Raw genomic sequence first — 57,671 nt, 5'->3', positions numbered from 1 at the left:
CCTCTCGCTTTATGAATCGAGGGGTGAAAGGCGTCTATTATTCCGTTTAATCCTTCAAGAGTTAAAGAGGCAATCCAGTCAGCTTGAAGAGCTAGTTTCTCCGCTTCAATATAATTAATAATACCTTGAGCTGTCATGGCTTGAGTACCATTTATAAGAGCCAGCCCTTCTTTAGCCTGTAAACGAATTGGTGTAATACCTTCCTTTTGAAAAACTTTCTCTGTTGTGTATAGTTCATTGTGATACATAACTTTTCCTTCTCCAATAAGCACTAAAGCAAGGTGGGATAACGGAGCTAAGTCGCCAGATGCACCAAGAGAGCCTTGCTGTGGAATGACTGGATGGATTTGCTGATTGATGAGAAGGACAAGCTGATTTATAACGTCATCCCTAACTCCTGAGTAACCCTTCAATAGTGCATTTAAACGAAGCAATACCATTGCTCTAGACACCTTTTCATCAAAAGGATCTCCAACACCACATGCGTGGGAGCGAATCAAATGGTGCTGAAGATCATGTACATCCCTTTCCTGAATTTTGACGTCACTGAATTTGCCGAAGCCAGTTGTAATACCATACACCGTTTCTTGCCGGGTAACGATTGCCTCTACCGCCTGTCTGCTATGTTTAACCCTTTTCATGGAGGAGGGGGCTATTTGGACAGATTCTTTTTCGTAACAAACCCGGAACACATCGTTCATTGTCAAGTCGCTGCCTGTTAGCGTAAGCATATACACACTCTCCTTTACCTTTGGCGTAAAAAAACAACAATAGCAAGAGACAGATAGGAGCCATTGTTGTCGTGTATGAAACGTTCATTTCGTGAGATGAAGTATTGATAATAAGTAATGTTATTTGTATTGTATGCGTGTTGAAAAGAAGGCGCAATGAACTATGATAAGCCGCTAATACACTACTTTCCTAAAGGTTAGGGAGAAATGAGCAGGAAGGGATAACAAGGAAATATTTCTCCACGATAAAAAGGGAAAATGGTATGATAAATATAGAAATTTTTGTCGGAAGGAGGAATAGAATGAAAAAGGCTATAGTACTAGTTGGTTCACTAGCTGCATTCGTATGTATAGGATATGTAGTCCAGTCCTTATATTTTGTGTACTTCCAAAACCAGTCATTAGATCAAGAACAATATGAGCAGCTTATTACAGTGGATGAAACAAAAAAGGTGGATGGACAATACATTACAGTGAAGCAGATTGGGATTAATGAAACAGAGGCAGCGGTTCGCTACACAACTTCCTCCTGGAACCCGCTTCAAGCTTTATATGACGTGGAATTTACCATCCGCCTGGATAGTGGCAAGCTGCTTTATTCCGAAAAAGGGAGAAGGGTGAACAATCGGTTTATTCGAAAAGCAATTGATTATTATCAGATAGAGGAGCCAACAGAGAATATCAACAAGGTAGATTTAGCCTATCGGCAATACGATAGGGAAGCCTATTATCATATTTCTTTAAAATGAAGGACTTCCTTAATCGTGTGATGCTACAACATCTCGATATTCTTTTACATTTTTTAAGTAGGAAATATACTCTTCCAAACATAAAAAATCCTGAAGGAATAAATCCTGTCAGGAAGGGTAGAAATTATTGTTCTTCTTCAAATGTTACTTCATTCAACGTATTACCTTTTGTATTATATGCTACATTTACATACAGAATAAAAGACTTGTCACCTTCTTGCATACTCAGCTTGAATTTCTCGATCGTGTTATCACCTTGAGTTTCTTTCCCTAAATGTAGAAAATCTTTCATGCGAGCATTTGGGTATTTTTCCTTTGTTTCATCTACAGCAATTCTTGCCCACTTCACGTAAGATGGATTTGTTTGTTCGGCGTGTACGGTACTAGAATCCATCAAGGGTACGATAGGTGTCCAGCCTACGAACAAAACGCATAGTAGAGAAAAGCTTATATGTTTCATCATTCCACCCCCTCCAATCCTCTTTTGCCTATATTGTGTAGGAGGGGGTGGGAATATGTATTAAAAGTGAAAAAGCTGCCTGAACATGGAGGCAGCTTCACGAATCATATTTACGATATAATTTCAACTTTCACTGGTTTGCGACCGAATTCCAAGGCATCCTGTCTTTTTGGAATGAAGATATCAATGCGGTTCCCTTGTATGTCACTTCCAATATCTCCTGCGATGGCAGTTCCATATCCTTCTACATGAACTTTTGATCCAAGTGGGATAACATCAGGATCCACGGCAATTACTTTTTTATCTGGGTTTGCTAGCAGGTTAATTCCTGTGCGAGTAATACCGCTGCATCCTTCACAGCTTGCGGTGTATGCTGTAGCTTCCATAGTGAGTGTTTTGTTTCCAGTCATTTCGTGCTTATCTCCTGCCGCTTGTCCTTTTTTGGAAGTGGCATGTGTTACAGATGTATGGGTATCAAAATAAGTGGATTCGTTAGTTTTAGTTTGTAATGTGGTATCTTTCCTGCTAACTTCTTTACCATGCTTTTTATTTCCAGCATCGGTAGTTTCTGCATGTACTTCCTGCTGCTTATAAAAGGAAAACCCTCCAAAGCCTAGGCCCAATAGAACAGTAGCAACGCACGTCATTAACATTTTCTTCATGGCAGCTCCTCCTATCTTCTGAGACGATTATAGCAAGCCTATTCGCCTATTCCCATAATAGGAGGGTAACAAATTGACAACAAAAGTAAGACAATCATTACATATGTTACAAAAATAAGCAGTATTGTCTCTCTGCTGTCATAATAAATGAAATACATACCAATTTTGTAGGCGTGGAACGTAAAGAGGGGTCTAGGAAAGAAAAGACCTACATATGTTGCATTAGATGAGGTAAAGCATACGGAGGGGGGGGAGCATTATCAGCGTCCAAGGTGTGAGGTATGGAGGAAGTGTTCTCGCAGGTGCTCTCTATGTACTTCTGCTTTTTGAGGATCACTATACGTATGTGTTTCTGTATCAAATGTTAGAAATGACGCTTCTATATTTTGTTCTTCCACCATTCTTGCTAAGCTTGGTCCCTATACAATTAGCTCGCTTCCTTTCTCGTGTTCTTCCCATTTCTTCTACCTACAGCATGGTGTTATTTTCAACACTATTAGCTTTATTACATACTCCATTAGCGTTTATGGATGCTACTCTTCCTTTTCATTCATTGATGATGGGAGTGATGCTTCTGTTAGCAATTGATATGTGGAGACCATATTTGTGGGTAAATCCTGCTGTTACGTCTCCTGCATTTATAACTAGAAGTGTACTCGTATTACTGCCAGCGTGTCTGCTATTACTAGTAGATATTGTGATAAAGCCGGCCCATCAAATTGTAGCGGTTCAAATGGCAGCCATATGTGTACCGGCAGATATGGGCAGCATAGAAGCATCTTCTATATTTTTGATGGATCCTGTTATGGATCAGTTTCTTGCGGCTTTCATTATGCTGATTGGACATAAAGGTGCTCTCATCGGATGGAAAGGGTACAGAAAGGAAAAACGGGACCAACTAAGCTAAGTGGCCCCGCTATCTCTTATGCTTCCTCTAATATGGTCACTTTGACATCATGACGACGTCCAAAGTCTAGTGCATCTGCTTGGTTGTTAAGGAACACATCAATGCGATTTCCTTGAATGGCACTGCCAATGTCGCCAGCAATGGCTCGTCCGTACCCTTCCACATGCACAATAGAGCCTAAGGGTATTGTATTAGGATCAACAGCAACTACCTTCTTATTAGGGTTTTCTAACAGATTAATACCGGTCTTTGTTATACCGCTGCAGCCTTCACAATGAGCAGTATAGGCTGTTGCTTCCATTTGTATTGTCCGGTTCTGTTCATTTTGCTGCTGCTGGTTGGAGGATGAGTTATTAGGTTGGAATAGTTCAGTTTTCTTTTTAAGGGATACATCCTTTTCAGCAGCGCTCGTAGCCCTCTCTTCTTGTGGCGGTCCAGTCATTTCTGTATTCTTTTCTAGTGCTTCGGTATGCATAGTAAACAAACCAATATATCCAATAAATGCAATAATGCCAATTGTCATACGATGGAAACGAATCATACATGCTCCTCCTTATACAGGTAATCCATTCTGCGGCCATTTACAGTTAGATTATCAAGGGCCAAATGGTATGTAATCTTTTATAAGGGAGGCGTTTAATGAAAGTCTACGCCGTAAGTTAACATGTCTATACAAGTGTGTAAAGGGAAACGGAAATTATGATAATGATAATTATTATCATTGACTATTGGGTATCATCTTTCGTACTATTAAGATAGCTAAAAGAAAAAGGGAGAAGGATAGGATGACCTCATTACAGGAAATAGTTCAACATAGAAGAACCATACGAAAATTTACACAAGAGGATATATCAACAGCAGAGCTTATTTCGTTAATGGAAGTAGCTGTTTATGCTCCGAACCATAAGGAAAGAGAGCCGTGGTCTTTTACATTAATTCGTGATGGAGCGAAAGATACTCTCTATCAAGAAATTGTAAAAAGTTATGAACGTTTAGATATTCTATCAGGGTTAGAGAAAGAAGTAGTGGAAAAGAAGCAGGAGCAGCTAAAAAAATTAATCCTGGATCCGGCTATGCATCTTATCGTAACGATGGAGCAGTCTGAACAAGAAAAAGTGTGGGAAGAGGATTTTGCTGCCACCTCGGCGTTCATACAAAATCTTCAGCTCCTAGCATGGGAACAAGGAATTGGAATGGTTTGGAAAACCAATCCATATATTAAAGATCCAGAGTTTCTTCGTGCCATGAACATTAATGAATCAAAAAAAATTGTCGGTATTCTTCATATTGGGCGTCCCTATAAAATTCCAAAAGCTAAGCCAAGAACGAGCGTGTCAGAAAAACTAGATATATTCGAATAAATAAAGACAGTAAAAGCCTCCTCATATGAGGAGGCTTTATTGCGTTATATTGCAAAGCATAAAAAAACCTTTCTTGCTAAAGATAAAAGTATTGATTACTTGAAAGTTAACAAGAAAAGGAGCTTAGCATCATGAAAAATCGCCTGATTGATTGGCCGACCTTTTTAGGGGCATTTATCCTGTTACTGATTATTGTGGTCCCACTTGTCGTATTTCCAGAAAAGGGAACGGAATATGTTGATGTAGCTAACTCATTTATTACTACTAACTTCGGTGTTCTTTATTTACTGGTGGCATTAGGTATCTTCTTCTTCTTGATTTATGTTGCAATTAGTGACAATGGGAGAGTAAAACTTGGAGACGCTGGGGAAAAACCGGAATTTAACAACTTCTCCTGGGCAGGGATGCTCTTCTGTGCAGGGATTGGATCAAGTATCCTGTATTGGGGAACCATTGAGTGGGCTTATTACTATCAAGGCCCTCCGTTTGGAATAGAGCCAGGTACAAAAGAAGCGATTGCATGGTCCAGTACGTATGGAATTTTCCACTGGGGACCAATAGCCTGGGCCATTTACACTTTACCAGCGCTTCCAATGGCCTATTTTTATTATGTACGCAAAAAACCAGTACTAAAGGTGAGTGAAGCGACAAGACCTTTAATTGGAAATAAGGCTGATGGCCCTCTAGGTACACTCATAGACGTATTGTTTATGTTCGGTTTATTAGGAGGAGCTGGTACGACACTTGCACTAGGGACTCCAATGATAGCTGAAGGTATTAATTATTTAACGGGTTTACCAGTTAATATGATAATGAAGACCCTTATCCTTGCTCTTGTCACAGCAATATTTGCGATTAGTGCCTATTCAGGATTACGAAAGGGTATTAAAGTATTAAGTGATGTGAATCTATGGCTTTCTATTTTCTTATTAGCCTTTGTCTTTGTAGTAGGACCAACCAGATTTATTTCAGAAACTACTACTAACAGCATTGGCTTATTATTGGATAATTTCTTTCACATGAGTACTTGGACAGAACCTTATAATCGATTAGGTCCGTATGATCGAACCGGTTTCCCGGAATCTTGGACAGTATTCTATTGGGCTTGGTGGTTAGTTTATGCCCCATTTGTAGGGTTGTTCGTTGCCAAAATTTCAAGAGGTCGTTCCATTCGTCAAATGATTATGGGCACGATTATTTATGGAAGTATTGGAAGCTTATTGTTTTTCGGAATAATAGGGAACTATGGATTGAATCTCCAGTTAACTGGAGAATTTGATGTTATTAATGTCCTAAATGAGCAAGGAGCACCAAGAGCTATTATTGAAACAATTGGACAGCTTCCGTTTGCATGGTTTATGATTCTTGTCTTTACAGTGCTAGCCATTATCTTCCTGGCAACTACCTTTGATTCAAGTTCTTACATTCTCGCTTCGGTAGTACAAAAGGAAGTAGAAGATGAGCCACTTCGTTGGAATCGCCTCTTTTGGGCATTTGCTTTATGCTTACTTCCTCTGACATTAATGTTTCTTGGAGGCCTTGGTACACTTCAAACTGCTGCTATAGTCGGTGGATTTCCACTACTATTTATCATGATTATGCTTGGCTGGTCCTTTATGAAGGCATCGTCAGGAGATATTCGTAATTCGGAGCATTATGAACCGAAGACGTTTGCACTAAACTACAAAAAGATTGTAGAACGTGTCAGACGTCGTAAGAAGAAGAAAAAACCAAAACAAAAGGGGCCGGTAGATGCTCATTTTGAAGAAGAAGAAAAAGATAAAGATCGAGATGAGGATGACCAGCCACATAATGATCGAGAATAAGAAAGGAAGAAGCCGCAATGGCTTCTTCCTCAGCTTGTAGAGAACCCCCCTTGTTTCCTACAAGCTTTTTACATGTATGCGGGCTGGCAAATACCACTCGCTTTCCGCGGACGAACGCCCGAGCCTCCTCGTGAAACCCACACTCGGGGGTCTCGGATCGCCCGTTTTTCCGCAGGAGTCTCCTGGTATTTGCCAGCCCTTCACCGAAAAAGACTCTCCTTCACCTAACACACCCTTGATAGGTGAAGGGCAATCTTCTTCATGTTCTGACAGGCAGCTGTCCGTAACGCCTGTTCACGCACATTTTCTTTTCCGCGCAGGCGACAATAACGCAGCCCATGCAGTTCTTTTGAATAATACAAGAGGATCAAGTGAGGGACGACTATTGTCTTCGGAATAGTAAGATCGCACTTTTTCTGGAATGAAGGAGAAATCTATGTACTGATCGATTTTACGGAGGAGATGGTCTTCAGGAACAAGCTCTTCAATCGTGACCATTTCGATTTCATTTTGACGCTCTTTTTTGGATTGAAACATCGAATCACCTTTCGTTAGAGAATATATAACTGTTATAACAAATTAACGCGGTGAATAATAAAAGTAAAAAGAAATAATTAAGGCTGTCGAGACTTTCTCGACAGCCTGAGGAAGAAGCCGGAATGGCTTCTTCCTTTTCTTTTATCCTCCTTTGGAAGCGAAAGCGGCCTTCTTATGGTGATTGGGCAACAGACAAACAAGAAAATAAACAACAGTACTAACGATTGAAACGATAAAGCTAACAAGCATGCCTTGATAGCTTATTTCTAAAGAGTGTTTATGAGTTATGCTAAACCAGCGAATGGTTACCATATAGCCGACAAGAATGATAATGCACATCCCCACATATAAATGAGCAGCATGGTAGGGGGTGTGTTTTTTCATCCACGTTACGTACGCATAACTAATTGGAACCATTAATATAATGACTAAGCAATACAAAGCTAGTATTACTCTTAAATCCATGTTTATCTCCCTTTCTTTAGTTAATCAACAGGAGTGAGATTATGTTTTCATCATCGACAAAAAAGGAAATCTATATGCAGATTTACATTATGGGAACGCTTTACATATTCTGTATGTTGAGAGCGGAGGAGTAATGCTAAAAGGAGGAGATAAGATGAGACAACCTAAAAGTAAACTCGTGTCTACTTTTTCTATTGCAGGGTACGACCCTGTTTCAGGAGAGGTCGGTGTGGCAGTGCAGTCAAAATTTCTAGGTGTAGGGTCTGTGGTTCCATGGGCAAAAGCAGGAGTAGGAGCTGTTGCGACACAATCTCTTGCGAATCCTTCCTATGGTCCAAATGGACTTCAATTACTGCAGCAGGGAATGTCTCCTGAGGAAGCCATACGGACACTAACAGAAGAAGATTCAAATAAAGATATGCGGCAGGTCGGGATTGTAGATGTTCAAGGTAGAGCAGCTTCCTTTACAGGAGTAGATTGTTACCCATATGCAGGAGGGAGAACAGGTGAGAATTTTGCTGTACAAGGAAATATTTTGGTAGATGAGGAAACAATAGATGAAATGGTTAATAAATTTGAAACGATAAAGGGTACCTTGGCTGAACGATTACTTGCTGCTTTAGAAGCTGGTCAATATGCTGGGGGAGATAAACGCGGAAAGCAGTCTGCAGCACTCTATGTTGCAAAAGAACAAGGTGGGTATGGAGCTTTTAATGATCGATTTATTGACTTACGTGTTGATGACCATAAAGAACCTATTCATGAATTGAGCAGGCTCTACTATCTTCATCAGCTCTATTTTGGTATGACAAAGGAAGAAAACATTGCAGTAATCGAAGGAGAGGTTCGACAGGAGTTGAGCAAGCAGCTTAAGAGGATTGGCTATATACCAACCGTTCATGTAGTGGACGATATTCTATATAAAAATTTTGCTGCTTTTCTCCATAAGGAGAACTTTGAAGAACGTGAACTGGAGAAAGGTAAGATTGATTTAGAAGTGCTGGAGTTTATGAAAAGGATGTAGTCATAGGCATCTATCGGAAGGCTTGATTTTTTGAACATTTAGCCAAACGTCTTTATAATGGTGCTACACACATTATGCAACGGGAGGCTTGATGCACATGAATTATTTGACAGAAGATATTACAAATTATCTCAGTGTGAAAGATGTTATGGAAGAATATGAACGGTTTCATCAGGACAAGGAAAAAGAAGGTATGATTAACCCAGATCGTATGCACGTTGAGGATGAAAAGCGGACAGCCTTGTTAATGCCCGCGTTTTATGACAACTATTACTCCGTAAAAATTGCAGGGGTATCACCAGATAATAGCCAATGGAACAAGCCTATGGTGAATACCGTAATTGTTCTATACAAGAGGGATACAATGGAGCCTGTTTTAACGTTTGATGGAAATCAAATGACTGGAATTCGTACAGCAGCAATAGGCGGTCTTGGCATGAAGTATTTGTCTCCTCTGAATGCGACTGTTTTAGGTTTAATAGGGACTGGTGTTCAAGCTTGGACTCATTTGGAGGCGGCAATGGCTGTACGAGATATCACAGAAGTGTATGTCTATAGCAGAACCACTGAGAAGCTTGAGCTATTTCAACAGCAGGTACAAGACAAATACCCGCAGTTAACTGTACATACGGCGTCTGTGGACGAGGTAGTCGAGAAGGCAGATATACTGGTTACGGTAACAGGCTCCTCCTCACCAGTATTACCGGAAATTAGTCCTGCTGCTTGGGGAGCAAAGCATATTACAGCAGTGGGTTCCTTCCGACCAGATATGCAGGAAATTCCTGATTCTATACTTCAGAACGTGCCCCATATTTATATGGACCAGCCAGCCGCTTTACACGAATCAGGTGATATGATTCGGGCGAAGGAGCTGCGTCCTACCGATACATTTGATACGCTTGATACTATTGTACAATCGGGCAAACAACCGACAAATAATGTCTCCTTATTTAAATGTGTAGGTTCTTCTATATACGATTTATTAGCTACCAAGAAATTGTATGAAAGGCTCTATGAGTGAGCATTCCAAAAGCAATAAATGCCACACAAAGAACCGTCAGGCTAGAAATGACCTGGCGGTTCTTTGTGTGGCATTTATTATTTGTCTAGATTCCGTCATGGGTATAAATACTCACTTCTAATCATTTTGTAAATCGATGCTCGAGTGTTAGCTGCTAAATATGTAGGTAGTAAGTTGTGTATTTTAATAATAGCTGGCAATTTGAGGTGGATAAGATAAACTTATTACTTATTTTTCCGAAATAAATAAGGATAGATTTATTAACACACAGGAGATGAATAATATGAGACTTACACATAAGGTGGCAGTAATTACTGGTGGAGCTGATGGAATTGGCAAAGCCACAGCGCTAAAATTTGTAGAAGAGGGTGCATCTGTAGTCATTGCTGACGTTAAGGAAGAAGCGGGTCAGGAATTGGCACAATCCATATCAGATACAAATGGAAATGCTGTTTTTAAAAGAACAGATGTTACAGCCTACGAGGAAGTAGAAGATTTAGTACAATTTGCGATTGATACATATGGGACGATTGATGTGATGTTTAATAATGCAGGAATTGGACTAAATAAACCTTTCCTCGATCATCCTGTAGAAGATTACCATAAAGTGGTCGATGTTAATCAACACGGTGTTTATTATGGAATGCTGGCTGCTGCAAAGAAAATGAAAGAGCTAGGTGTAAAAGGTGCCATTATTAATAATGCCTCTGTCTTTGGTTTTGTAGGGACGTTAGGTGTAACTGGCTATCAGGCTGCCAAAGGTGCTGTCGTTATGCTTACTAAGCATGGGGCGTTAGAATTAGCACCTCACGGTATTCGTGTTGTCGGTATAGGGCCAGGTGGAGTGGATACAAATATCGTACAAGGCTATCGAGATAGAGGGCTCTTAGAATATATGGAACGACAACAGCTCCGGAGAAAACTAATTGATCCGCAAGAAATTGCTAATGTAGTAGCGTTCCTTGCTTCTGATGAAGGAAATGTGGTTAATGGTACAGTAGTTATGGCAGATGACGGGCTCACCGCTTTTAAATCAGATATACGTCCTTAATTGAGGACGTTTTTCTGCATTTTACAAAGGAGGAAGAAAATGAATTCAGTTGATCAAATGAGGACACAGGATACAAAGAAGAAAAATATACTGATGTTTGTGGCGTTTTCCGTTTCCTTACTCACCGCCTTTACGAAATCTATTGCCGAGCAAAACGGGGAAGCAATCACTATTTTCGGTATCGAAATTGTATTGTTTTTGTCTCTTTTCCTGGTTTCTCATGTGTGGTTAAAACGATACATGTTTTTTCCATATATCAGTGTAGTCCTTACAAATATTTTTACCATGCTAGGCGTTTTTTTCGCTGGAGGAGGATGGATGGTCGTGCTCGTAAGCTACTTCCTTGCTATCTTCTCTGTGGTCCATTTTAAAAGGCTTGTCTTTGCTATTGGATACTTTTTAGGATTGTGTACTATTATTTTATCTTTACTTTTCAGCTCAAAAGAAACAGCAAGCTTAACTGCCAATGGACCGACCATCTTTTTAACCTTTTTGTTATCCGGAGCCATTCTTGGCGTGCTGATTCATTTGCATTACAGGCAAGAAATGCAAGTGGAGAAGCTTCTGCAGGATAGTGAAACCTTCTCCAAGGAGCAGGTTAGGCAGAAAGAGCAATTAGAACAAAACGTTTCTACTATTGTTGACAGTATTACCAAAGTAAATGGACGTGTTCAACAGAATCAGGAAGCACAAGGAGATATGCGAGTTGCACTACAAGAAATGGCAGCAGGAAGTCAACAGCAGAGTGAACAAATCGGAGGTATTTCTGATCATACGACCCATTCCAGAGAACTGATGAGCCAATTAAGTGAGCAAATCCATCATCTAACAAAGGAATTACAAGGGGCAACCTCCTTAACGATGGACGGCGAGACTAAAGTAACAGCCTTCTCGAAAGATACCAGAGAAATTCAAAGCTTTATTCATGATTTGAATGAAACATTTCAACATTTAAGTCAAAAAGTCCAGGAAACGAATACATTCTCCGATCGAATTAAGCAAATATCAGAACAAACTAACTTACTCGCTCTCAATGCATCCATTGAAGCAGCAAGAGCAGGAGAAGCAGGTAAAGGATTTTCTGTCGTTGCTGAAGAAATTAGAAAGCTTGCAGAATTAACGAACGATACTGCTGAACAAATTACGAGCAACCTTATGGAAGTAAATCAAAATAACAAAGAAACATTAACCAAGATGGAAACTAGTGAGGAAAAGGTCGAGATTATTAAACAGTCCTCTGAGGATATTACTCAGTATTTTTCCCATTTAAAAGGGATAATCGAAAGTATTACTCAAGATGTACAACAAACCGAAACCGTTGCTGCAGACGTAATGGAAAATAGTACAGAAGTAGAAAAATCCACGACGGAATTAGCCTCTATTATAGAGGAGGCGAGTGCTGGTATGGAAGAAATGAGTGCAACGGTGGAGTCGTTAAGTCAAGATAGTACTATGATTGCTAATACTATGAAGGATACTGCTGAAAGAGCAGATGCGATAAGATATAGTTCTTAATGAAGGAGAGACTCGTTATAACAGATACGAGTCTCTTTTTCTATTCACTCCTTCACTTCATTAGTCAATCTCTTTGTTAGTCCGCCCTATACCATCTACAAAATGGAATACGTTATACAGGCTGATGATCTAATATCTCTTTTAATACGTTGGCGTGATTGAATGTTTCCTCTTTCGCACCAAATAATAAGGTTACTTCTTTTTCCTGCGCCTTTACTAATTGCTTTAGAGCGGATAATGCTTCTCTTTTCTCTTCTACATTATTTAATTCTTTCTTATAGGCTTCTTTAAAATCGTTATACTTCGCTGGATCGTGTTGGAACCATTGTCTAAGTTCCTTGGAAGGAGCTACAGCTTTCTTCCAATACTCTATTTGAGCCTCTTGTTTAGAAACCCCTCTTGGCCAAACACCATCAACAAGAATACGACACCCATCCTCTTTACAGGCTATGCTATATATTCTTTTTATCCTAATACTCAACCTTATCCCCTTTCTAATCTTTTACATTCAGTATATTGATTTTGAAGTAGGATGGCAAAGAAACGAAATGGACTTATATCTATTCATAATATAGTCTCTGTATTGATGTGTGTGGTAATCATTTTATCGAGAACGTGCTTTTTGAGCATGATTTGAAGTAGAGTAGGGTCCTTCACTTTAATGTAGTATGACGATACTGGTTAGTAAGCTATTCCTGCACTCCAACTACCCTCTACCTTTACCAACTATTAGCTCGATAACCCTTCGGATATCATATCCAAGAATATAGGAATCAATGAAACATCCATTATTGTCTTTATAAAGTAAAAGTGTAAGAAACCAATATCTTAAGAAAATCTAAAGATTCTCCTGATAACTTCTAGAAATAAGCTGGTTATGATAAGAGTGTAAGCTACTTAAAGGAGGAAGCAATGAAATGAAAAAACTCGTACAAACTATGGCAATTGGAACCATCGCACTTGTAGGTGGAACTTCATTAGTTGGGTTTAGTAATGCTAGCGCAGAAGAACAATCTGTGTCTAAAGAACAATTCAAGTCATCAATGGAGCAAGTGGATGAGGAAGTACTTACGCAGGTGAAAGAATTACGTGAACAAATGAAAAATGGTGAAATTACTAAGGAAGAAATGAAAGAGCAATTTGAAGAATTAGGCTTTTCTCTTCCATACAGCAAGCGAGATTTCGGAGCAAAAGGTCACTTTGGTTTTGCCCAGGACCTGGACGAAGAAACTAGAGAACAAATGGAAGCTATTAAAGAGCAAGTGAAGAATGGTGAATTGTCAAAGGATGAGGCTAAGACACAGTTAGAAGAATTGGGTATAACTCATCCCTCTAAACCTCAAGACAATTTAGACGAAGAAACAAAAGCCCAACTGGAATCCATTAAAGAGCAAGTAAAAAATGGTGAAATAACAAAAGAAGAAGCTCAGGAAAAGCTAGAGGCATTAGGGGTGGAGCTCCCTCCGAGTAAACGACACCATCACGGCATGAAAGGACAGCCTTTTGCTGATGTAGATGAAGAAACTCGGGCTCAGATAAAGGAGATATTTGAGCAAGTAAAGTCCGGTGATTTGACAAAGGAAGAAGCACAGCAGCAATTAGAGGAGCTAGGAGTGGATATTTCCTTTGGTATGAAAATACCGCATGAACATAAGACTAACGAAAACAGCAGCAATACGGAGGAAGAGCAGCAAGAAACAGCTCTATAAACAACCTATTCTCGATTCCCTTCCCCTTAGAAGAGCTATCCATGACACTTGGATAGCTCTTTTTGTATGATGTGCTGTCGCATTTTTACATATTTTCGGATATGCTAAACATAATTATTTTTGTTCCTCCTGTCACAAATAAATGGATAGTGGTGTCTCCTATATGAGAGCTCTAAGAGAGGAGGTAGCTTCGTGGAGGTGAAGGCTCAATTGAAGAAGGAAGACGGTACCGAAAATATATCTCAACAAGAAGCTTCCTATAGTGAATTTAAAGATATTTTTCGTCAATATTATCCTCGAGTAGTTCGGAAGGTATGGACGATTGTACAAAATAAGCAAGCCTCAGAGGACGTTGCTCAGGAAGTGTTCATGAAATTGTATCATACTGATTGGGAATCAATTGAGCACTTACCCGCATGGCTAATGACTACTTCTGTACATACAGCCTATAACCGTATACGAAGTGAAAAGCGGCATGATAAGCGCTTAGAGAAAGAATCTCATTACATGGAGCAAGAAGAAGCATCCTTAGAAGAAAATGTACTGCGGCAGGAGAATATTACAGAGGTCCAGGAGATTTTGCATTCTATGAGCGAGCGGGATAGAACAATTCTTTTACTGAAGTATTCCGGTTTTCCATATAGGGATATTGCAGACGCTGTCGGAGTGGAGGTTACATCTATAGGAACATTGTTAGCTAGAGCAAAAAGACGCTTTAAAAACATATATGCCAGCATGAAAGGAGAAGAATAGTATGAGATGCTCTGATTTGGGTTCTCTTCAAGCCTATTTGGATGACGAACTATCACGAGAAGATAAAAAGCAAGTAATGCAGCATCTCAGAGAATGCAGCATTTGCCGTCAATATGTGCAGGAGCTAAAAGAGTTAGAACATACAATGGATACTCACTTTGGAGAATCCGATATGGACATGGATGTGGAGGCAGCGTGGAGTCGATTTGAAAATCAGATTACAAGTGAACGGACAACAAGAGATGCAGAAGCCAATGTTGAGGTTAAGCGGGAAGATATGACATATGAAAGGAAGGGTTGGGATAATATGAAACAAAAAACGAAAGGGTGGCTCATTGCAGGGGTAACAGCAGCAACTCTTGTAGGCTCACTAGCAATTCCTCAAGTACAAGTTGCAGCTGACAACTTCTTATCCATTTTTCGTGTAAACCAAATGGAAATAGTTAAAATTACTGAATCAGATTTAAACCAAATGGAAAGTGAGATTCGTAATTTGGAAGATGGTACAATTGATTTGAAAGGTGTAGGGGAAATAGAAACAAAGACGGAAGGAGAAATAAAATCTTTTGATTCGCTTGAAAAAGCAGAGCAGGCTGGTTATTCATTGCCTCAAATCAATCAAGCAGAAGTCAAACACGATCTTATGGTGAAACCTTCATCTACTATAACCTTTCAGTTAAATGTGGAGGATGCCAATGCGATGTTACAGCAAATTGGATCAGATAATCAGTTAGATAATAGTTTGGATGGTAAGCCTTTTTCCCTGAAGCTTGCAGAATCCTATGAGGCAACCTATGAGACCGAAGATAATAGGCAATTTATGTATCAGAATATGGGTGCACCAGAAATATCAGTACCTAAAGGTGCATCTGTAGATGAAATTCGCTCTATTCTAACAGAGTTACCGTTCCTTCCAGAAAATATAAAAAGCCAAATCAACAGTATAGATAATTTAGAGAAAACACTTCCGATACCATACATGCAAGACCGAAATCATGAGATGAACGAAATAGACATACAAGGATCAAAGGGATACGCCGTTGCGGCAGAATATGCAAACTTTGTCGTTTGGCAGTCTGGTGAAGAATTTCATATTCTAGAGAGCTATAACCAAGATGAAGAAGCATTGACGGTTAAAGATTTAGAAGGTTATGCTAATGCAATTGCTAAATAATAGGGAAGAGAAAAGCTGATCCTAATAATAGGATCAGCTACTTTGCGTAGGAGAGATGGTAATGAGTGTATTAGAAGCAAATAAATTAACTAAAACGTATAACGGAAAAGGAGGGATAACGGACATTTCTCTTGAGGTTGGAGAAGGGGTAGTCTATGGCTTTCTGGGACCAAATGGGGCTGGAAAAAGCACATTTGTAAGAACGATGCTAGGGTTATTACATCCAACGAGTGGTGAAGGAACCCTTCTTGGGGAGCCAATTGGTACTCCAGCATCTAGAGAGAAAGTAGGGTATTTACCAGAATTGTTTCGTTATCCAGATTGGCTTACAGGCAAAAAGCTGTTAGAAAGTCATGCAGAGTTATGTAAATTGCCTATAAAATATCGGAGGAAAAGGATAGAAGAAGTCATTGATCTAGTGGGGCTCTCCGGACGCGAGAACGACAAAATTAAAGGCTATTCCAAAGGGATGTCTCAACGGATAGGGCTGGCATGTGCCTTGTTAAGTGATCCTGCTTTGATATTTCTAGACGAACCAACTTCTGCGTTAGACCCTATTGGAAGGAAAGATGTTCGGGATTTAATGCTCTATTTGAAGGATCAAGGTAAAACCATATTTTTAAATAGTCACCTGTTGAATGAAGTAGAAACTGTTTGTGACCACGTATCTATCATACATAAGGGAGAACATATTGTACAAGGGGAATGGCGGCAGTTGATTATGATTGAAGCACAAATAGAAATCGTACTCGATTCTCATCAAGAGGATCAACTAACCAGTCTTCCTTCCTTTGTGAAGCATAAAGAGAAACAAGGAGAAGAAAGTGGTCGTTCTCGCTGGGTAATTCAACTAGAGAAGGAAAATCAAATTCCTTTTTTAATAGATACGCTTGCAGCTAAGGGAATTTCTATGTATGAGGTTACTCCGATAACACCTCACTTGGAGGATGTTTTTATGCATTGGGTTAATAAGAAGGAGAATGCTTATGTGGACTATCGCTAAAATAACATTTCGGGAAATTGTGTCAAAGCGAATCTTTTTAATTACAATACTCATGACTTTGGCTTTCATCGCTTTATATGGAGTAGCAATTCATTTCACAGCTAAGGATGCCCTAAGTGAAACAAGCAGTAATATGGGGGATTTGCAAAATCAATTTTTCGCCTCCCAATTGTTAAGCGCGGGTCTTTATTTTTCTTCCTTTATCACGGCACTTCTTGCCATTTTATCAAGTGTAAGTGCGGTATCCAGTGAAATTGACAGCCACCAAATTGATACCTGGCTTATGCGGCCTATCTCCCGTCTGCAATTTGTGCTTGGGAAAATAAGCGGGCTTACTATTTTATTAGTGGCGTACGCCATCTTATTGTTTGTCAGTATTACTTTCCTCCATCAGACGTTAGGTGGAGAAGCATTGGATCTCAATCTTGAATTCCCTCAAATAAGTAGAGCAATCAGTATGTTTATCCTTCAGCCGATCGTCCTCGTTACGATTGGAGTAATGCTTAGTTCGCGGATGACAACACTAAACGCTGGAATAGTTTTAATTATTTTATATGGAGCAGCGTTTATTGGCGGCTTTGTGGAGCAAATTGGTTCTCTGATGGAAAAGACAGCACTAATGAACATTGGTATTGCTACTAGTCTGTTATTCCCTGTAGACGCTGTGTACCGTAAAATGACACTCTTTTTATTCGATACAGCAGACAGCCCGATTAGCTTTGCACAGCAAGGCTTGTTTGCCAGTGCGTCCTCTCCAAGTAATGCCATGATCGTCTATACGATTATCTATGCTGCTATTATGCTTATTATTGCGGTAAGAACCTTCTCCAAACGAGACGTATAACAATATTTCAATATTCTACCGGCCTCTCGCGAATGGAAGCCGGTTTTTTATTAAAAATGTGCGTCGAAAAGGAGTATTTCTTGGAAGAAAGGAAGAAAAGCTCGCCCTTCAGTGCCTTTGCTTGTAGAAAGCTGTTTCTCTACAAGCATTTTTGTGTGTGAAAATAAATTATAAGTGATCCTTTTTATGGTATTCTTTTATCGGAAGATGTAATTGCGAGTAGAGAGTTAGGGATAGGAGATAAGTTCTACTATAGGGTTTGGGGAAGGCTAACAGAAAGATGGATTTGAGGAGGTATTAGATTGATTCGTATATTAGTGGCTGATGATGATCCGAATATTTTGCGATTAGTAGCTTTATACATACAGAAGGAAGGTTATGAAGCTGTTCAGGTCCAGGATGGTCGTGAGGCATTACGTGTATTGGACCATCAAAAAATAGATCTTGCTATTATTGATATAATGATGCCGGAAATGGACGGATACGAGCTGTGCAAAGAAATTCATCGATATTATCATATCCCTGTATTAATGCTGACAGCTAAAGGGGAGACTCAGGATAAAGTAAAGGGATTCCAATTAGGGACAGATGATTACGTGGTCAAGCCATTTGAGCCAGTGGAATTAATCATGCGTGTTAAGGCGCTGCTGCGACGTTACCAAATACAAGCATCTAACAAGCTGACCATTGGCAGTATAACATTATTTGCCGCTAATAATGAGCTGGAGGCTGCCGGAGAACGGACTTTACTCCCGTTAAAGGAATTTGAACTGTTGTACACATTAGCAAGTTATCCAAATCAAATCTTTACCAGAAATCAACTGATTGAGAAGATTTGGGGACTTACCTACGAGGGAGATGAACGGACAATCGACGTTCATATTAAACGAATTAGGGAGAAATTAAAAAAAGTGGAAGCTTCTATAATAGTGCGAACCATACGTGGTGTCGGGTATCGATTGGAGCTTGTGGAATGAAGAGCTTATATGTACAAATAGTCCTTACATTTTTAGGTGCTATTGTAATTAGCCTGCTCGTTACGTTCTTAATTTCCGGTAGAATACATGCTATTCAAGTAGCTGATAGAATTCATGATCGAATGGAGAAGGTTGGTAAAGAGTTTGTTCAGTTGTATAAGGGGACAGACGATTTAGACGTCGATTCCTATTTAGATGCTATGTCATCATTAAGCTATGATGTGCTGTTGTATAAAACGGGGGAAGAGCAGGCAGTGTACGAACACCCTGGCTCAAGCTGGGAACTCTCTGCTACAGAAGTACAAAAGGTATTGGATGGTGGTGTGGTAAGAAATTATCACCTTCCACCGAGAAGCGTCCTTGGACTCCCTTTTGAAAAGGGTGGAGAACAGTTTGCGTTTTTTATCAAACCTGATTTTAAATTCTTTTTCGAAGACTTTCGGAAAGTTATCATAATTTTATTTTCAACTGTTCTTGTACTTGGGAGTGCTATCTTCTTAATTACAACGAGATGGACTATCAAGCCGATTAAAGAACTAACACAATTAACCCAAACAGTTGGAAAAGGGAATTTCAATGTATCTGTCTCGAGTAAACGCAATGATGAGTTAGGGGATTTGACGAAAAGTTTCAACCAAATGGTGCATGGGTTAGGGGAGCTTGAGCAAATGCGGCATCAATTCGTTTCTAACGTTTCCCATGAAATTCAATCTCCTTTAACCTCCATACAGGGGTTTGCCAAAGCAATTAAAGACGATGTCATTACAGATGATGAAGAGCGGAAGGAATACTTGGCTATTATAGAGCATGAGAGTAGACGATTATCTTCGTTGAGCCAAAACTTGTTAAAGCTTGCTTCCCTGGACAGCGACCATCCCCCTTTTCATCCTGAGACATATCAGATGGATGAGCAGCTGCGCAGAGTAGTCGCTGCTCTAGAGCCTCAATGGAATGCAAAAGGACTAAACATGAATCTTGACCTTGAGTCGGTTGTATATTACGGCGACCAGGATCAGATGGAGCAGGTTTGGATAAATTTATTAACAAATGCGATACGATACTCGCCGGCTGATGGCACTGTTAGTATAGTGACACACTTCGTTGGAGACGAGGTTACAGTTTCCATTATAGATAGTGGAGAAGGAATACCTGAAGAAGAGCAGGGTCGGATATTTGAGCGATTTTACAAAGTAGACAAGGCAAGGTCACGTAATGCAGGCGGAAATGGCTTAGGGTTATCCATTGCTAAGAAGATTGTTTTGTTACATCGAGGATATATTACCGTTGAAAGTCAACAAGGAAAGGGAGCTGTTTTCCGTGTGACATTGCCTTTATAAGGTCGTCCAATGTTAATCTAAGGCTTAGCAAGTCAAAAGAAATTGAAAAAAGATGACTTCCGTTCATATTCAGTTCATAGAATGTGGTTATCCTTTAACTATACATTTTGAAAGGAGCTAGCATCTATGAGCTGGATAACCAAATTTAGTCTTAAAAATACGATCGCCATAATTATTCTAACCGTACTAGTTGTAGCAAGCGGGATTATTGCTACTAATCAAATTAAAGTGGAAACCTTTCCGGACGTTACCTTTCCGGTTATGACCGTACAGACCGTGTACCCTAATGCTTCCACCGAGGATGTGGAGGAGAATGTAACAAATCCAATTGAAGAAGCCCTCTTGAACTTAGAGGATTATGAATCTGTTTCCAGTACGACTAGAGAAAATGTTTCTATTATATCGATTACTTATCCTTTTGGACAGGACATTGATGAAGCAGAATCTGAGGTCAATAATGCTATTAACCAATTAACCTTGCCGGATTCTGCAGAAGCAGAAGTATCTGCATTATCCATCAATTCCACACCTATATATCAGGCAGCTTTGTCCTCAGAAGACTTGCCTGATTTGCAAAGAGATATCGAGGATAACATCGTTCCTTCGTTGGAGAGCATTGAAGGAGTGTCGAATGTTCAAGTCACAGGAAAAGCCAATACTAATATTCTCGTAGAGGTAGATGAAGAAAAAGCATCCTCTTACGGTTTATCCTTATCTGAAATTAAAGACGCCATTCAACAATCAGAATACAAACTTCCAGCAGGTACCCTAAACCAGGATGGAACTACAATACCTGTTGAAATAAAAGGTAATACAGAGGATTTATCCGCAATTAAAAATATAGAAATTCCTATTAACACAAACGCCCAGCAGCCATCTTCCCAGGGGAGAGCAGCTGGTGAGCAAGCTGCAAATCCCGGAGCTGCTAGCTCTCCTAATGCTTCAGGAGCCACCCCAACTCAGTCAGCAGGTCAGCAGCCTTCTGAAGCGAATCAGGTATCTCAGCAAGAGCCTGTCTTGCTCTCTGATATTGCAGAAGTAGCCAAGGATACGAGCAGGTCTGAAATATCAAGATTTAACGGGGAAGATAGCATCCTATTGGAAGTAATTAAATCTCAGGAAGCTAATACCGCTGCGGTTGCTGAAGAAGTGAAAGAATTACTGAATACTGCAGCGGAGGAAAGTGCCTACGAGCTTTATACGGTAGTTGATCAAGGGGAAGAAGTCAATAAATCCATCAGTGCATTATTGAAAGAAGGAGGATTTGGTGCATTATTTACCGTACTCGTCATTTTGCTCTTCCTTCGAAACGTCAGAGCAACCCTAATCGCCATTATTTCGTTACCCATTTCCATCTTGGGTTCCATTGCCTTACTAGAGCAATTCGGCTATACATTAAACATCATGACTCTTGGAGGCATGGCTGTAGCGGTTGGGCGTATTGTAGACGATAGTATCGTTGTTATTGAAAATATTTATCGTTGGAAGCAGGCCTATCCTGAAATGAAACAGCGTGAGCTAGTATTTAGAGCCACCAAAGAAGTAATCGGACCAGTAGCATCGTCCACCATTGCAACTTTAATCGTATTCCTTCCCTTAGCTTTTGTAGGTGGTATTCTTGGGGAATTCTTTAGACCGTTTAGTTTGTCTGTTGTATTTTCCATTACTATCTCATTAATTGTAGCTATTATGTTAATTCCGGTTCTTGGGAAATTCTTTTTTACTAACGTTCATCATAAACCTACCAAGAGTAAAGGAGCCATTCGGTATGAGAATTTCCTTCGTGGAGCATTGAAGAAGAAGTGGATTGTATTCACTATGTCGTTTCTCCTTCTTTTCGGTTCATTTTCCTTGATACCGGCTCTAGGGGTATCCTTCTTACCTACGGAAGGTAGTGAAACTTTTGAAGTGGAAGTGACTTTACCAGATAATGCCGAATTAACAGAGACAGATAACTTAGCCCAACAAGTGGAGGATGATTTATCTGAGAAAGATAACATTTCATACCATCAAGTCTCCATTGGGTTTAGCAGTCAGCAGCAAATGCCTGGAACGACGGCAACGACGACAGAGAATATCGCTCGTTTCTTCATAGAATTACAAGAAGACGCCGACATAAACGAAGAGATGCCTAAGATTGAGAAGGAAATCCAGTCCATTGCGGAGGACCAATTTAAAGAGGTTACAGTAAAAGCTACTGAAATTCAACAAGATGGCCCACCATCAGGTAATTCTATTGATGTGAATTTATATAGTAATGATCAGGACAGCTTGAATGAAGCATCTTCTCAAATTGAGAAATTATTGACGCAAGATGATCGGTTAAAAAATATAACTAATGACATGGAAGATACGAAGACAAAATATCAGATAGTCTTGAATGAGGAAGGGAAAGACCTTCAAGTAAGTCCATATCAGCTTATGGCTCCAATTCAGGAGCGGTTAAATAGCATGGATGGAGGAACTATTAAACTGGATGATGAAGAATGGGAAATGGAACTAACCTATCAAGAGCTATATAATTCGAAAGAAGATATAGAAGAGTATGAGGTTCAGACGATAGAAGGAAAGAAAGAGCTTAGCGAAATTGCGGAAATTAAGGAGATAGACGTACCAGCTTCCATTAAACACCAGGATGGAGACACAGCTAGTACAGTATCAGCTGTCATAAAAGGAGAGGATACTGCTCAAGTATCCAAAGACATTGAAGAAAAGGTAAACGCACTATCTCTAGCAGAGGGAGTGGAGGTCGACTTTACTGGTGGATTAGAAATGATAAATGAAGGCTTCCAAGACCTTGGATTAGCAATGGGAGCAGCCGTCGGACTAGTCTTTCTGGTACTAAGCGTTACCTTTGGAGGCATAATAACTCCAATTGTTATATTATCCTCTTTGATTTTCGTACCTATTGGATCTCTTGCGGGACTATTAATTAGCGGACAAACGCTATCCATGAGTTCCATGATTGGCATGCTGATGTTAATAGGTATTGTGGTAACAAACGCTGTGGTACTGCTGGATAGAGTAGAAGCCAACCGAAAACAAGGCATTGGGTTAACGGAATCGATTCTAGAAGCGTCCACTACAAGATTACGTCCAATACTAATGACAGCTCTTGCAACCATTTTTGCTCTAATTCCGTTAGCACTTTCGAATTCAGCTTCTGGACTAATCTCTAAAGGTCTTGCTATAACTGTTATCGGAGGATTGACAACTTCTACACTATTAACACTAATATTTGTTCCAGTATTCTATCATGCTATAGGGAAGCACAGAAAATTGGATTAACAGAAAAAGCTAGCCGCAATGGCTAGCTTTTTGTTTGCTCCCGTATTGTCTGACCAAATTATTCTTAGGTTACAGATGGACGCTTAAACCTAGGAAATCCTGTACCGATTGCCACAAAGCCCATAATAGCTATTAGGATCGGATAGAAGGAATAAGGTAAAATGGACAACGGAGAAATTTCACCAAATTGTGCAGCGGTTAAGAGCTGTGCTCCATAAGGAATGAGTCCTTGTACAGTACACGAAAATATATCCAAGATACTGGAGGACTTACGAGGATCTATATGAAAATCATCAGCAATTTTTTTTGCGAGCTGCCCTGTCGTAATAATGGCAATTGTATTATTAGCTGTTGCTAAGTTGGTAGTCGCCACTAACCCAGCAATACTTGTTTCAGCGCCTTTTTTAGTACGAACACGCCTAGTTAACAAGTTTAGAATGTAGTCTATGCCTCCATTATACTGAATCATGGCAACTATACCACCAATGATAATAGTTAAGAGTATCAGCTCAGCCATGCCGGTTATTCCAGAGGTTATATTTTCCATAAACATAATCACAGAGTAATCAGATGATAGGAAGCCAATAAAACCAGCAAGAAGGATACCAGCAAACAGAACAGCCAAAACATTTAATCCAGCAAGTGCTCCTGCCAGGACACCAATATATGGAACAATCTTCAACCAATCAAAGGACTCTGCGGTGACACCAGATGTGTTCCCAAGAGTAATAAAGAAGAGTAGAACAAGCGTTACAATTGCTGCAGGAAGAACAATAAAGAAATTTGTTTTGAACTTATCTTTCATTTTAGTTTTTTGTGTTCGAACTGCTGCTATAGTGGTATCGGAAATAATAGACAAATTATCCCCAAACATAGCGCCACTTACTACAGCTGCCACTGAAATAGCTGCAGAAAGCTCTGTTTCCGCACTAATTCCTACTGCAATGGGTGCAAGTGCTGAAATCGTTCCCACAGATGTGCCCATGGAAAGGGAAATAAAGCAACCGATAATAAAGATTCCGACAATAATCATGTTTTGCGGCAAGTACGTCAGAGCAAAATTAACCGTTGCATCTACCGCACCGATGCTGCTTGCAACAGAAGAGAATGCTCCTGCAAGCAAGAAAATCAATACCATTATCATAATATCTGGATGTCCAGCGCCCTTGGAGAATTGTTCTACTTTATTAGAAAAAGTTTCTTGTCTATTCAATAAGAGAGCGACCACAGCGGCAAGTATTGCAGGGATGAGCATGGAAATTTTATAGAAATCTCCTGTTACTATACCCGCTAGCAAGAATGTCGCTAAAAAGACTGCAAATGGTAATAAGGCGAGAGGATTACCTTTCGTTGTATTCATGCTTGTCCTCCTTGTGTCGTATGAAGTTATTCGTATATTTCAATAAATGCAATGAATGTGAACCTATTACACTTTAAATTGAAAGGGGGGGAATGTCAACGTGAACGATCTCGTCATCAAATGGTACGTCATTTCCTTCCTGTTTTTGGCGACTTTATGGATGATGTCGTACAATAAACATGTGTCCAAAAGTATCAAAGTAAGGGTTCAATTTTTTTGTTGATGAGAGGAGGAACTTTAATTATGGCTTTATTCACTTCCGGTGAAGTTGCAAATAAATTAGGTTTGTCTGTTCGCACGCTACGATATTATGATCAGATTGGTCTTGTCACACCGTATAGAGAAGAAAGTGGTAAAAGGCTATATACAGAAAAGGACATGCTAGAGCTAGAAAAAATTATACTATTAAAAAAAGCAGCATTCTCCCTGAAGGATATCGAGAATATGCTGACCGCCACCTCCGTTGAAGAGGTGCTATCTATACACAGAGAGATGCTCCAAAAAACGAAGGAACATATTCAAACGTCACTTCAGCATACGACAACCATATGGAATAGTTTACAGGTTGAAGGCAAGCTTCGTTACGATCAGCTAATACCACTAATGAGGTCAGATCCAACCGAACATAATTCTGCTATAGACTCAAACGTCAAACAAGCACTTCCTAAAATGGAGGAGGATCATTCCTATACACAAAAGTGGATTAATGTAGTAAAACGAATAGAGATGTGTCTCGAGGAAGGAGTGTCTCCTACATCTAAGAGAGCACAAATTCTAGCAAGTGACATAGCTATTCTTACAGAGGAAATGTTCAACGGAAGCAAGGAGCAAGCTGTTGCATTTTGGGAGGTTCGAAAATCACCTGAACACTCTTCACAGGCAGGTTTATATCCTCTTCCTAACGAAATAATTCATTATATTGAGGAGATATTCTCTATATATGAAGAAGAAACGCACAAATAACGGAGCAATCTACTGATTGCTCCGTTAAGATGAGGGGAAGCTAGTTATCTTTAAATAATGTTTTCGATGTTGGTGTTTTCCGTAACTAAAAGAAGGATTTTTCCTTCATCAAGACGTTCCTCATATGTTTCAGACTCCGATTCGGACAAGCCTAAATCTTGCATTTTATTTCGCAATTCGTCGCCTTGTTTATTGAATAAGTTACCAACAGCATCTTTTAAATTTTCTTCTTTCAAGCCCACTGTATTAGCATTAGCATTATCTGCAACACGTTCTGTGCGGTCATCATCGTGACTCATGACATAAATGTTATTCTTGTTAACTCCATTATTGGAAAGTTTCTGTACATCGTTTTGGAGCTTCTCATCATTCGTGTATTCTCTTACAAATGGTTTCATTGAAAATTCCTCCTTTATCTTCATTCATGGACAATATTCCCGATACGAATATAGTAAAACATTCTAATAGGCATCTATTTTAATAGGAGTTGGTCCGTTAATTATTTGATAGGCAGTATTAGCCGACCCTCCTTACATCGGGCTAAGCCTCCTCGATAATGGTAGGGTAAACTTCACCATTTTATCTCGCATCATCCCATTCCTTTGCCGTATTGAGAGAGAAATGGACCAGTAGTATTTATTGGTAATCCCTTAATAATATGCAAATGTATCAGCCATATATCGGGTTACATGACCTACATTGGTTGATAACAGAACCTTTTGTACAAACGGATGTGTTACAATAGCGATTGTATCTTGATCATGAATAGAGGAGGTTTTCCTGTGAGGGATAATGAGGCGAGTTTACCTACTATGGAAGGCATGGACACACATGAGAAGGGTAAATATTTCTCTCCTAATAGGTTTTGGCTTAAGGTCGGACGTATGGCAAAAAAGGCAGGGCAGGTAGTTGTTTATGCAGGACTCCTGCTATACTATACATTACAGAAAGATGATCTCCCTGTAAAAGCAAAGACAACCATAATAGGTGCATTAGGATATTTTATTTTACCACTAGATTTAATCCCTGACATGGCTGCTGGAATTGGGTTTACGGATGATTTAAGTGCATTAGGTGCTGCATTATTTCAAGTTGCTATGTATGTTGATGACAATATAAAAGAACAAGCGAAACAAACGTTGAGGCTTTGGTTTGGGGAAGACGTTGACACAGCTTTATTAGATGAGAAACTACAAGTAGTACAGAAGCATGAGTCTAAAGAAACGAATGAAGCCTAACTAATAAATGGAAAACAGGACGCTTCTAGGCAGAAGTGTCCTCGTTTTTTGTCAAATTTGGAAAAAGTAATGATACAAAAGGAGGATTAATTATCAGAATATTGCGAACTAAAGTTTTATTATGTAAGATATGATTAATTCAGAAGGATTCTATCACAGAATATTTTCGCAAATAGAAGATGAAAATGGTAGATAAATAGCCATTTTTGCTCCCGGTTTTCCCAAAATTATAAAGCAGGATTTTAAGGTGAAAATAGCTAATATAGCATATAATGGGATTACTAAGGGAGGGATTCTAGAGAAAGAGTGAAGCGACTCATGGTAAAAACAGATGTTGGCAAGAAAATAAAATTTCATCGACTGAATCAGAATCGAACCCTTGAGGAAACAGCGGATGGTATTTGCTCGCTTTCCTACCTTAGTAAAATTGAGAATGGATTGACTAAATCTAGTGAAGAGATTGTCCGACTTCTTTATAATCGTTTAAATATTGATTATGAGGTGGAAGAGGTTGGAATGGATGAAGATCACGTGGAACAAGAGCTTCATGAATGGTATCACATGATTATTCAACGGAGAAGTGATCAGGCAACAGAGCAATACCTTCAGTTTAAACAATCCATGGAACAGCATTCCAGTCCAGGAATACTTGCATTATTTCAGTTATTTGAAATCCGCTATCAGTTATTGATGCGCCATCTGAATGAAGTGCCAATTCTCATTGAGAAGGTTAACCGGATGAAGGAAATGTTTGAGGAAAAGCATCAATATTACTTATACAAATTCACGGGTATTTATCATCATATGTCGAATCAATATCGTGTTGCTCAAGAGCAATTCTCCAAGGCAATGACTATCTTAAATCGGAGTCCTATGAGTGATTTCGAGAAATCTGATATCTATTTTGGAATTGCTATTAATGAGTTACGACTATTAAATATTACTCTTTCTATTCATTATTCAAGACTTGCTTTAGACTTATATTCCATTAATTTTGATTTTCATAGAAGTGCTGATTGTCAGATTTTATTAGGTATTTGTTACAAACGAATTCATCAATTTGATCAAGCTGAGGAAGCCTTTCATCTGGCCATTAAGGCAGCAAATCATTTACAAGAGCCATCTTTAAAAGGAGTAGCCTATCAGAATTTAGGGGAAATGTATTCAGCTATGGGTCGAAATGAAGAGGCAATTCAGCATTATGAAAAAAGTCTCGTGTTCAAAGAGAATCATAATATTAAGGGAAAACTCACTACCATTGCCTCCATGGTCGAAGCGTTATTTGCTTTTGACGAAAAGGCTAGGCTTATGGAATGGATTGATCGTGGGATTATGATGGTAGAGGGTAAGCCTGATTATCAATTGTTCCACTACTTCTTTCAAGTATATAAGATGAGAGTCGAAGGGGATACAATCAGTCTTGAGCATTATTTGCGAGAAAGTGTCATTCCGTATTTTGAGGGAATTGATGATCGACATTACCTGGCAATCTATGCTGAATTGTTGTCCCAATGTTTACAAGCAAGCAAGAAGTATAAGGATGCTTGCTATTACCTTTCATTAGCAAATGATTCATATAAACAATTATCAAAAACGTAAGGGAGAGAATGAAGAATGAAAAAATTTATCCTAACTGCATTTGTCCTTGGTCTATTGGCTGTAGGTGCTGTAACCGGTTCTACTTCAATCGCAATGGATGAGCTTCCTGAAATCACATCTAAAGACGTCCAGTAATGAAAGAAAAGTTGTGACACAAGCTGTCACAACTTTTTTTTCGGTGGAACTACTGTACAAGCATACGGTAATCCACATAATGGGGAGATAGTGGAAGACTCGGATTTGGGATAATTTGAAAGGAGTATAGAAAGAACAGTTGATTGGGCTGGAATCACTCCGCTTTCCTACGGACGAACGGCTGAGCCTCCTCAGTCGGCAAAGATCGCCGCCTTCCGGGGTCTCTGCTCATTCGTTTTTCCGTGGGAGTCTCCGTGATTCCAGCCCAATCAACGCTAAAAGGAACTTTCTTTCTCTAGCTTGGAGAACCACTCAAATAGGCTCAGAATGAAAAGGGGAAGTAACGGAATAAAGAGTAAATAACATCTAAACATTAATATAGAAGCATCTTCTCCGATATATGGTTGATATATGGACAAAAAAGCATCATGGAATCAAGAAAGTTGAGAAGTCCGTTTCTCTCAATACGGCAAAGGTGTGGTCTGAAAAATGGATGAGCCTAGTCCCCGCAGAAAGCGTCTTTTGCTGTCTGAGGAGGCTCAGCCGCAAGTAAGGAAGTTCACCTAAAAGCGCTACATCCTGTTGCAACGGTGAACGACCCACACGTCGCGTGAGGCCGCAGGAAAGCGGGGCTATTTCACATCAATCAGCTCGCCTTTCAGCAACAGACCAATAATATCTCGACTTCAAGTCTTCCACATATGGGCGCTATTCAGGAATAATTTCCACACATAAGGTTGTAAAAACTGTTTCATCCTTTATGAAGTAAAAAAGCAAACGGTTTCATGTTGAGATCTTATTCTGATACACTAAGGTGGAAATGAGGTGGTTGGGAAATGAATATAACAATACTTGGCGCTGGTGCATTAGGTGTGTACTTTGGAGCCAGATGGCAGGCTGCAGGAGCGGATGTACAATATCTAGTACGATCCCGACGTGCTGATCAAATTAGAACAAACGGGTTACATCTTCATAGTGTCCAAGGGGATTATACAGTTGAAAATCCGAAGGTTGTTGAGAATGCTGAGGAGATAGAGCATACAGATTTGGTTCTGCTGGGGGTAAAAGGCTACCATCTTGATGGAGTTCTTCCGACCCTGAAGCGCCTTGTAGAAAAAGGAGCGAAGGTATTACCTGTATTAAATGGTATAGAGCACATCTTCACGCTCCAGCATGAACTAGGAGAAGAGCATGTAGTAGGTGGACTTTCTTACATTATCGCTACATTAGATGAAAGAGGACATGTTATACATACGAGCGATCTACATGAAGTTCATTTTGGTGCTCTGCATGCTTCTCAAACGCAACTTTGTAAACAATTGGACGAGCTGTGCAATGTTGCAAATATGAATGGAAGACAGAGTGAGCACATTCTTCAGGACTTATGGCAGAAATACATGTTTATCACAGCTTTTAGTGGCATGACGACAGCTGGAGATTTTTCCATCGGTACGATAAGGAAAGAATCCCAAACGCTAGAGGCTGCTAAGCACGTGTTACGTGAAATGAAGGAGCTTGCTAATACGTATGATATAGCTTTAACGGATGAACATGTAGAAGCAGGCTTGGCTAAATTTGAATCTTTGCCGGATGAAGCTACCTCCTCCATGCATCAGGATAAGCGTAAAGGGTTGAAGCTAGAAGTGGAACACCTTCATGGTGGAGCGTTAAGGCTGGCGGAACAAGCAGGAGTTACTTTACCGTACATCCACACTCTCTATGCATTAATAAAGCCTTACGAAAATAAATAGTTGGAGAGAGGCTTGCTGAAACAGCAAGCTCTTTCTATATAGGGGGGGAAAAGGTAATGCTATTTCACTATCATTATTGGACGCCTTATTTAGAAGAAACGGAGCTCTTCTATAGGAAATTAGGATTTAGAGTAACTCAACGTATAGGCAAGGAAAATGGAGAATTCCAAACATTTTCTCCTCCATTAGATTGGAACGACTTTAGAAATCGAAAGATTGTATTTCGTATTATTGAATTGAAAAAAGGGGCAATAAATATTACGTTTGGCTATGGAAAGCGGATACGTTTTGATCATATAGGCTTTCTTTTAGGAGATGAAGAGTATCATCAAATTTGCCAGCAAGCTACCCAACAGAATTGGAATGTAGAAGAGGGGGAGCGTAGAACCTTTTTGTATTCACCATGTAAATGGAAAGTGGAATTACAAACTAATATGGATGCAATTGATGATGTGAACGGTGTTTCGATAGAGGGTATGAATGTAGTTGGAAATAATGTGGACATTCTCATCAAGATCCTGGGAGAGAAAATGACTCCTTTAACCATTCAGGCTGGCGATGATTTTCGGGTGGAAGAAGTGAGGTTTTCCACTGTCTGTCCCAATGTCATTCTAGATCCGAATGGTGTTAATCTTCTTGGTGTAGAACGGTGATAAACGTATGTATATTCCGGAGAAGTTACGATATAATGTCCAGCACTATTTTGGAGAGGAAGGGGAAAATTGGTTAAGTCGTTTGCCTCAGATAATCAAGCAATGCGAAGAGCATTGGAACATAGTTGTAGGAGATCCTTATTCTTTATCAGTTAATTATGTAGCTCCAGTTGTATGGAAAGAACAAAACCGAGAAGCGGTATTGAAGCTTTCTATTCCAAATGAGCAATACCTTCAAGAATTAGAAGCTATTACCCTGCTTCAAGAAGGAAGTATGGCCTCCCTCTTAGATTATCATCGAGAGCTTGGTGCGATGTTGTTAGAAAAAATTATTCCTGGAGAGGCACTCGCCACTATTGAAGATGATGAAAAGGGTTGTTTTATTGCATCGGAAGTAGGAAAGCAGCTCTGGATACCGGTGCCAGTATCAATGCACGTAAATCCAACTAATACACGAGAAGACGAGTTGAGAGATATTGTCCATAAGCATCCTAATGGTATTGGTCCAATAGATTACCAGACGCTTGAAGGGGCCAAAGAAACATTTACTTTACTTTGTAAAACAAGTGCAGACCTTTGGGTGCTTCATGGTGATTTTCATCCTTACAATATTTTATTTTCCAATAAACTAGGATGGTGCGCTATTGATCCAAAAGGTGGTATAGGAGAAAGAGAATATGACTTAATTCAATATATACTTAACAAATTACCTGAAGATGATGCAGCGTTAGAATCAATAATAATTAGGAGAATGAATAGTTTTACCACTCAACTCTCGCTACGTAAAGACAGATTAATAGGGTGGGGGTTCTGTCACAGCGTACTTGCAACAGTGTGGACGTGTAAAGAAGACGGGGATTATGACAAATCTTTTTATAAAGGGATGAGAGTGTTTCAGCAATTATGGAGAGAAACAAGAGGCGGCCACCAATAGGCTGCCTTTTGTTTTTATAATCCTAGCCCCATGGAGATTTGGTTCGTATAAGTTGTATAGGCGATAACATGATTAATTTCCACAATTTGTTCTTCGCTATAGCCAAAAGCTCTCAACTGTTCAATATCTTCTTTTTCCACGGATGCAGGACGGTCTGTAAGCTTGTCAGCGTAATAAAGCATACACTTTAACGATGCTGGCCAATCCATTGAGGCAAAGTTCTGTAACTTGTATTCTGCATCCTCTTCTCCTGATAACTGGGAAAACAAAGTGCCATGGCTCTTTGTGCAATAGGTACACCCATTCTTCATTGATACGTAAGTTATAATAGCTTCTTTCTCGAAATCGGATAAAAATGTATGGGAAATCGCAGTTTGTAATGGTGCAAATGCTGAATACATAGTTTCGGAGTTAGCTATTAAGCGATTGAACAAAGGGAGCGGTTCTCCGTTCTGCTTTTTTACATCATTTTGCTTTTTTGGTTTAATCCAAGGCATTACTCGTCATCCTTTCTTTCTTCATTGTTTCAATTTGCAGGTGAAAATGGTCGGTTTTCCGTTGTTTTACATAGTGATTTTCCTATGTAAAGGGTGGAAGTTTGAAAATTTTGTGAACTTTTTAGTGTTAATGATGCTTTCTGTCTACTATAACATAAGGAATAGTCCATGTTCTTCAATTGTTCAATAGGCTGGGAAAGTCATAGGTACTTCCGTCTATTTTCTCAATATAGAGTTTGGATGGTGGATTTTAGGTCCTATTAACGACAATTTCTTTCCCAAAGTAGACCTTCTTAAATTTTGCTACGCTATATATGCAATACTAAAGGAGGAGAGGAATTAGATGAAAAAGAATTGGAAGACGATGGTAGGAGCAGTGACGTTGAGTACGACTTTACTGGTTGGTAATGGACTTATGGTAGAGGCGGCGCCCGACAAAGGTTTTAAACTAGAGAATAATTACGAAATGAATTGGAAAGAAGTTGGGAAAACAAAAGCACCTTCCTTTATAAAGGGAAAGCTTGCTAAAGAAAAGATTAACACAAAGAAGGATGCGGAGAAATTTTTTAAAGCAAATCAAAAGGTATTCAACATGGACCCTAATACGAAAATGGAGTTTGTAGAATCCTCAACAGACGAATTAGGGATGACCCATTTTATCTTTCAGCCAGTCATTCAAAACATACCAATAAGTGAGTCAAAGATTCATATCCATACGAATAAGAACGGTGAGCTTATAGCAGTGAATGGCGACTTTCATCCAAATGCACCAGACAAGCTTAAGCAAAAGAAACAGCTATCTAAACAACAGGCTTTAAGTAATGCTTGGAATCATATTGATACTAATCGTAAAGATGCGGACGTTACAGTGAAAGGGTTAGAAGGAGAAGATTTCCAATCCTTAACAGAACATTCTAATCTGGTTGCGTTCCATGAAGATGGAAAGTACACTCTAGCCTATCACGTTGAGCTTCAATTCTCGGAACCATACCCTGCGAACTGGCAAATATGGGTTAACGCAGAGAATGGAAATGTTATAAAAGCTCAAAATAAAGTACACGAAGCAGCAACTACTGGAAGTGGAACAGGGGTGCTTGGGGATAGTAAGACATTGAACACTTACTCTTATAATAATACGTACTATCTTTACGATACAACAAAACCGATGAGTGGTGTCATTGCTACGTATGATAACAATAATGGTGGCCAGTTCAGTCTTCCTGGTTATTATGTAACAGACAGCGGCAACACGTTTTATAGTGAGCGCCAAAAGGCTGCGGTTGATGCGCACTATTATGCTGGACAAGTGTACGATTATTTCTATAATACATTCGGTCGAAACAGCTATGATGGAAATGGTGCCGATATCGTATCTACTGTTCACTACGGCAGTAATTATAATAATGCTGCCTGGGTTGGGAACCAAATGATATATGGGGATGGAGATGGATCAACATTTACCTATCTGTCAGGTGCAGATGACATTGTAGCTCACGAATTAACACACGCTGTAACAGATCGATCAGCTGATTTAGTATATGAGAATCAGCCTGGGGCATTAAATGAGTCATTTTCTGATGTGTTTGGTTATTTTGTTGATAGTGAGGACTGGCTGATGGGAGAGGACGTTTATACTCCTGGAAGAAGTGGAGATGCTCTACGCAGTATGTCGAACCCAACGCTGTATAACCAGCCCGATCATATGGATAATTACCGCAACTTGCCGAATACAGAGGCAGGAGATTGGGGCGGCGTTCATATAAATAGTGGTATTCCAAATAAAGCGGCCTATTATACTATTAACTCGATTGGTAAATCTAAAGCAGAAAAAATATACTATCGTGCTTTAACGGTGTATCTAACTCCAAACAGTAATTTCTCTGATGCACGTTCATCGCTTATTCAATCTGCTCAGGATCTATATGGTTCTAGTACAGCTAATGCAGTAGCTTCTGCATGGGACAATGTCGGCGTGTATTAATTTTATTCCAAGGTAAATGAAGCCATTATAATTTGAACAAAGAAAAGCCAGTCCCTTTCTATTTAACTAGAATGGGACTGGCTTTTCTGATTTTTAATCCTTGTTGAAACGAGACGATAGTAAAGGTACATGATTACGATAACGAAAAGGGACATTGCAACATATAGAGGATGGTAGCCCACATAGGTAACAACCATGCCAAGAATGAAGGAACCTGATGCGATTCCTGTATCAAAAAAAGTAAAGAAAGTAGCTGTTGCATGACCGCTTCTGTGGGTGTCTGCTTGTTGAATAGCTAGGGTTTGAAAGCTTGGTACAAGACTACCATATCCAAGACCTATCATTCCTGCTGATAGTAATAACATAGTAGAACTGTCCGTCATGCTAAGCATATATAAACCGGTAGCATATAGGAATAAAGAAGGGTAGATCACCACGTTTGGTCCTCTAGCATCAAACAATTTACCAACAAAGGGCCTTGATAGCAGCATCGTCACTGCAAAAACAGCAAAGAACAAGCTGGCGGTCTCTATTAGTCCTATTGATTTAGCGTAAATAGAAATAAATGAGATAATGCTTGAATAGGAAAAAGCGATAAACAACCCTGTCAGAGCAACAGGGATAGATTTTTTTTCAAAAAGATCCTCAAGTGTAAGTTTCCTAGTGGAAGTCTTATTTTGTTCTTGTACAGGCTGAACCATTGAAGCAAACACAACGGAACCGATGACGATTAGAGCTAAGATAGTAAATAGTATGGGAAATGATAACCAATTTAAGAGAGTTAGGGCGAGAAAGGGACCGGCTACCACTGCCAAATTCATAGACATGGCGAAATAACCAAGTCCCTCCCCACGGCGTTCAGCTGGAATAATATCTGCTGCAATAGCACCAGTTGCAGTTGTGGCGATAGCAAACCATATACCGTGAATGAATCGTAAGGTAAGTAATAACAGAAAAGAGTCCGTCCATATATATATAAAGGAACAAAGGGTAAATAGGACTAAACTAATGAACAGCATCTTTCTCTTTCCACCAATTTCTAACAATTTACCAGAGAAGGGACGCGTGAGAATAGCGGCTAATAGAAAGACGGTAACAATTAGACCGGCTTCTGATTCGCTGCAGCCTAAAGTATCCGTTACGTATATTGGGAGCGTGGTTAGCAGAGCGTAAAAGGTTAGAAACAAGAAGAAGTTTGTACAGGCGATACTAATAAAGCTTTTGGTCCAAATAGAAGGTTTGGTATTCATAGGCCTTCTCCTTTCCAGTCAATAGAACATGTCTGTAAGTGGTCTATATGCAACAAGAAACAATATTATAGAAGAAGGTGTATATTTGTAAAGTCATACAACTTTTGGACACAGAAAAAAACCTTTGTCGTTAAGACAAAGGTTTCGAAGGGGAAGCAAATCTTAAGAAACTGGTTAAGAGTAACGTCACTCTTAGTAAGGCTTAACCTTATTATAGCAAAACCTGAATCACTCCAGTTTGCAAAAGAAGAAGACATAGTAACGGTACCTATAAATAGAGAATAGGAAAATGTTTCGTATTATAGTTCTATATACCTGTCAGTTTAGGGTGGCAACACGCTCTTCAGGAAAACAAAAGCGAGTAAGGCTGTTTTTATGGGCTGTATGACGATATATTTTCGCAAATAAGAAATGGGATACATCTGCTACGAATTTTCTATTTATTTCATAGCTTGAAAGATTATAACGCTTTCCTTATAATAGATATTACAAAAGAAGCAGACGTAAGAAACCACAAGGGGAGCCTGATGGCTGAGAGTGAACGATTCGTTCTGACCCTCTGAACCTGTTAGTTAATTCTAACGTAGGGATGTGGCTTTCGTGATGGCACGCAATGCACAAAGGATACCCATCTCAAAGCTCTCCCTTGCATTGCTTTTTTTGTGTTTTCTTTTCTTTTGAACTGTGAGGAAAGAAATAGCAGAGCTAATCTGCACACAATATTTGAAGAATAGTAAAGGGGAGATGTGAAATGAGAAATCGTCGGATTTTATTTCTAGTGGAAGTAGCGATGTTTGCTGCTATTGGTGCTGTTCTTAGCCTGCCTTATCTATCGGTTCCACTTTGGGTTCAGGGAGGGTCCATTTCATTTGCCATGGTGCCAATCTTTTTTATGGCATTTCGGTGGGGTCTGAAAGGTGGACTCTTAACAGGCTTGCTCATTGGCTTGATCAATTCACTTATTCAGCCGTTTATCGTGCACCCGGTCCAATATATCATGGACTACCCACTAGCGTTTACCGTGGTTGGTTTAGCAGGTATTTTTGCTAAGAACGTCCAGGACTCCATGAAGGAGGGCAACGCGGCAAAAATTACGGCGTATGTAACAAGTGGGGCCTTATTAGGCAGTATCCTGCGATTCTTCAGCCATTATATTGGCGGAATTGTCTTTTTTGCCTCCTATGCACCAGAAGGGGTGCCTGTTTGGCTATACTCTCTGACGTACAATCTTGGGTATATGACACCTTCCTTTATAATCAGCTCTCTTATTTTGAGTTTTGTCATATATAAGCAACCTCGCCTTATATATTTTGGAAACAAACAGGCTTTAAACTCTGTATAAATTGTAGGTATATACTAATAAAAAGAGGCTCAGCTCTGAAATAACAGTTACCACGCTTTTCAAAGAGTTGAGCTTGAAAAAGAGCAGGCCGTTATGATGCAGGAGTCTGCTCTTTTATGTGCTTTATTTAGTTAACCGAAACTTTGTATCAAATCGTTTACTTCCAGCAATTATGATAAGACCAAAGATGAAGAAGAGGATGCCGTGAACTTCAAAGGTAGCTCCGAATGCAGGTATCAGCTTATCTGAAAAAATGTATATGGAAAAGAGAAAAAGAAGTAACATCCATATGATGATAAACTCTATCCATTTGCTTACCTTCTTAAACATGGAATCCCTAAGTAATTTTAACACAAAAGCAATAACGAGAATGGACGCAATGACATCCACGATAATTTGTACTGCACCGCTTCCGAGATGTATAGTAGTTGTCCCAAGGTCTGAAAAGAACCCTAAAATGACTGAGATACCACCATGTCCTAGTGCCATCCAGCCTATAAATTGAACGAAGATAAACCCAATGAATATAAACAGGCTGGATTTAGTTTCTTTAGGAAGCTGCTGGACTAATTCCCTTGCATAAGCTTTTGGATTGTCTCCAAAAACTTCTTCTGCAGTTTTTCCATGATGCTGAGCCTCGAGTAAATGCTCTAATAATTCCATTAGTAGTTCTTCACTTTGTTCCTCCGAGAGAAATAGTTGGGTACGAATATATATGAGCATTTTTTCGTAATATTGTTCATTGTTTTCTGTTAGTAGCTTGCGCTTATGGTTATTTTCCTTAATTAACTCTTTGGCGTTCAATCTCCGTCCCTCCCCTTGATGATTTGTTCCACAGGAAGCTTAATGCTTTCCCATTCCTTCTTAAATTGAATTAAAGTATTTTCTCCTTCCTCTGTAATGTGATAATATTTCCGTTTTGGGCCTGAAGGGGAAGTGCGCATTTCTCCACTTATAAGCTTGGCCTTCTGTAAGCGTAAAAGGACTGGGTAGATAGACCCCTCGCTTACGTCCGACAGTCCGAAGCTTTGAAGTTTGACAGACAATTCATATCCATACACCTCTTCGTGGGAAATAATGGATAGTATACACCCTTCTAATATGCCTTTTAGTAATTGACTTCGAAGCGACAAATTTTCATTCCTTTCAAACTATCTTGTAATACCATATAGTTAAGTATATACCACACTAATTGGTAAAGCAAGATAGTTTGTGATATGGAGTCTGTGTAGCTGTACAAACAAAAAAGCCCCTTATAATAGGAGCCTTAGATAACCAGTACTTCACCTTTATACAGGTGGTTCAGTCTTGAGAATAAGCAATAAGAATAATTTCTTCGTCAGATTGAGATCGAAGTTTGTGTTCCAGTGTTCTTATTTCTTCCAGCATGTCAGCGGAAAGTGCTGCTGGATGATAATCTTGCCGTTCCGTATGCTGATTCATGAAGAAATCCCCTCCTTTTGGTATATAGGTTATACCAAAAGGGAGAGCTCATACATGGGGCAGTTTGTTTATTTCTTCTCCCTCTTGATTGTCCTCTTCCTCTTCCATTTCTTGTTCATCTTGAAAACTGTTATAGGATTGCCCTGTAATTTCATCGAAAGGGGTATAATAGGCGGTAATATTGCTCTTCTTTATAAGCCCCTTGTACATACCATAAAGTAATAAAACAAAGATGAGGAAGGGAAAGGAAATGGATAGGAGGGTAATGATAAGCATAGAAAGCTCCTTTCGGGAGTGTATTAATTTCCATTATAATACAAATGGACCTCGAATGCTTAAGAGAGGACATCTTTTTCTGTGTTATGTTACCATTTCCTCAAGTGCAAGATGAAGCTGCACAAGAAAGGAGATTGTTTATGTCATTTAAAGCATTATTAGTAACAAAAGAAGAAGAACAAGCCCATACACAAATCGTTGAACGAACAGAATCTGATTTGCCGGAAGGCGACGTAACAATCAAAGTTGTATATTCAAGTGTCAATTATAAGGATGGACTGGCTACTGTTCCTAAATCCAAAGTAGTAAAAGAATATCCTATTGTACCAGGGATTGATTTGGCTGGTACGGTAACACATTCTGATAATCCTGATTATTATGAAGGCCAGAAGGTTATCGTTACAAGCTATGAATTAGGTGTTGCTCAAGATGGCGGGTTTAGTGAATATGCAAGAGTGAATAGTAACTGGATTGTCCCTTTACCTGAAAACTTATCGTTGAAAGAGGCAATGACCTTCGGTACTGCAGGCTTTACTGCGGCGTTATCTGTTCATCGTTTAGAGCAGAACGGGCTTACGCCGGAAGATGGTCCTGTTCTTGTACAGGGTGCTACAGGCGGAGTTGGCAGTATGGCTGTTGCAATGTTAGTGAAGCGCGGTTTTACAGTAGAAGCAGCAACTGGTAAATCTGAACAGGCAGACTATCTTAAATCCCTCGGGGTAACAACTGTGTTGAGCAGAGAAGAAGTTACTCCAGAAAAGGTTAAACCGCTTCAGAAGCAACGTTGGGCTGCAGCTGTGGATCCAGTAGGCGGCAAGCCTTTAGCATCTGTTTTAGGCTCCATTCAATATGGAGGAGCTGTTGCGGTAAGTGGACTTACAGCAGGTGTCGAGGTACCAACAACTGTTATGCCATTTATTCTGCGTGGAGTTGACCTGCTAGGTATTGATTCAGTTTATTGCCCAATGGAGCTGAGGAAGCGAGTATGGGATCGCCTAGCAACAGATTTGAAGCCAGAACAGCTTGCGACAATAGAAAATGAAATTACATTAGAACAGCTTCCTTCTACATTAGAGCAAATACTTCAAGGAAAAGTGACCGGTCGTACGATTGTTTCCATGGAACAATAGATAATACCGGACAAACACACACCAGGTATGATTGAACATCATAATATAGTAAGATAAAAGGGTCAACCAGATGAAAACTGGTTGACCCTTTTTCTAATATGTCTACTATGGCAGAATCATTTTGCAACCAAGTCAGCAGATATCACACACTATCATTATGATGTTGTGGAATGAATGGCAAGGTGCGTTTGTTGCTTTTATATAGAATGAAGATAGGAAAGGAGGTGCATAGATGTGAATAACCAAAAAGAAAAATCTCCCTTGTTAAGATGGATTTGGAGCTCCTTTATTCGGACAGCGTTAGTTCCACTACTGGTTGTGGAATTGGTGTTTATCGCCTTCTATTTCATTAGTTTTGAGTGGTCTAAAAATTCAATTGTGCATAATTTAAAAGAAGAAGCCCAGGTAGAATTGAAACAGCTTGCCTCAACAGAGAGTGAAGTAATATCCAATAAGGTACGTTCCATTTCAGAGGTTACGGAATTATTCCGGAAAGAAATGGAAGAAGCTATGCAGGAGGAGCATTCGTTATCTGATGAGGATAAGCAGCGATTAGAATTTGCAGGAAATGGCGTATATTACTCTGCCTCTAATACATCCTCAGACGGGGCAGCAGTATACTATAGCAATGCAATGCCAGATAAAAAGAAGGATATTGGCAAGGTTGCCCAAATACTATCACAACAAAATTTGATGAAGCATATTTACGAAAGTGAGCCTCTGGCAGCTGGTGTTTACATGAATACATATGATACCTTAAATGTTATTTACCCTTACTTTAATGTGAAAAATCAATATTCTCCAACTATGAAAGCTCAAGATTATAATTTTTTCTATCAAGCTGATAAAGAGCATAATCCTTCTGGGGAGGTCGTTTGGACTGATGCTTATTTAGATCCAGCTGGTCAAGGCTGGATCGCTTCTTCCATTGCACCTGTCTATAATGATAATTTCCTAGAAGGCGTAGTAGGTATTGATATAAAAGTCTCCACTATCGTAAACGATGTGTTAAATATTGATATTCCCTGGGAGGGTTATGGCATTTTAATGGAGGAGGATGGAACCCTATTAGCTTTACCGGAGGAAGGCGAACAGCTTCTTGGCTTAACGGAACTAAAGGGACATACTTACCAACATGCTGTATTAAAAAATACGCTAAAACCAAGTAACTATAATGTGTTTAATTTGCAAGCCACCAAACCTTATGCTGCAAGTTTAAAAGAGAACAGCCAAGGTCTTCTAGAGGCCTCCATTAACGGGGAAGAAAGAATGCTGGCCTGGTCTACGGTGCCTAAAACGGGCTGGAAGCTTCTCGTCGTTATTGAAGAGGATCATATATACGGAAACATTGCAGATATAAATAAGACATTAATTAGAATTGGAGCACTCCTTATTGCAGCGCTGCTTGTTTTTTATTTAGGTTATTTTCTATTCTTGTTTCGCTATTCCAAAAAAATGAGCTATCAGGTTTCCCGGCCATTGCTAGATATGAAAAACACTGTTCATGACATTGGCAGAGGAAATTACTTTCAATCGAGTCAATCCTATTCAATAGAAGAGCTTGATGACATTGATAAGAGCATAACAACAATGGGGAATACATTAGGGAAAGCAAATGAAGCACTTCATGCAGCCCAACAGGAGCTCAAGGAAAAGGAATCCGACTTAAGAGCTGTTATTTCTTCCATTGATGATATTATTATGCGTATTGATAGTCAGGGCCGCTATTTATCTATTTGGACAAGGAATGAGCAGAAACTAGCCAAACCTATTAGAGAGTTGATGGGGGCCTCCATTCCAGAAGTGTTTTCAGAAGAGGATTCGAACCATTTCATGTCTACCATTCAAGAGGTGAGTCGTACAAGAGAGTCTAAAAATATGGAGTACTATATTACAACATTAAGTGGTAAGCGATGGTTCCAAGGCCGACTTTCACCTATTGAAGATCGACAGGGGAGTGAAACGCATTACGTCTTAACGGTTCGAGACATTACGGGTTTAAAAGAGTTACAGGAATCCTTAAGGAAAGCGAAAGAGGAAGCGGAGCGAGCCTCTCAGGCTAAGTCTGAATTCTTATCCAGCATGAGTCATGAGCTACGAACACCTATGAATGCTATATTGGGTTTTGCTCAGTTATTAGAATTCGAAGAAGAAAATTTGAATGACTCCCAAATGGAAAATGTGGAGGAAATAATCAAAGCTGGTAATCACCTATTAACATTAATTAATGAAATACTGGATTTGGCTAAGATAGAATCTGGAAAGCTTTCCGTTTCAATAGAGCCCGTAGAGGTCTCTAGCGTTATTGATGAAGTATTAAGCATTACGTATCCATTAGCGAGAAAGAGAGATATTCAGTTAAACCATACGATTCGCTGCTGCAGGGAAACATATGTGTATGCAGATAGAACTCGATTGAAGCAAGTATTACTGAATTTATTATCTAATGCGGTCAAATACAATCAAGAAGGCGGGAGCATTCATTTCTCCTGTAGCATCCAGCAGCATACCTTGCAGTTCATTGTAGAGGATACCGGTTTTGGCATTGAAGAGGAGGAGCTTCCTCATATTTTCGAGCCATTCACAAGGATACGAGAAGATGTTGTCATAGAAGGAACCGGCATTGGTCTAGCCCTTACAAAGCAATTGGTAGCTATGATGAACGGTACTATTTCCGTCCAAAGTAAAGTCGAGCAAGGAAGCATTTTTCGAATCGAAATGCCTTTAGTGGAATGGATGGATATTCCTAACCTGGAGCAAGAAAGAGAGCAAGGAGAGTACGCTACCTTTGAAGGGAAAAAGAAGGTATTGTATGTGGAGGATAATCCAGCCAATCTTCACCTTGTGCAAAAGATTTTAAATAAGTATCCTGATATTGAATTTTTCTCGGCTGCTAATGGAGAGATGGGAATTGATTTAGCTCAAGCACACGAGCCGGATTTACTATTATTAGATATTCATTTGCCAGAACAAGATGGATATGACGTACTTTCTACATTAAAGAGAATGGAGGAAACAAAGAATACAGTTGTGGTAGCAATAAGTGCTAACGCCATGCCAAGAGATATGGAAAAAGGGATAGAAGCAGGGTTCGATGATTATATGACCAAACCGCTTCAAGTCCAGACTTTCACCCATATGCTGCAAAAGTATTTGTATGAGGAGGAAAATAAAGATAATTAAGGCTAATGTATAAACAAACTAAACAATTTCCCTTATACTAAAGATAATAAACTTAAGCAGTAGGATGATGCATATGACGTATCGCATTATTGTAGCGGAAGACCAGGCAGCTTCTAGAAAGCTGTTAAGACAAATGATAGAAAAAATGGCAGCTGACTCTTTTGAAATAGTTGCTGAAGCAAAAGATGGGGAAGAATTAATCGAGAAAGTCTTTGAACACTCTCCAGATTTAGTACTATGTGACATAGAAATGCCGAAACGCAAAGGGATTGATGCAGTGAAGGAGTTGCAACGTACGTTACCATCCCTCTCCTATATTTTCACAACGGCTCATGAGAATTTTGCTGTGGAGGCGTTTGAATTGAATGCAGTTGATTATGTACTAAAGCCCATACAAATGAGCAGGTTGATGCTTTCGTTAGAAAGAGCCAAAAAGGTCTTGAAAGAAAAAGACAGGAAATTAGAAAAATGGAATGCTAGTTTAGCGAGAATACCTATTCGGTTCAATCGTTCTTTGTATTACGTACAGATCGATGATATTCTTTTTATTGAAAAAAATGATCGGAAATCTATTATCCATACGGTAGAGGAGCAATACTCATCAGGAGAAACATTAGAATATTTTCTGGAGTATTTGGACCATCGCTTCGTTCAATCACACCGATCGTTCATAATTAATTTACATCGTGTAGCAAGAATACAAACATCTGGTAAAAGCTATCTTGTCTTTTTCGATCATTATGACATAGCTGCTCAAATATCCAAACAAAACATACAACGAGTACAACAAATGTTAAATAGTACAAATGGTGTTTAAAAAGACAAAAGGTAGTCCTGACGTTGCTGTATAGTAATGTCAGGATTTTCTTTTTTTGTCCCAAAAAGGTAGATTTATCGTATGAATAGCAATTATCTATGTTTGAAACGGGAGAATAGGGGGCTGTAAGGGTCTGATTTATTTTGACCATTTCAGGTGCGCTTGGTACTCTATAAAGGAGGTCATGCCTTAAATGATAAAGTTCCTGACATGCTATGTCCCATCATCCGCTGCTTATGGTATATGGCATAGTACTATATGGATTGCTTAATATTTCTCCCTTTCTTTTTATTAAACAATACAATAGTACACAGAGGCCTTTATATTTATCGTGACCTCCTATAAAAAGAGACAAAAAAGAGACGACTGGAATAAATATAAAAAAAACAATGCCGGATTGACACGGCATTGTTTTTTGCGTTTTTTATACATACACGCTCTGAGGATGCTTTTCTGGGTTTACCATTACTATCGTGCGCACTTATGTGGATTACTTGGATTCAATATATTAGTTTATAGAACAATTAAAACCACTAATCACCCATAACAGAAACAAAAAAGTACCTGCTGAAGGGCTTTTTCCTATGAATTATCCGAAACTATGGCTTAAGATGGAACGTAGAAGGTCATAGAAGAAAAAAATGACGAAAGGGATGATGAGATTATGTTTAAAAAAATCATGGCTAGTTTAGGTGTTGGCTCTGCTACAGTAGATACTCAGTTAGAGAAGGAACGGTATGCAGCTGGGGAGCAAGTGGATGGCAAAGTTGTCATGAAAGGCGGTAATGTGGAGCAAGAAATTGAACGCATTAACCTCTTTCTCATGACAGAAGTGGTGAAAGAGGTGGATGATCGTAAAGTGAAAGAGGAGCAAATAATTCACCGTTTTAACATTACGGACTCCTTTACCCTTCAGCCGAATGAGCAGAAAGAAGTGGAATTCTCCTTTCAGCTTCCAGTAGATACTCCTGCAAGTTTTGGCAGACTGCCAATATGGTTTCAAACAGGTCTTGATATACCGATGGCGGTGGATCCCCAGGATAGAGACTATATCCATGTAGATCCTGCTGATAAAGTGCAAACCATACTTACGGCACTTCAGCATGAACTTGGATTCTCTTTAAAAAAAGTGGAAATGGAACAAGCAAAAAACCGCCAAATTGTTCAGGAATACGAATTTATCCCTGGCAACAAGTTTCGAAAAGAGTTGGATGAATTAGAAATAGTATTCTTTCCATCTGATAATGGGGTGGAGCTGTTCATGGAAGTGGATCGCCGGGCTAATGGATTAGGTGGTTTATTGGCGGAAGCACTCGATGCAGATGAAAGTCGCGTACGTACTACATTGACGAATGATGATTTAGATCAAGGAGAAAGCACGATAGCAGCTAAATTAGAGCAGGTTATTGAACGTTTTTCAAAATAAAGCAATACTCCCCTTAGCATTCATGCTAAGGGGTTTTTTGATTACCCGAAGAAGCCCTTTTATGTTTGATTACACTAATCACCCACAAAAGGATGGGGTACAACAGCCCAAACGTAGTTACATAATATAGCCATATAGACTGGTTCCAATTGTCTGCATAAATATTATCTGGGTAAATGATGACAGACAAACAAAGTGTAATAATACCTACCGGCAGGACGATAGAGCGGTAGCTTTGTAACGATAATGTATTGGCTATTCCTTTACATGCAGCAAAGAAATAAATATTCATTTTGAAATAGATAGTAAGTATCCAGGAAATGGCTACAAGCACCTCCACTCGCTCCACAGCACCTTTAATGTTCTTCGATAACATATAGGTAGGAAAAGAATGCATCCCACCAATATTGGCCCCTAATACAGTGATAACTAAAAAGGTGATAACTGTAATAATGAGTACGTAAAGAAAATAAGGAACATAAAGGTTTCGAAAAGAAAGACGTTCTTTTTCTACTGAATGAAAGAAAAAGAATAGGATCGTAATAAGGGGCAAAGTGGAAATTGTTAATTCATAATAGCTTCCCTGTAAAACAGATTGTACTCCTTCCTGTAGAAAAGGCATAGTCCGCTTCCATTTTATTTGAGGGATGCTGAATATGGCTATAAATAGCAGGATGCTTAATATCCAAGGTGTAAAGATCTCTGCAGTCCTGCCTATCGTTTCAATTCCGTAATACACTCCTGCGAGAATGGCTAACATAAATAGAATATGGATGTAGACAACTGGTGTAGCATACAAAATATTTAAAGCAATAAAGTCCCCGATAACCCACAAAACGGTAGAAGCAGATATTAAAGCAAACAGAGATACGAGAAAGGTAATAAGTCTTCCAATAATTTTCCCGAACACTTTTATATTAATTTGTAAGAAGTCTATATTACCGTGTATTTTACCTAGACTATATAACATGCGTAAGTACAACATCCCAAAAGGGAATAGCAGAATAACGCAAATCCAACCACTATTCTTTGAAAGAGCAACCAGATTGCCTGGGGTTAATAAGATAGAGGTTCCAGTCAAAAACCAAAGAAGGAGCAGGCTGAACTGACGCGGACTAATTATTTCTTTAGATGACATTAGGCTGCTCCTTTCTTGTTTTTTATCCTTGGATTAGGTTAATAATTGGCTGATATATGATGGATATAGCTTTTAATGGGGTTGGAATAGGTACACCTACTACTAACAGAATAGACAAGACTGACGCTAAACCATACATGGCACAAAAAAAGATACCCTCTCTAAGCCCTTGGCTAGCTACAATTCGTTTCCCTTCTAAGTATCCTAAAAAGGAAAGCATTATGATGACCAAAGCCCACATTTGCTTCACCTCTAATCCTGAAATGAGTCTATAATTTTTCCGGTTCTTTCTAGTTTAACGTCTACAGCAGTATGCACCTCTAGGTCAGTAAAGATAGTTGGCCAATCACCTTTATTTTCTTTCCAATATTGATTGTGGGAACGCATGGTTTGTTCGCCAAATCCAAATATATCGCTTTGAAATTCTTGTTGAGCTCTCTTTAGGGAAGTCTCCATATACTTCTGAATTTGTGTACCCAGATCTTTTTCTAGAGTTTGAATCGTTTTTTCTTTCGATAAATCTATTTGCCTGCACTGTACTTCGTCAATTAATCCTTTTACCTTTACGTTAATATTGATATTCGGCTGCCCGTCTTGGATAATTACAGTAGATTTGGAGTCGGAGGTCAGTATTTCAAAGGTTATATTGCCGCCTTGAGGACAATCCATATACTCTGCAGTGCTTCTTACATTATCCGTAATGTAATTAAACCCCTTGCTTTCATCCCCTGTAAGCCAGCCTATTAACTTATCGCCCTTAAATACTGCTAAATCTTTCAAGGCAATTTGAGCTGGTGAATATATCTGTTCTACGTTTTCTAATCGACTCCCTGTCGACGTTTGCCCATTAACAGATACTCCAGTCATCACAGGCTGTCGCCCCTCAGATAAAAGACTGTTAATTATTTCTTGAATCTTTGTGCTTTTAGTTGCTGCCCAGTATTGAAAGGAGGCTTCGAGGGAATTGTACAGTTTTTCTGCTGGTATTTTTTCCATTGGGGTTAAGGTGTTAAGAAAATCGAATGCGCTCATGTCCCTAACCACCACTACAAAAAAATCTGTACGAAATTCATGGTCTCTCATAAAGAAATCCAAAACCTCTGTTATCCCATCTCGTGCTGTTTCTTCACCGATTACTACATCTCTAATATGAGCAGCATATATTCTTCTTGGTATGGTCTCTGTCATTTCCCTGATCGCTTCGAATAAAGAGCGACCTGTTGCTGTATAGGAAGAAACCGCTGTTCTTGTAGTAATTTGCTGGGCAGCTACTTCCCCTGGGTTAATAATTTGAAGGGTAAGCCTGTATTCATCTTCCACCTTGTCTACCCCAATCGATGTGACGATAGCAAGTTCGTCGAGCTCCCTTTTACTCCAGCATCCTGTAAGTAATAGAAGGCAGAGCAGAAGCTGAAGAGTAATTCGAAATCGAGGCATACTATTTCTTTCCCTTCTGGTTACTGGTGTTAGAATGTTGTTTGTTATTGTTTACCCTAACGATATTCTTTTGGTTGACCAATCTCGGTCTAGTCGTTAATGACCATCTAGGCAAACGAAGAATAGTATCCTTTTGGTCTTCTTTATTATAAGGAGACATTGGAGTTAAATATGGAATTCCGAAAGAACGCAGGCTAGAAAGGTGGAGCACTAGAATAATCAGTCCTAGAAGAATGCCATAAAGTCCAAAGGTGGCAGCCAATATCATAAAGATAAAGCGGAGCATTCTTATCGTTATCGCAAAGTTGAAGCTTGGTGATACAAAACTGGAGATCGCAGTTAAGGATACGACGATAACCATAGCTGATGATACAAGCCCTGCTTCTACAGCAGCCTGGCCAAGCACTAATGCACCTACAATAGAGATTGCAGAGCCAACAGCAGTTGGAAGTCTTATTCCAGCTTCCCTTAATATTTCGAAGGTGAGCTCCATAATTAAGGCTTCAATTAAGGCTGGAAAGGGAACCCCTTCTCGTTGTGATGATAAGCTTATTAATAGAGAAGTAGGAATCATCTCCTGATGATACGTTGTTAATGCAATATAGGCAGATGGCGTTAGTAAAGCAAGGAAAAACGATATGTATCTAATCATGCGAACTAAAGTTGCAAAATCAGCTCGCTGATAATAATCCTCCGGAGCCTGAAAGAACTGAACAAATAAAGCAGGTACCAAAAGTACAAAAGGGGAGCCGTCAACAATAATAGCTATTTTTCCTTCTAATAGACCTGCTGCTATACTATCAGGACGTTCCGAATTATATACTGTAGGGAAGGGGGTATATGTTTCATCCTGAATGAGCTCCTCTATATACCCACTGTCCAGAATGGAATCAATATCGATTTGATTTAGACGCTTCATTACTTCTGAGACTATTTTTTCGTCAGCAATACCATTCATGAAAGCTACTGCAACATCGGTCTGTGTCTTTCTTCCAATAGGCTTTGTTTTTATCCAAAGATTAGGATCTTTAATTCTTCTTCGTAATAACGCTGTATTGGTACGCAGTGTTTCCGTGAATCCTTCCTTGGGCCCTCTCACAACTGCCTGTGTCGTAGGCTCTTCAATATTCCTCATTTGCCATCCGCGAGTATCAATTGCAAATGCTGTTTGGAAGTCTTCTAAGAAGACGAGAGTATCTCCAGATAATACATGAAGTAGTACTTGGTGCATGTGCTTGACTTCTTCCAGTTCCAAATTAATAAGGGAAAACTGTTTCAGAATATCAATGGCGGATAGACCTGTGAAAGCACGTTTGTCTAATGATGATTGTCTAATCTCATGCATAAGAGGCTGGGTAATGGTAGCTTGAATCGCCTCATCGTTCACAAGTCCGTCTGTGTACACAATACCTATTTTGATGGATCCATCCTCGAATGCACGGAACGTCCGACTCACTATATCTGTGCTATGACCGAGGGAGTGTTTAATATACTCTATATTTTGATAAACAGAAGAAGACAGCAATTGGGGTTTTACTTCCTGTTTATGTTCTGTATTAGGTTCTTTTACGTTTTTTTTAAACCATTTCCACATGACAAACCCTCTATCTTATCAGATTGCAATCTTCTAATTATTTGCTCCATTATCTTTATCTTTTACGAATACCTGCAATTCATACCATAAGTGAAAAATGAAAAAACACTTATGCTGTTGAATACTTGTATTTGGTGGGGGAATATGTATGTGAATGGATAAAATGACACAGGTAACCTGCCAATTTCAGTTCATGTTATGTGTTGTGAAGGGTTTTTTGTAGGGGGGCTAAATACTTAAATATTAATGAAGTAGTCACTAAGATCCGTAATTATATTGAAAATTTAAATAATTTAAGAGATAATGAATGAAAAGGTAGAAAGGTACCTAAAGGAGGCTAGCTCCCATGAACTTTAAAGTCATTGCATTGTATAACGGTGGTACTGAAATCACATTCGAACATTCTAGTCGTGAAGAGGTCCTGTTCAGTGATTATGTAACAGCTAAATGCTTTGTAAATTCACTTAAGGAGCAGCATGCTTATTGTCGGTATCGTTTTCAAATCGTTGACTTGCAGGATAAGCTTGTCCCACCTGGAAAGCCAAATCACTTATTAGCTGTTGTTAATGAAAGATAATAGAGATGCCGGTGAGGGGAAAATGCTCGCCGGTTTTTTTATGTGCTTAGGGGTCACTAAAGAAGTGTAAGACTAAGTAAGCTATGGTAGAATATTGCATAGACTAAACAGGTTGGGGGATGCGTTGTGCAAGAAAGATATTCAAGACAAACACGTTTTCAGCCAATTGGACATGCTGGACAGCAGCAAATCCAGCAAAAGCATGTACTCATTATTGGAGCGGGCGCTTTGGGAAGTGCTAATGCAGAAGCGTTAACAAGAGCTGGAGTAGGAACAATAACGATTATTGATCGCGACTACGTAGAGGAATCCAACCTACATAGGCAGTCGTTATACACAGAACATGATGCTATCCATAAAACGCCAAAAGCTATTGCAGCAAAGAATGCCTTAAATAAAATTAATGAGAACGTTACCATCCATGCAATAGTTGATGATGTGACGGTTCGTAATATTGTAGAATGCGCCTCTGGTAAAGATATCATAATGGACGGAACGGATAATTTCGAAACAAGAAGAATGGTAAATGATATTGCTTACCAAAAGGGGATACCGTGGATTTACGGAGCCTGTGTCGGCAGTTATGGAACTACGATGACTTTTATCCCTAAACATACTCCATGTTTCCATTGCTTATTTCCTGAAACACCACTTCACCAGGAGACATGTGATACTGTTGGAATAATAGCGCCTACAGTGCAAATGGTCGTGTCGCATCAGGTAGCTAGCGCTCTTAAACTACTTGTCGGTGCCATTTCTTCGGTTGATCAAAGATGGACATCATTTGATGTTTGGCATAATCAGCATTACGCTATGGATGTTCATAATGCCTATGGAGATCAATGCCCAACTTGTGGGTCTTCTCCTAGTTTTCCTAATCTCAACCATAGTAATACTACGAAAACAACTGTTCTCTGTGGAAGGGATAGTGTGCAAGTAAGGCCTGCTGCTCCAAAGGAAATTAATTTAGGTAGAATGACAGCTCTCTTACAAAAGGAAGGGTTTTCTGTTACTAGTAATGATTATTTGTTGTCTGCTAACAAGGGAACAAAGCGAATTATTTTATTTATGAATGGCCGAGCTATATTTCATGGAACGAATGACGAAAAAGAGGCAAGACAATTATATCAACGCTATATTCCTGAAGGGTAGGTGGGTATAAGTTGAAACGTCTGTATTTATGTACATTTCTTCTCCTCCTCTCTTCCTGCTCTTATGAAAATCATACCAATAACGAGATAATTATATCTGCAGCTGCTAGCCTGCAAGCCCCATTAGAGGAAATTGTCACTTCTTATGAAAAAATAAACCCCAATGTGCCCATTATTGTTAATTATGGGGGCTCTGGCTCCTTACAGACCCAAATTGCTCAAGGGGCACCGGTGGATTTGTTTATTTCCGCTTCTAGTCTTCACATGAAATCATTAGTAGACGAAGACATTATTAAAGAAGATAATACATACCCACTTATGGGAAATTCTATTGTCGTCATTAAGAGTAAAGCACAAAGCTGGAAGAGTTTACAAGAAGTGGTGGATGAAAAAAGCAAGATAGCCATTGGAACTCCTGCTACAGTACCAGCAGGGAAGTATGCTAAGCAATCATTACAGAACACCGGTTTGTGGACCTCCGTAGTGGATTATCTTGTGTATGCAAAGGATGTCACACATGTGTTAACTCTAGTAGAAGAGCAATCCGTTTCAGCTGGCTTCGTATATGGGTCGGATGTGAAACGATCTGAAGGGATACATACGCTTAAAGAATACTCTCCAACTTCCCATGAGCCAATCATTTATACAATGGGGGTAATAGAGGAAGAAGCAAGGCCGTTTAAAGACTATTTGCTGGAAGCAAGCAGTCAGAAGGTTTTTGAGCGATATGGTTTCCAAGCATTACAATAAAGAATGGTGATGTGATACATTTGGCTTTTTGGCAACCGATATACCTTTCCTTAACGATTTCCCTTACTGCAGCCATTGTGGTGGGAGTGTTTGGGACAATAACTGGTTTCATAGGCGGAAGAAAATCATTCAAAGGAAAGCTGATGCTCGAAACGGTAGCGTTGCTTCCTATCGTTTTACCTCCATCGGTTGTTGGATTCCTTTTGATTAAATTGTTTGGGCATACTAGCTTTTTTGGTCGGTTTATAGAATGGCTGTTTGGTGAGTCTATTCTGTTTACTTGGTGGGCAGCGACTATTGCTGCATCTGTTGTTGCTTTTCCACTTATGTACCAGATGGCTAAGACAGGGTTTGTCCAAATAGATAAGGAAATTGAAGGAGCAGCTGCTGTAGATGGTGCTTCAAAAGCTATGGTATTTATGTATATTACATTACCGCTTGCAAAACCAGCTATTTTGACCGGTCTGTTACTTAGTTTTGCAAGAGCCTTTGGAGAATTTGGTGCTACTCTTATGTTTGCTGGTAATATACCAGGAAAAACACAAACAATCCCTACAGCTATCTATGTAGCGATGGAAGCGGGCGATATGTTCATCGCTTGGCTCTATGTAGTAATGTGTGTGGTCGTTTCTGTACTCATCCTGCTCCTTTCGACAATGTTTCAGCGAAAAATGTTGAAATTATAATCTATTGGTTATTTTTATAAAAATTTTGTAAATTAACCCAAACCCTATCAGAATATATGTTATGCTTTTATGAAACAAAAGTTGGGTGCTGATAGGATGAAGAGTACATTAGCGATGTGGATAGTGTTTATCATCGCACTGGTAGAATTTTTGGCTTTTATTTATATTAATTACACGTCATACGCTATGATTATGGATGTAAGTGTATTTTGCACCATCTTTATGTTTCAAATGGTTTTTGGTATATACTCCTTGCTTGCCAAGACGAACAAACCGTTTCTAACCATTCAATTTGCATTAATTTTAGTCATGCCAGTTTTGTTCTGGGTGGCTACCCCAAATGTCAGCTATGCAGATGGTAGAAAACACATACAAGATGTCGATGAGCAGATCCTACAAAGAAGCTTCATAGATGCAGGGAAAAGAACCATTGTGGTGGAAGGAATTGAATCATGGGTTCTTTCAGACAGGAAGTATGTGTACCAATTCACCGAAGAAAATCAAGATTACTTTTATTTGGTTCATCCAAATGAGGGCAATGTAGAACAGCTGCAGCAACCTCCATCCTGGTATTCAAAATAGAGCACAAGCAACTTGATTAGGTTGCTTGTGCTCTATTTCATTATAAGCCTCCCAGTTAAGGGTGAAATACCAGTTGCCACATGTGTTTTAGAGTGGATTCATTATATTGGAAAAACTATTAGCGTAACTTCTTCCCTAAGTAATGCGGATATAATTGAAAGACATACTGTGAGTAAATGTAGTGCCAATCGTTAGTGAGATATGGTATATTTTCAAATATCCCTGTTATTCAGTATTGTTAAGGAATAGTAGACATTAAATCAAAATAAGCGGGAATACCTACGTTTTACTTTGAATTTCTCAGGGAATCGATAAATATAACAAATGAGGAGGGTTCATCATGAATATGTTCATTAAAGCTCGTGAGCTATTTGAGAAGGATTATCAAGCAAGCCAGGAAGTTGCACAATATAATGCTTCCGTACAAGGTGTACCAAAAGGAAAAATAAACAAAACGATTCATGCGTTAAGAAGAAATCCATTAAAAAAATAGAAGGAGTACGAGTTTATTTGTAAGCCATTGTAATGGGAAAGTATCTGCCAATTAGCAAAAGAATGTACAAAAATAGCTAGCGCAGCATTATGGAAGCATCAGATACTTTCCGTTATTTTGTTTTATCACCTACCGTAAGTCTCCCATTATTTTTCTACTTATAAATACTCCGTTTTAGCCTCCTGCCTTTAGGTTATGTAATAATAAACCCTAAAGGAGGTCTACATAATGACATTATTTTCACCTACTGCATTATCACAATCACACATATTAATTACCGGAGCTACACGAGGGATAGGATTAGAAACTGCTAAGGCATGTGTAAAGGCAGGTGCTGCAATTACGGTTACTGGAAGAAATAAAGAGCTCCTACAGCAATTAAAGGAGGAGTGTGAATCCTTAACCGAAGATGCTGTTGTCTTTGCCTTTGCAGCTAATATCAATGAAGCGGATGAAAGAGAGCAATTAATTAAGCAAGCTGAACAAACAATTGGACCTATTACTGGCCTAGTAAATTCCGCTGGAGTAATTGCCAATGGTACATTAGAGGATTTAACGGAAGAAAAACTAAGAAACGTGATGGAATTAAACTATTTTTCTACTGTATTACTAACTCAATCTGTGTATAAACAAATGAGGAAGCAGCCTTCGGGAGCTATAGTAAATGTATCTTCTCTTGCGGGACTGCGAGGAGCGTATGCCAACACTGCTTATAGTGCTTCAAAATTTGCACTTACTGCCTTCACACAGTCGTTTGCATATGAGGCAATACAATCCAATATTCGAGTCAATGCTGTATGCCCAGGTTATGTTGACACGGACATGGGAAGACAAGCAATTGAGGCAAAAGGGAAGCGAGAGGGAAAAACATATGAAGAAGAAAGATTAGAAGCCGAATCAAAGCTCCCTAGTGGAAGAATTACCCAACCTGAAGAAGTAGCTAATAGTATTGTTTTCTTATTGTCAGATGCAGCAGAAAATATAATTGGTGAATCAATGAAGATTTCAGCAGGTGCGTTAATGAGATGATAGAGATGAAAGCTTGGATGAGATTGTTTATTTTCTTCCAAGCTTTTTTCTTTTGAATAGACTGTTAGCCTTGAGTAATAGTGAAAAATGTACAACAGCGCTATTTTTTCTTATAATGGATTTAGAACCTTTGGTAAAAGGATGATTTGGGATGAATGCTACACAAGCTTTAAAACTACTAAAAGAAAATGGGTATAAGCATACAAAGCAGCGCATTCGGCTGCTTGAATTACTAGATAAGCAGGAGCAATATTTGTCTGTTAAGCATTTATGGGGCGATTTTCAGGTTGATTTTCCTGGCGCCAGCTATGACACCGTATATCGTAATCTATACACCTTATCGGAATTAGGCATTTTAGAGACGACAACCCTTGATGGGGAAAAGCACTTCCGGTTTCATTGTGAAACGGATGGACATCATCACCATTTTATTTGCACAACGTGTGGGAAATCAAATGCCATAGATATCTGCCCAATGGATGCTGTTACCGATCAATTGCCAGAACACCAAATTGAACACCATACATTTGAAGTGTATGGAAAATGCCCTTCCTGTATGTAGAGCCAGTGATTATGATTACTGGCTTTATTTATTGCCCTCCTCCAAATCGTAATCATTATTGTTTACAAATCGGAATTGTTACGATATAATCCTTTTTGTACATTATAAGAGAAAAGGGGAGACGTACCAATGAAAGTCTACCATAAAGGAATAGCCATTATAGCAATTATGATACTTTTCGTACTAGCTGCTTGTTCTACCGATACATCAGGTTCTACAGAGCAGTCTGGTGAAGAGGATGCTTTACACATTTATACTACTATTTACCCTATAAAGGATTTTGCTGAAAAAATTGGGGGGGACTATGTCAATGTAGAAACTATTCTCCCAGCAGGTGCGGACCCACACACATATGAACCTACTTCGAAAACAATGGTAGATATCGCTAAAGGGGATGCATTTATGTATAATAGTGCACATCTAGAAGCATATGCTGATAAAATCTCTGAATCTTTGAAAGACGAAGACGTCCGTATCTTAGAAGCCTCCAAAGGAATTGATATGCTTTCTAACGTTCATGACCATGGTGAAGATAATGCGGAAGAGAATCATCAAGAACATGAATCTCATGAGGAAGAGCATGCTGGAGAAAGTCATGAAGAAGAGCATAGTGGACACACAGAGGAAGGTCACTCTGGTGAGAGCCACGAAGAAGAGCATAGTGGACACACAGAGGAAGGTCACTCTGGTGAGAGCCACGAAGAAGAGCATAGTGGACACACAGAGGAAGGTCACTCTGAAGAGAGCCACGAAGAAGAGCATAGTGGACACACAGAGGAAGAGCACTCTGGAGAGAGCCACGAAGAAGAGCATAGTGGACATTCAGACGAAGAACACTCTAGTGAATCTCATGAAGGGCATAATCATGGTGATCAGGATCCCCACGTATGGCTGGATCCAATTCGTGCTATTTCCATAGCGGAAAATATTAAAGAAGAGCTTATTGCCCTTAAGCCAGAACAAGAGGAAACGTTCCAAGCAAACTTTGAATCATTAAAGCAACAGTTAACGGAGTTGGACCAATCCTTCCATGATAAGCTAGATGATGCTTCTCAGAAAAAGATATTAGTCTCTCACGCAGCATACGGGTATTGGGAGCAAGCATATAATCTCGAACAAGTAGCAATAGCAGGCTTATCTCCATCCCAAGAGCCTACTCAAAAACAATTAGAAAGTATCATTGATATTTCAAAGCAGAATGAGATTGAATATGTGCTTTTTGAGCAAAATGTAACACCTTCTGTTGGAGAAATTATACAGGAGGAGATTGGAGCAAAACCTCTACGTCTGCATAATATTTCTGTTTTGACAGAAGAAGATATAAACAATGAAGAGGATTACTTCAGTCTTATGCGTCATAATTTAGAGGTGCTGGAAAAAGTGACTAATAAATAACTTTTAGTTTAAACTGACATTCTTCTACAGGAAGAATGTCTACAGGCTGTCGAGAAAGTCTCGACAGCCTTATTTATTTCTTTTTACTTTCATTATTCACCGCGTTAATTTGTTATAATAGTTATATATTCTCTAACGAATGGTGATTCGATGTTTCAATCCAAAAAAGAGCGTCAAAATGAAATCGAAATGGTCACGGTTGAAGAGCTTGTTCCTGAAGACCATCTCCTCCGTAAAATCAATCAGTACATAGATTTCTCCTTCATTCCAGAAAAAGTTCGATCTTACTATTCCGAAGACAATGGTCGTCCCTCACTTGATCCTCTTGTATTATTCAAAAGAACTGCATGGGCTGCGTTATTGTCGCCTGCGCGGAAAAGAAAATGTGCGCGAACAGGCGTTATTGACAGCTGCCTGTCAGAACATGAAGAAGATTGCCCTTCACCTATCAAGGGTGTGTTAGGTGAAGGAGAGTCTTTTTCGGTGAAGGGCTGGCAAATACCAGGAGACTCCTGCGGAAAAACGGGCGACCCGAGACCCCCGAGTGTGGGTTTCACGAGGAGGCTCGGGCGTTCGTCCGCGGAAAGCGAGTGGTATTTGCCAGCCCGCATACATGAAAAAAGCTTGTAGGAAACAAGGGGGTTTCTCTACAAGCTGCTGACATTCTTCTACAGGAAGAATGTCTAGTTGAATGACTCAACATAGCTTAGCGTCAATAGGCGAATTTTAAATTAGGAATGAACATCACAATATGAGCAGCAAAAGCTCCCAATCCTTTAATAAAGTGTACCCTTTGTAAAGGACATTTAAAAAAAGGCTAGGCTGACTTAAGAAGATGATCTCTGTATTCTACAGGGGTCATCTTTTTTAAGTTCCACTGATAACGATAATTGTTGTAGTAGATC

At 39.4% G+C, this 57,671-nt stretch carries 56 protein-coding genes, 3 pseudogenes and 1 riboswitch (1 of these 60 running past the window's edge); of the genes and pseudogenes, 39 read left to right on the top strand and 20 right to left on the bottom strand.

Going from position 1 to position 57,671, the window contains the following annotated elements; all coding sequences use genetic code 11:
- Positions 1 to 731 carry the beginning of a histidine ammonia-lyase gene (gene hutH / locus ACFFGV_RS12440; protein WP_377348313.1) on the bottom strand. The gene continues 802 nt to the left of window position 1, outside the view, so only the first 731 of its 1,533 coding nucleotides appear in the window; it begins with the start codon at positions 729 to 731; its stop codon lies beyond the left edge, outside the window.
- 302 nt (positions 732 to 1,033) lie between these two features.
- Between hutH and ACFFGV_RS12435 the strand changes: the two genes are divergently transcribed.
- On the top strand, positions 1,034 to 1,480 hold the full coding sequence (locus ACFFGV_RS12435) for a hypothetical protein (RefSeq protein ID WP_377348311.1): 447 nt from the start codon (positions 1,034 to 1,036) through the stop codon (positions 1,478 to 1,480).
- Positions 1,481 to 1,604: 124 nt separating this feature from the next.
- Here the strand turns inward: ACFFGV_RS12435 and ACFFGV_RS12430 are convergent, their stop codons facing one another.
- Both ACFFGV_RS12430 and ACFFGV_RS12425 read right to left on the bottom strand, forming a co-directional pair.
- Positions 1,605 to 1,943: a DUF3889 domain-containing protein gene (locus tag ACFFGV_RS12430; RefSeq protein WP_377348309.1), complete on the bottom strand. Its 339-nt coding sequence runs from the start codon at positions 1,941 to 1,943 to the stop codon at positions 1,605 to 1,607.
- Between the two features lie 107 nt (positions 1,944 to 2,050).
- Positions 2,051 to 2,602, bottom strand: coding sequence for a 3D domain-containing protein (locus ACFFGV_RS12425; protein WP_377348307.1), 552 nt, complete (start codon positions 2,600 to 2,602; stop codon positions 2,051 to 2,053).
- Positions 2,603 to 2,948: 346 nt separating this feature from the next.
- Here ACFFGV_RS12425 and ACFFGV_RS12420 point away from each other — a divergent pair, with 346 nt between their 5' ends.
- Positions 2,949 to 3,509, top strand: a complete 561-nt coding sequence (locus ACFFGV_RS12420) for a hypothetical protein (RefSeq protein WP_377348306.1) — start codon at positions 2,949 to 2,951, stop codon at positions 3,507 to 3,509.
- A gap of 16 nt (positions 3,510 to 3,525) precedes the next feature.
- Here the strand turns inward: ACFFGV_RS12420 and ACFFGV_RS12415 are convergent, their stop codons facing one another.
- Positions 3,526 to 4,050 (bottom strand): 3D domain-containing protein, encoded by a 525-nt coding sequence (locus ACFFGV_RS12415; RefSeq protein WP_377348303.1) that lies wholly within the window; start codon positions 4,048 to 4,050, stop codon positions 3,526 to 3,528.
- 244 nt (positions 4,051 to 4,294) lie between these two features.
- Between ACFFGV_RS12415 and ACFFGV_RS12410 the strand changes: the two genes are divergently transcribed.
- Positions 4,295 to 4,870 carry a nitroreductase family protein gene (locus ACFFGV_RS12410; RefSeq protein ID WP_377348301.1) on the top strand — a complete coding sequence of 192 codons (576 nt, stop codon included), beginning with the start codon at positions 4,295 to 4,297 and terminating at the stop codon, positions 4,868 to 4,870.
- A 131-nt stretch (positions 4,871 to 5,001) separates the two neighbouring features.
- Complete coding sequence (locus tag ACFFGV_RS12405) at positions 5,002 to 6,696, top strand: BCCT family transporter (protein ID WP_377348299.1); 1,695 nt, start codon at positions 5,002 to 5,004, stop codon at positions 6,694 to 6,696.
- A 348-nt stretch (positions 6,697 to 7,044) separates the two neighbouring features.
- On the opposite strand, the pseudogene ACFFGV_RS12400 reads toward ACFFGV_RS12405, so the two are convergent.
- Together ACFFGV_RS12400 and ACFFGV_RS12395 are read right to left on the bottom strand one after the other, a co-directional pair.
- Positions 7,045 to 7,233: pseudogene (locus tag ACFFGV_RS12400) on the bottom strand (transposase); the annotation flags it as partial.
- A 141-nt stretch (positions 7,234 to 7,374) separates the two neighbouring features.
- On the bottom strand, positions 7,375 to 7,698 hold the full coding sequence (locus tag ACFFGV_RS12395) for a hypothetical protein (protein ID WP_377348297.1): 324 nt from the start codon (positions 7,696 to 7,698) through the stop codon (positions 7,375 to 7,377).
- A 154-nt stretch (positions 7,699 to 7,852) separates the two neighbouring features.
- Here ACFFGV_RS12395 and ACFFGV_RS12390 point away from each other — a divergent pair, with 154 nt between their 5' ends.
- The 4 genes from ACFFGV_RS12390 to ACFFGV_RS12375 all read left to right on the top strand — a co-directional run bounded on the left by ACFFGV_RS12390 (position 7,853) and on the right by ACFFGV_RS12375 (position 12,309).
- Complete coding sequence (locus tag ACFFGV_RS12390) at positions 7,853 to 8,722, top strand: DUF1028 domain-containing protein (RefSeq protein WP_377348295.1); 870 nt, start codon at positions 7,853 to 7,855, stop codon at positions 8,720 to 8,722.
- Between the two features lie 97 nt (positions 8,723 to 8,819).
- Positions 8,820 to 9,743 carry an ornithine cyclodeaminase family protein gene (locus tag ACFFGV_RS12385; protein ID WP_377348293.1) on the top strand — a complete coding sequence of 308 codons (924 nt, stop codon included), beginning with the start codon at positions 8,820 to 8,822 and terminating at the stop codon, positions 9,741 to 9,743.
- Between the two features lie 283 nt (positions 9,744 to 10,026).
- Positions 10,027 to 10,794, top strand: coding sequence for an SDR family NAD(P)-dependent oxidoreductase (locus tag ACFFGV_RS12380; RefSeq protein WP_377348291.1), 768 nt, complete (start codon positions 10,027 to 10,029; stop codon positions 10,792 to 10,794).
- Positions 10,795 to 10,833: 39 nt separating this feature from the next.
- On the top strand, positions 10,834 to 12,309 hold the full coding sequence (locus ACFFGV_RS12375) for a methyl-accepting chemotaxis protein (RefSeq protein ID WP_377348289.1): 1,476 nt from the start codon (positions 10,834 to 10,836) through the stop codon (positions 12,307 to 12,309).
- A 112-nt stretch (positions 12,310 to 12,421) separates the two neighbouring features.
- On the opposite strand, the gene ACFFGV_RS12370 is transcribed toward ACFFGV_RS12375, so the two are convergent.
- Positions 12,422 to 12,790, bottom strand: coding sequence for a DUF488 domain-containing protein (locus tag ACFFGV_RS12370; RefSeq protein ID WP_377348287.1), 369 nt, complete (start codon positions 12,788 to 12,790; stop codon positions 12,422 to 12,424).
- 436 nt (positions 12,791 to 13,226) lie between these two features.
- Here ACFFGV_RS12370 and ACFFGV_RS12365 point away from each other — a divergent pair, with 436 nt between their 5' ends.
- The 8 genes from ACFFGV_RS12365 to ACFFGV_RS12330 all read left to right on the top strand — a co-directional run bounded on the left by ACFFGV_RS12365 (position 13,227) and on the right by ACFFGV_RS12330 (position 23,394).
- A complete protein-coding gene (locus ACFFGV_RS12365) occupies positions 13,227 to 14,018 on the top strand; it encodes a hypothetical protein (RefSeq protein ID WP_377348285.1) in 792 nt (263 codons plus the stop codon).
- Between the two features lie 192 nt (positions 14,019 to 14,210).
- Entirely contained in the window at positions 14,211 to 14,771 is a 561-nt protein-coding gene (locus tag ACFFGV_RS12360; protein ID WP_377348283.1) for an RNA polymerase sigma factor SigX, read from the top strand.
- Position 14,772: 1 nt separating this feature from the next.
- Positions 14,773 to 15,945 carry an anti-sigma factor family protein gene (locus ACFFGV_RS12355; RefSeq protein ID WP_377348281.1) on the top strand — a complete coding sequence of 391 codons (1,173 nt, stop codon included), beginning with the start codon at positions 14,773 to 14,775 and terminating at the stop codon, positions 15,943 to 15,945.
- 61 nt (positions 15,946 to 16,006) lie between these two features.
- Entirely contained in the window at positions 16,007 to 16,948 is a 942-nt protein-coding gene (locus ACFFGV_RS12350; protein ID WP_377348279.1) for an ABC transporter ATP-binding protein, read from the top strand.
- On the top strand, positions 16,932 to 17,792 hold the full coding sequence (locus ACFFGV_RS12345; RefSeq protein WP_377348277.1) for an ABC transporter permease: 861 nt from the start codon (positions 16,932 to 16,934) through the stop codon (positions 17,790 to 17,792). Before ACFFGV_RS12350 ends, ACFFGV_RS12345 begins: the two co-directional genes overlap by 17 nt.
- 302 nt (positions 17,793 to 18,094) lie before the next feature.
- Positions 18,095 to 18,769: a response regulator transcription factor gene (locus tag ACFFGV_RS12340; RefSeq protein WP_377348274.1), complete on the top strand. Its 675-nt coding sequence runs from the start codon at positions 18,095 to 18,097 to the stop codon at positions 18,767 to 18,769.
- A complete protein-coding gene (locus ACFFGV_RS12335) occupies positions 18,766 to 20,106 on the top strand; it encodes a sensor histidine kinase (protein WP_377348272.1) in 1,341 nt (446 codons plus the stop codon). Before ACFFGV_RS12340 ends, ACFFGV_RS12335 begins: the two co-directional genes overlap by 4 nt.
- A 126-nt stretch (positions 20,107 to 20,232) precedes the next feature.
- A complete protein-coding gene (locus ACFFGV_RS12330; protein ID WP_377348270.1) occupies positions 20,233 to 23,394 on the top strand; it encodes an efflux RND transporter permease subunit in 3,162 nt (1,053 codons plus the stop codon).
- Between the two features lie 64 nt (positions 23,395 to 23,458).
- Here the strand turns inward: ACFFGV_RS12330 and ACFFGV_RS12325 are convergent, their stop codons facing one another.
- Positions 23,459 to 24,754, bottom strand: coding sequence for a Na+/H+ antiporter NhaC family protein (locus ACFFGV_RS12325; RefSeq protein WP_377348269.1), 1,296 nt, complete (start codon positions 24,752 to 24,754; stop codon positions 23,459 to 23,461).
- Between the two features lie 243 nt (positions 24,755 to 24,997).
- Here ACFFGV_RS12325 and ACFFGV_RS12320 point away from each other — a divergent pair, with 243 nt between their 5' ends.
- Positions 24,998 to 25,717, top strand: a complete 720-nt coding sequence (locus ACFFGV_RS12320) for a MerR family transcriptional regulator (protein ID WP_377348266.1) — start codon at positions 24,998 to 25,000, stop codon at positions 25,715 to 25,717.
- Positions 25,718 to 25,767: 50 nt separating this feature from the next.
- Here ACFFGV_RS12320 and ACFFGV_RS12315 read toward each other — a convergent pair whose 3' ends face one another.
- The gene (locus ACFFGV_RS12315; RefSeq protein ID WP_377348264.1) at positions 25,768 to 26,115 is read right to left on the bottom strand and encodes a YflT domain-containing protein; all 348 of its coding nucleotides are present in this window, start codon (positions 26,113 to 26,115) and stop codon (positions 25,768 to 25,770) included.
- A 414-nt stretch (positions 26,116 to 26,529) separates the two neighbouring features.
- Between ACFFGV_RS12315 and ACFFGV_RS12310 the strand changes: the two genes are divergently transcribed.
- The 5 genes from ACFFGV_RS12310 to ACFFGV_RS12290 all read left to right on the top strand — a co-directional run bounded on the left by ACFFGV_RS12310 (position 26,530) and on the right by ACFFGV_RS12290 (position 32,027).
- On the top strand, positions 26,530 to 26,955 hold the full coding sequence (locus ACFFGV_RS12310) for a YkvA family protein (protein WP_377349301.1): 426 nt from the start codon (positions 26,530 to 26,532) through the stop codon (positions 26,953 to 26,955).
- A 318-nt stretch (positions 26,956 to 27,273) separates the two neighbouring features.
- Complete coding sequence (locus ACFFGV_RS12305; protein WP_377348262.1) at positions 27,274 to 28,554, top strand: helix-turn-helix domain-containing protein; 1,281 nt, start codon at positions 27,274 to 27,276, stop codon at positions 28,552 to 28,554.
- A 971-nt stretch (positions 28,555 to 29,525) separates the two neighbouring features.
- Positions 29,526 to 30,440 (top strand): ketopantoate reductase family protein, encoded by a 915-nt coding sequence (locus ACFFGV_RS12300; RefSeq protein WP_377348260.1) that lies wholly within the window; start codon positions 29,526 to 29,528, stop codon positions 30,438 to 30,440.
- A 56-nt stretch (positions 30,441 to 30,496) separates the two neighbouring features.
- Positions 30,497 to 31,093 carry a VOC family protein gene (locus tag ACFFGV_RS12295; protein ID WP_377348258.1) on the top strand — a complete coding sequence of 199 codons (597 nt, stop codon included), beginning with the start codon at positions 30,497 to 30,499 and terminating at the stop codon, positions 31,091 to 31,093.
- A gap of 7 nt (positions 31,094 to 31,100) precedes the next feature.
- Complete coding sequence (locus ACFFGV_RS12290) at positions 31,101 to 32,027, top strand: aminoglycoside phosphotransferase family protein (protein ID WP_377348256.1); 927 nt, start codon at positions 31,101 to 31,103, stop codon at positions 32,025 to 32,027.
- A gap of 14 nt (positions 32,028 to 32,041) precedes the next feature.
- On the opposite strand, the gene ACFFGV_RS12285 is transcribed toward ACFFGV_RS12290, so the two are convergent.
- Positions 32,042 to 32,524, bottom strand: coding sequence for a peroxidase-related enzyme (locus ACFFGV_RS12285; protein ID WP_377348254.1), 483 nt, complete (start codon positions 32,522 to 32,524; stop codon positions 32,042 to 32,044).
- Between the two features lie 343 nt (positions 32,525 to 32,867).
- Between ACFFGV_RS12285 and ACFFGV_RS12280 the strand changes: the two genes are divergently transcribed.
- Positions 32,868 to 34,505, top strand: a complete 1,638-nt coding sequence (locus ACFFGV_RS12280; RefSeq protein ID WP_377348252.1) for a M4 family metallopeptidase — start codon at positions 32,868 to 32,870, stop codon at positions 34,503 to 34,505.
- 62 nt (positions 34,506 to 34,567) lie between these two features.
- Here the strand turns inward: ACFFGV_RS12280 and ACFFGV_RS12275 are convergent, their stop codons facing one another.
- The gene (locus ACFFGV_RS12275; RefSeq protein ID WP_377348250.1) at positions 34,568 to 35,755 is read right to left on the bottom strand and encodes an MFS transporter; all 1,188 of its coding nucleotides are present in this window, start codon (positions 35,753 to 35,755) and stop codon (positions 34,568 to 34,570) included.
- Positions 35,756 to 36,261: 506 nt separating this feature from the next.
- Positions 36,262 to 36,362, top strand: a riboswitch (TPP riboswitch).
- Positions 36,363 to 36,506: 144 nt separating this feature from the next.
- Between ACFFGV_RS12275 and thiT the strand changes: the two genes are divergently transcribed.
- Complete coding sequence (thiT, locus tag ACFFGV_RS12270) at positions 36,507 to 37,097, top strand: energy-coupled thiamine transporter ThiT (protein ID WP_377348248.1); 591 nt, start codon at positions 36,507 to 36,509, stop codon at positions 37,095 to 37,097.
- A 123-nt stretch (positions 37,098 to 37,220) separates the two neighbouring features.
- Here the strand turns inward: thiT and ACFFGV_RS12265 are convergent, their stop codons facing one another.
- From ACFFGV_RS12265 to ACFFGV_RS12250, 4 genes are all read right to left on the bottom strand, one after another.
- Positions 37,221 to 37,901: a DUF1129 family protein gene (locus ACFFGV_RS12265; protein ID WP_377348246.1), complete on the bottom strand. Its 681-nt coding sequence runs from the start codon at positions 37,899 to 37,901 to the stop codon at positions 37,221 to 37,223.
- Positions 37,898 to 38,230, bottom strand: a complete 333-nt coding sequence (locus tag ACFFGV_RS12260; RefSeq protein WP_377348244.1) for a PadR family transcriptional regulator — start codon at positions 38,228 to 38,230, stop codon at positions 37,898 to 37,900. The genes ACFFGV_RS12265 and ACFFGV_RS12260 overlap by 4 nt, the downstream gene beginning before the upstream one ends.
- A 169-nt stretch (positions 38,231 to 38,399) precedes the next feature.
- Positions 38,400 to 38,540 carry a hypothetical protein gene (locus tag ACFFGV_RS12255; RefSeq protein ID WP_377348242.1) on the bottom strand — a complete coding sequence of 47 codons (141 nt, stop codon included), beginning with the start codon at positions 38,538 to 38,540 and terminating at the stop codon, positions 38,400 to 38,402.
- A 48-nt stretch (positions 38,541 to 38,588) separates the two neighbouring features.
- Positions 38,589 to 38,816 carry a DUF3951 domain-containing protein gene (locus ACFFGV_RS12250; RefSeq protein WP_377348240.1) on the bottom strand — a complete coding sequence of 76 codons (228 nt, stop codon included), beginning with the start codon at positions 38,814 to 38,816 and terminating at the stop codon, positions 38,589 to 38,591.
- Positions 38,817 to 38,956: 140 nt separating this feature from the next.
- Here ACFFGV_RS12250 and ACFFGV_RS12245 point away from each other — a divergent pair, with 140 nt between their 5' ends.
- The 4 genes from ACFFGV_RS12245 to ACFFGV_RS12230 all read left to right on the top strand — a co-directional run bounded on the left by ACFFGV_RS12245 (position 38,957) and on the right by ACFFGV_RS12230 (position 45,372).
- Positions 38,957 to 39,946 (top strand): acrylyl-CoA reductase family protein, encoded by a 990-nt coding sequence (locus tag ACFFGV_RS12245; RefSeq protein ID WP_377348238.1) that lies wholly within the window; start codon positions 38,957 to 38,959, stop codon positions 39,944 to 39,946.
- Positions 39,947 to 40,180: 234 nt separating this feature from the next.
- Positions 40,181 to 43,129: an ATP-binding protein gene (locus ACFFGV_RS12240; RefSeq protein WP_377348236.1), complete on the top strand. Its 2,949-nt coding sequence runs from the start codon at positions 40,181 to 40,183 to the stop codon at positions 43,127 to 43,129.
- 73 nt (positions 43,130 to 43,202) lie between these two features.
- Complete coding sequence (locus ACFFGV_RS12235) at positions 43,203 to 43,946, top strand: LytR/AlgR family response regulator transcription factor (protein ID WP_377348233.1); 744 nt, start codon at positions 43,203 to 43,205, stop codon at positions 43,944 to 43,946.
- A gap of 664 nt (positions 43,947 to 44,610) precedes the next feature.
- A complete protein-coding gene (locus ACFFGV_RS12230; RefSeq protein WP_377348231.1) occupies positions 44,611 to 45,372 on the top strand; it encodes a sporulation protein in 762 nt (253 codons plus the stop codon).
- Positions 45,373 to 45,397: 25 nt separating this feature from the next.
- Here the strand turns inward: ACFFGV_RS12230 and ACFFGV_RS12225 are convergent, their stop codons facing one another.
- Genes ACFFGV_RS12225 through ACFFGV_RS12210 form a run of 4 tightly spaced genes read right to left on the bottom strand, consistent with a single transcriptional unit; the run spans position 45,398 to position 49,541 of the window.
- On the bottom strand, positions 45,398 to 46,510 hold the full coding sequence (locus ACFFGV_RS12225) for a GerAB/ArcD/ProY family transporter (protein WP_377348229.1): 1,113 nt from the start codon (positions 46,508 to 46,510) through the stop codon (positions 45,398 to 45,400).
- A 22-nt stretch (positions 46,511 to 46,532) separates the two neighbouring features.
- On the bottom strand, positions 46,533 to 46,760 hold the full coding sequence (locus ACFFGV_RS12220) for a hypothetical protein (RefSeq protein ID WP_377348227.1): 228 nt from the start codon (positions 46,758 to 46,760) through the stop codon (positions 46,533 to 46,535).
- Between the two features lie 2 nt (positions 46,761 to 46,762).
- On the bottom strand, positions 46,763 to 47,947 hold the full coding sequence (locus ACFFGV_RS12215) for a Ger(x)C family spore germination protein (RefSeq protein ID WP_377348225.1): 1,185 nt from the start codon (positions 47,945 to 47,947) through the stop codon (positions 46,763 to 46,765).
- Position 47,948: 1 nt separating this feature from the next.
- Positions 47,949 to 49,541 (bottom strand): spore germination protein, encoded by a 1,593-nt coding sequence (locus ACFFGV_RS12210; protein ID WP_377348223.1) that lies wholly within the window; start codon positions 49,539 to 49,541, stop codon positions 47,949 to 47,951.
- A 346-nt stretch (positions 49,542 to 49,887) separates the two neighbouring features.
- On the opposite strand from ACFFGV_RS12210, the gene ACFFGV_RS12205 reads away from it, so the two are divergent.
- The 11 genes and pseudogenes from ACFFGV_RS12205 to ACFFGV_RS12155 all read left to right on the top strand — a co-directional run.
- Positions 49,888 to 50,118: a hypothetical protein gene (locus ACFFGV_RS12205; RefSeq protein ID WP_377348221.1), complete on the top strand. Its 231-nt coding sequence runs from the start codon at positions 49,888 to 49,890 to the stop codon at positions 50,116 to 50,118.
- Between the two features lie 126 nt (positions 50,119 to 50,244).
- Positions 50,245 to 51,270: a ThiF family adenylyltransferase gene (locus ACFFGV_RS12200; protein WP_377348219.1), complete on the top strand. Its 1,026-nt coding sequence runs from the start codon at positions 50,245 to 50,247 to the stop codon at positions 51,268 to 51,270.
- 11 nt (positions 51,271 to 51,281) lie between these two features.
- Complete coding sequence (gene modA, locus ACFFGV_RS12195) at positions 51,282 to 52,019, top strand: molybdate ABC transporter substrate-binding protein (protein WP_377348217.1); 738 nt, start codon at positions 51,282 to 51,284, stop codon at positions 52,017 to 52,019.
- A gap of 14 nt (positions 52,020 to 52,033) precedes the next feature.
- Positions 52,034 to 52,705 (top strand): molybdate ABC transporter permease subunit, encoded by a 672-nt coding sequence (gene modB / locus ACFFGV_RS12190; protein ID WP_377349298.1) that lies wholly within the window; start codon positions 52,034 to 52,036, stop codon positions 52,703 to 52,705.
- Positions 52,706 to 52,801: 96 nt separating this feature from the next.
- Positions 52,802 to 53,287, top strand: a complete 486-nt coding sequence (locus tag ACFFGV_RS12185; RefSeq protein ID WP_377348215.1) for a hypothetical protein — start codon at positions 52,802 to 52,804, stop codon at positions 53,285 to 53,287.
- Between the two features lie 340 nt (positions 53,288 to 53,627).
- Positions 53,628 to 53,780: a hypothetical protein gene (locus tag ACFFGV_RS12180; protein ID WP_377348213.1), complete on the top strand. Its 153-nt coding sequence runs from the start codon at positions 53,628 to 53,630 to the stop codon at positions 53,778 to 53,780.
- Positions 53,781 to 54,008: 228 nt separating this feature from the next.
- Positions 54,009 to 54,809 (top strand): SDR family NAD(P)-dependent oxidoreductase, encoded by an 801-nt coding sequence (locus ACFFGV_RS12175; RefSeq protein WP_377348211.1) that lies wholly within the window; start codon positions 54,009 to 54,011, stop codon positions 54,807 to 54,809.
- Positions 54,810 to 54,960: 151 nt separating this feature from the next.
- Positions 54,961 to 55,371, top strand: a complete 411-nt coding sequence (locus ACFFGV_RS12170; RefSeq protein WP_377348209.1) for a Fur family transcriptional regulator — start codon at positions 54,961 to 54,963, stop codon at positions 55,369 to 55,371.
- A gap of 129 nt (positions 55,372 to 55,500) precedes the next feature.
- Complete coding sequence (locus tag ACFFGV_RS12165; RefSeq protein ID WP_377348207.1) at positions 55,501 to 56,766, top strand: metal ABC transporter solute-binding protein, Zn/Mn family; 1,266 nt, start codon at positions 55,501 to 55,503, stop codon at positions 56,764 to 56,766.
- Positions 56,767 to 56,916: 150 nt separating this feature from the next.
- Positions 56,917 to 57,105, top strand: a pseudogene (locus ACFFGV_RS12160) (transposase); the annotation flags it as partial.
- Positions 57,101 to 57,229: pseudogene (locus ACFFGV_RS12155) on the top strand (transposase); the annotation flags it as partial. The pseudogenes ACFFGV_RS12160 and ACFFGV_RS12155, both read left to right, overlap by 5 nt.
- Positions 57,230 to 57,583: 354 nt before the next feature.
- Here ACFFGV_RS12155 and ACFFGV_RS12150 read toward each other — a convergent pair.
- Positions 57,584 to 57,671 (bottom strand): IS3 family transposase (locus tag ACFFGV_RS12150; protein WP_377349295.1); only part of this gene is annotated, 88 nt, incomplete at its 5' end.

Origin of the sequence: Pontibacillus salicampi (genome assembly GCF_042434395.1) — a bacterium.
In the GTDB taxonomy this organism is placed as follows: Bacteria; Bacillota; Bacilli; order Bacillales; family BH030062; genus Pontibacillus; species Pontibacillus salicampi.
Note: the sequence above shows the minus strand (reverse complement) of the source record. Positions and strands in the feature narration are given on the sequence as shown.

What these genes read in the sequence shown, in the direction of transcription:
- ACFFGV_RS12435 (WP_377348311.1), top strand. Translation starts at nt 1,034, where the DNA reads ATGAAAAAGGCTATAGTACTAGTTGGTTCACTAGCTGCATTCGTATGT.
- ACFFGV_RS12430 (WP_377348309.1), bottom strand. Translation starts at nt 1,943, where the DNA reads ATGATGAAACATATAAGCTTTTCTCTACTATGCGTTTTGTTCGTAGGC.
- ACFFGV_RS12425 (WP_377348307.1), bottom strand. Translation starts at nt 2,602, where the DNA reads ATGAAGAAAATGTTAATGACGTGCGTTGCTACTGTTCTATTGGGCCTA.
- ACFFGV_RS12415 (WP_377348303.1), bottom strand. Translation starts at nt 4,050, where the DNA reads ATGATTCGTTTCCATCGTATGACAATTGGCATTATTGCATTTATTGGA.
- ACFFGV_RS12410 (WP_377348301.1), top strand. Translation starts at nt 4,295, where the DNA reads ATGACCTCATTACAGGAAATAGTTCAACATAGAAGAACCATACGAAAA.
- ACFFGV_RS12405 (WP_377348299.1), top strand. Translation starts at nt 5,002, where the DNA reads ATGAAAAATCGCCTGATTGATTGGCCGACCTTTTTAGGGGCATTTATC.
- ACFFGV_RS12395 (WP_377348297.1), bottom strand. Translation starts at nt 7,698, where the DNA reads ATGGATTTAAGAGTAATACTAGCTTTGTATTGCTTAGTCATTATATTA.
- ACFFGV_RS12390 (WP_377348295.1), top strand. Translation starts at nt 7,853, where the DNA reads ATGAGACAACCTAAAAGTAAACTCGTGTCTACTTTTTCTATTGCAGGG.
- ACFFGV_RS12385 (WP_377348293.1), top strand. Translation starts at nt 8,820, where the DNA reads ATGAATTATTTGACAGAAGATATTACAAATTATCTCAGTGTGAAAGAT.
- ACFFGV_RS12380 (WP_377348291.1), top strand. Translation starts at nt 10,027, where the DNA reads ATGAGACTTACACATAAGGTGGCAGTAATTACTGGTGGAGCTGATGGA.
- ACFFGV_RS12375 (WP_377348289.1), top strand. Translation starts at nt 10,834, where the DNA reads ATGAATTCAGTTGATCAAATGAGGACACAGGATACAAAGAAGAAAAAT.
- ACFFGV_RS12365 (WP_377348285.1), top strand. Translation starts at nt 13,227, where the DNA reads ATGAAAAAACTCGTACAAACTATGGCAATTGGAACCATCGCACTTGTA.
- ACFFGV_RS12355 (WP_377348281.1), top strand. Translation starts at nt 14,773, where the DNA reads ATGAGATGCTCTGATTTGGGTTCTCTTCAAGCCTATTTGGATGACGAA.
- ACFFGV_RS12350 (WP_377348279.1), top strand. Translation starts at nt 16,007, where the DNA reads ATGAGTGTATTAGAAGCAAATAAATTAACTAAAACGTATAACGGAAAA.
- ACFFGV_RS12345 (WP_377348277.1), top strand. Translation starts at nt 16,932, where the DNA reads ATGTGGACTATCGCTAAAATAACATTTCGGGAAATTGTGTCAAAGCGA.
- ACFFGV_RS12335 (WP_377348272.1), top strand. Translation starts at nt 18,766, where the DNA reads ATGAAGAGCTTATATGTACAAATAGTCCTTACATTTTTAGGTGCTATT.
- ACFFGV_RS12330 (WP_377348270.1), top strand. Translation starts at nt 20,233, where the DNA reads ATGAGCTGGATAACCAAATTTAGTCTTAAAAATACGATCGCCATAATT.
- ACFFGV_RS12325 (WP_377348269.1), bottom strand. Translation starts at nt 24,754, where the DNA reads ATGAATACAACGAAAGGTAATCCTCTCGCCTTATTACCATTTGCAGTC.
- ACFFGV_RS12320 (WP_377348266.1), top strand. Translation starts at nt 24,998, where the DNA reads ATGGCTTTATTCACTTCCGGTGAAGTTGCAAATAAATTAGGTTTGTCT.
- ACFFGV_RS12315 (WP_377348264.1), bottom strand. Translation starts at nt 26,115, where the DNA reads ATGAAACCATTTGTAAGAGAATACACGAATGATGAGAAGCTCCAAAAC.
- ACFFGV_RS12310 (WP_377349301.1), top strand. Translation starts at nt 26,530, where the DNA reads ATGGAAGGCATGGACACACATGAGAAGGGTAAATATTTCTCTCCTAAT.
- ACFFGV_RS12305 (WP_377348262.1), top strand. Translation starts at nt 27,274, where the DNA reads ATGGTAAAAACAGATGTTGGCAAGAAAATAAAATTTCATCGACTGAAT.
- ACFFGV_RS12300 (WP_377348260.1), top strand. Translation starts at nt 29,526, where the DNA reads ATGAATATAACAATACTTGGCGCTGGTGCATTAGGTGTGTACTTTGGA.
- ACFFGV_RS12295 (WP_377348258.1), top strand. Translation starts at nt 30,497, where the DNA reads ATGCTATTTCACTATCATTATTGGACGCCTTATTTAGAAGAAACGGAG.
- ACFFGV_RS12290 (WP_377348256.1), top strand. Translation starts at nt 31,101, where the DNA reads ATGTATATTCCGGAGAAGTTACGATATAATGTCCAGCACTATTTTGGA.
- ACFFGV_RS12285 (WP_377348254.1), bottom strand. Translation starts at nt 32,524, where the DNA reads ATGCCTTGGATTAAACCAAAAAAGCAAAATGATGTAAAAAAGCAGAAC.
- ACFFGV_RS12280 (WP_377348252.1), top strand. Translation starts at nt 32,868, where the DNA reads ATGAAAAAGAATTGGAAGACGATGGTAGGAGCAGTGACGTTGAGTACG.
- ACFFGV_RS12275 (WP_377348250.1), bottom strand. Translation starts at nt 35,755, where the DNA reads ATGAATACCAAACCTTCTATTTGGACCAAAAGCTTTATTAGTATCGCC.
- thiT (WP_377348248.1), top strand. Translation starts at nt 36,507, where the DNA reads ATGAGAAATCGTCGGATTTTATTTCTAGTGGAAGTAGCGATGTTTGCT.
- ACFFGV_RS12255 (WP_377348242.1), bottom strand. Translation starts at nt 38,540, where the DNA reads ATGAATCAGCATACGGAACGGCAAGATTATCATCCAGCAGCACTTTCC.
- ACFFGV_RS12250 (WP_377348240.1), bottom strand. Translation starts at nt 38,816, where the DNA reads ATGCTTATCATTACCCTCCTATCCATTTCCTTTCCCTTCCTCATCTTT.
- ACFFGV_RS12245 (WP_377348238.1), top strand. Translation starts at nt 38,957, where the DNA reads ATGTCATTTAAAGCATTATTAGTAACAAAAGAAGAAGAACAAGCCCAT.
- ACFFGV_RS12235 (WP_377348233.1), top strand. Translation starts at nt 43,203, where the DNA reads ATGACGTATCGCATTATTGTAGCGGAAGACCAGGCAGCTTCTAGAAAG.
- ACFFGV_RS12230 (WP_377348231.1), top strand. Translation starts at nt 44,611, where the DNA reads ATGTTTAAAAAAATCATGGCTAGTTTAGGTGTTGGCTCTGCTACAGTA.
- ACFFGV_RS12225 (WP_377348229.1), bottom strand. Translation starts at nt 46,510, where the DNA reads ATGTCATCTAAAGAAATAATTAGTCCGCGTCAGTTCAGCCTGCTCCTT.
- ACFFGV_RS12215 (WP_377348225.1), bottom strand. Translation starts at nt 47,947, where the DNA reads ATGCCTCGATTTCGAATTACTCTTCAGCTTCTGCTCTGCCTTCTATTA.
- ACFFGV_RS12210 (WP_377348223.1), bottom strand. Translation starts at nt 49,541, where the DNA reads ATGTGGAAATGGTTTAAAAAAAACGTAAAAGAACCTAATACAGAACAT.
- ACFFGV_RS12205 (WP_377348221.1), top strand. Translation starts at nt 49,888, where the DNA reads ATGAACTTTAAAGTCATTGCATTGTATAACGGTGGTACTGAAATCACA.
- ACFFGV_RS12185 (WP_377348215.1), top strand. Translation starts at nt 52,802, where the DNA reads ATGAAGAGTACATTAGCGATGTGGATAGTGTTTATCATCGCACTGGTA.
- ACFFGV_RS12180 (WP_377348213.1), top strand. Translation starts at nt 53,628, where the DNA reads ATGAATATGTTCATTAAAGCTCGTGAGCTATTTGAGAAGGATTATCAA.
- ACFFGV_RS12175 (WP_377348211.1), top strand. Translation starts at nt 54,009, where the DNA reads ATGACATTATTTTCACCTACTGCATTATCACAATCACACATATTAATT.
- ACFFGV_RS12170 (WP_377348209.1), top strand. Translation starts at nt 54,961, where the DNA reads ATGAATGCTACACAAGCTTTAAAACTACTAAAAGAAAATGGGTATAAG.
- ACFFGV_RS12165 (WP_377348207.1), top strand. Translation starts at nt 55,501, where the DNA reads ATGAAAGTCTACCATAAAGGAATAGCCATTATAGCAATTATGATACTT.